Origin of the sequence: Pedobacter sp. ASV1-7 (assembly GCF_040203335.1) — a bacterium.
Lineage (GTDB): Bacteria > Bacteroidota > Bacteroidia > Sphingobacteriales > Sphingobacteriaceae > Pedobacter.
The window spans coordinates 749728-807398 of the sequence record NZ_JBEHBV010000001.1 but is presented as its reverse complement, the minus strand read 5'-3'; the positions used below and the strand labels follow the sequence as shown (position 1 = coordinate 807398).

Below are 57671 nucleotides of genomic sequence, written 5' to 3'. Positions count from 1 at the left end.
GCAGTTATTGACGAGAACTCATTTAACAAGCTAGCTAAGTATATTGACGAAGCTAAGAATGATAAATCTGTAGATGTAATTGCTGGTGGTGTTTACGATAAGAGCAAAGGTTATTTTATTGAACCTACTGTTCTGGTTGTAGACGATCCGAAATATACAACGATGTGCGAAGAGTTGTTCGGCCCTGTTTTAACTATCTATGTTTATGATGACAAAGATTTTGACAAAGTTTTAGAGATTATTGACACGACTTCAATATATGCTTTAACGGGTGCTGTTATTGCTCAGGATCGCTATGCTATTGAGAAAGCGACTCATGCGTTAAGAAACGCTGCTGGTAACTTTTATATCAATGATAAATGTACTGGCGCAGTGGTTGGTCAGCAGCCATTTGGTGGTGCAAGAGGTTCTGGTACGAACGACAAAGCTGGTTCTATGATCAATTTGTTGCGTTGGGTATCTCCACGTACGATTAAAGAAACTTTTGATATGCCTAAGGATTACCGTTATCCGTTTTTAGGTTAAAGGGAAAAAATAACCATTCTCACTCGGAGTCTGGCATCTTTTCTGAAGAAGAAAAGCGCCTGAGGGCTCCTCGGAGAAGGTGATTTTTTCTTTCACAAAGTGCAGAAAAGCCTCCTGACAGTGAATCAGGAGGCTTTTCTTTTTCACGACGCTTTAGTTCAAAATAATTAACATATTTACACTAGTAGAGAATGTTGAAAAGCATAAGCTTAATGCCAGATATAACTTAGATCGAACAAATGGATAAATATAAAGGATATAATGAAAGTGAACTGATATCCATGTTACAGCAAGGAGATCAGCAAGCTTTAAGCACTTTATATTACCTACATGTCAAACAACTCAAGTACTATGCTCAGCGTACAGCTCAATCTCCATTTTTAGCTGAAGACATTGTACATGATACATTTGTTAAAGTCTGGGAGAATCGATTGTTAATTGATCCCTTAAGGCCATTTAAACCTTATCTTTTTACCATTGCAAAAAGGAATTTGCTGAACATGCTTAAGCGGGCTCAGCATGAAACAGCTATTATGTCGGAAATCCGAAAATATTCATCTGATGATGAAAATACAACCGAACTTCAGGTAGATTATAATGAAAGCAATGCACTTATTACAGAAGCTATAAGTAACCTGAACGGACAGGTTAAGGAAGTTTTTGTCCGTTGTCGCCTCAAAGGATTGACTTACAAGCAAACAGCCCAGGAACTGGGGATAACCGAAAGTACGGTCAACAAACATATGAACAAGGCGCTGACTTTAATCAGAGAATATATCAACACCAAAAATGCAGTTTCCGTCCTTCTGACCTGCATTTCTTTGATAAAATAGATTTATTTACTTTTTTTTTCTAATCGACTGGATGCTTATTGCTTCCCAATTGTATTAGTTATAAAAAGCAGTAATACCGTGAACACAGAAATTATCAGTCTATTTCAAAAATATTTGAATAAGCAATGTAATCCGCAGCAGCTTGAAATGGTTTTGCATATCATTGAAGAAGGGCAACATCAGGCAGAATGGGATGCAGCATTATCTCAGGATGCAATTGAAGTGATGAATGCTGAAGATGTGGATTTACCCATTGGTAATGAACTAGCTTTGAATTTGAATGAACGCATTCTTTATACTATAAATAATTCTCCTGCAGTTATTCAACTATCAAACCGCAAACGCATTTTACGTCGTATAGCTATTGCAGCTTCTGTCCTATTGTGTTCTGCAATAGGGTTATATTTTTACAAAATAAACCACACTAAACAAACTCTTCAACCTACTACTTATACCAACGATATTTTACCAGGTAAGCAAGGTGCAACATTAACCCTGGCCAATGGCAAAAAGATTATACTATCTGATGCTGTAAATGGTGAACTTGCCAAAGAAGCAGGAGTAGTGATTTCCAAAACAGATGATGGCCAGCTTGTTTATGACATTATTGATAACGGTGTCGAATCTAGCCGTATTAATACACTATCTACTTCTAATGGTGAGACTTATAAGGTTCGTTTACCTGACCATAGTGAGGTTTGGCTAAATGCGGCTTCAACACTTAAATTTCCAGCATCATTTTCTTCTTCAAAAATAAGGAAGGTTGAATTGATTGGGGAAGGCTATTTTGAAATTGCAAAAGATAAATCCAAACCCTTTATTGTAAAAACGGCCCAACAGGAAGTTGAAGTTTTGGGTACACATTTTAATATCAATTCTTATCTGGAGGAAGCGTCTGTTAAAACGACCCTGATTGAAGGTAGCATTAAAGTATCTGGAAAAAGTAGTTCCACAATCTTAAGTCCGGGTCAACAATCCACCTTATCCGGAAAGGGAGATATTCTGTTAACCGATGCCGATGTAGATGCTGCCATTGCCTGGAAAAATAACCAGTTTATGTTCGATAGTGAGAACATACAGGTGATTATGCGAATGATAGCACGCTGGTATAACGTAGATATTGAATATGTCGGAGAAATATCGGATGAAAAGTTTGGTGGTGGAGTATCCAGATTCGACGATGTTTCTAAAGTACTGAAGTCTTTAGAATCTACTAATAAAGTTCATTTTAAAATTGTAGGCAAAAAAATACTTGTTTCAAAATAATCCTGCATAAAGGAATCATATCATCAAGAGAATAATCAATCAACATTATAATAACCTAAACCAAAAAACATGAAGAATTTTCTACTCCTGGATAGCTGAGCCGCATCATAAAGATATAAAAAGCCAAAAGTGCTTCTAACACTCCTGGCTTTAATCTGGTTCCGTTAATAATAAATTATCAAAGTTTAATGCAGCATACCCAAGCTTCGAAACAACAGGTAAACTGCTCAAAACCAAACTAAACAAATGTATAAAAATTATACCAACAAAACCGGTATGCCCAATCGGCATATCGCTAAACTATGGCTCATTATGCGATTGACCACCGTAATATTAATAGCTACATTCCTGCAGGTTAGCGCGTCCGGCTATTCGCAGAAAATAAGTTTATCTAAATCTGATGCCCCTTTAAAAGTGGTTCTAAAAGAACTTAGAAACCAAAGTGGCTATATCTTTTTGTATACAGATAACCTCTTGAAAATGGCTAATCCCATTGACATTAAGGTGAACAATGCGGATTTCAATGAGGTACTTAAAAAGGTATTTGAATACCAACCTCTAACCTATTCCATCAATGATAAAACGATTACGATAAAGGAAAAAGACCGACTGTTCATAAATTCGGCTTCCTTAATTGATATCTCAGGAAAAGTAACTGATAGAAATGGCGAACCTATAGCTGGGGTTACTATAGGTATAAAAGGAGGCAAAACTATTGCCTTAAGTAATGGAAAAGGTCTATATTCCATAAAAGCCGCGAATGACAATGGCATTTTGGTCTTCTCTTATTTGGGATTTACTACCCAGGAGGTGGCAATTAACGGGCGAACTGTAATCAATGTTAAGCTAATGGAAGAGATCAATAAGCTTGACCAGGTGGTTGTAATTGGCTATGGTACTGTAAGTCGTAAAGATTTAACAGGATCAGTAGCCTCTGTGAATATGGTTGATATGGCAAAAGCACCTGTTACCTCTTTTGATGAAGCTTTAGCAGGCCGTGTAGCGGGGGTTACCGTTTCGGGGGCAGATGGACAGCCTGGAGCAGTGAACAATATTGTTATTCGTGGCCCAGGATCTATTACCCAAGACAACTCTCCTCTATATGTTGTTGATGGTTTCCCTCTTGAAGATTCGGACAATAGCAATATTAACCCTGCAGATATTGAATCTATTGATATATTGAAAGATGCGTCTTCTACTGCAATTTATGGATCAAGAGGTGCGAACGGTGTAATTATGATTACTACAAAAAAAGGAAAAAAGGGTGCACCTGTTATCAATATCAGTTCCTATTATGGATTGCATGACAATAGCAAACGGATGAAAATGCTGTCTCCATATGATTTTGTAAAGGTTCAGCTAGAGCAAACACAAGGAGCTACAATTAATACTGCCGCAAATCTTTATACACCAGGTGATCTTCCGGTAACGGACCCTTATTATAAAGCGGACGGAAATACCTTAGAATCATACCGCTCCGTAAAAGGGACTGACCTTCAAGATCAATTTTTTAGAACTGCTGCCGTACAAAACTATGATATGTCTGTCCGCGGAGGTTCTGATAAAACTTTATATTCTATCTCTGCAAATATCAGGGATTCTGAAGGAATTATTATTAATTCTGGTCTTAAACGCTATCAAGGACGAATTTCATTAGATCAAACTATCAATAACAAATTTGTTGTCGGTACCAACATCAATTACAGCCAGAATACAACTTATGGCACCATACAAATTCCTGTTGATGGAACATTTAATGCCTCTTTAAGTCAAATGTATTCTGTTTGGGGATACAGACCTGTTACTGGTCTGGAAGAGTTAGATCTTGAAGACGAATTGTTTGACCCTATCGTTACGGGTGACGACTATAGGTTTAATCCCATAATTTCAGCTAAAAACACTTTAAGAGAAACTAAGGCTACAAGTTTTTATGCAAATGTTTATGGCGAGTACACCATTTTAAAAGGTTTAAAGTTAAAGATTACTGGTGCAATGACCGACAGGCTTTCCACCTCGCAATCATTTAATAATTCATTAACAAGTGCCGGCAGTCCACTTAATAGTTCTACGAGGGGAGTGAATGGCTCTGTATATGACATCTCTACCAAGAATTTACTAAACGAAAATACACTAACCTATAGAAAGACTTTTGATAAAGATCACAGCTTTACAGCATTAGCTGGTTATACAGTACAAACCAACAAATACTTTAGAAGAGGTTTTTCTTCTAGTTTAATACCAAATGAAAGCCTGGGTATTGATGGTTTAGACGAAGGTATTACACAAGTTGGTAGTACAGCTAGCAGTCCATGGGGATTAATTTCCTACTTAACACGTTTAAACTACGCTTACAAAGGTAAATATCTTTTCACAACATCCTTTCGGTCAGACGGTTCATCAAAGTTTGTTGCAGATAACCGTTGGGGATATTTTCCTTCTGCTGCATTCGCATGGAATGCCAGTAAAGAATCCTTTTTCAAAAACATAACTTTTATGAGCAATGCTAAATTCAGAGCAAGTTATGGTTCTACAGGAAACAATCGTATTGGTGATTTTGATTACCTGACCCGGATTTCATTCCCGCTTTCATCTGGTTATCCTTACAACAACTCGACAACCACTAAAGGGGCAATGATTACGGCAATTGGGAACCCTAATTTGAGATGGGAAACAACAAACCAGGCAGATCTGGGTGTTGATTTAGGCTTCTTTAAGGAGAGAATTAGTTTAACTGTGGATGTTTATGATAAACATACAAACAACTTATTATTAAATGCAGATCTACCTACTACAACTGGTGTAAGTTCTGCTTTTAAGAATATTGGAAAAATGCGAAACAGAGGTTTGGAGATTAGTTTAAATACATTAAATCTGAATTCAAAAGCTTTTACATGGTCTACTAATTTTAACATCAGTTTCAATAAGAATGAGGTTCTTTCTTTAACCGAAAACCAAAATGCGTTAACCAGGCAAGTACGCTGGAACGACAGCTATATTGGGGTTTATAGCTATATATCTATGGTTGGACAACCATTGGGACAAATGTATGGTTTGGTATATGATGGTCTTTACCAATTATCAGATTTTGATATCGATGCCAACGGCGGTTATATTTTAAATAACAATGTTATTGCTAATGGAAATGCAAGGACGACCATTAAACCAGGACATATTAAGTACAAGGACATAAATGGTGATGGCATAATTAACACAAGTGATTACACTATAATTGGTCGTGGTTTGCCTAAACATACTGGTGGACTAACTAACAATTTCTCTTATAAAGGTTTCGATTTGAATGTTTTGTTTCAATGGTCTTATGGTAACAATTTAATTAATGCCAATAGATTAATATTTGAAGGCAGTAGCCAAAGGAACTTAAACCAGTTTGCCACTTATGCAAACCGGTGGTCTTCAGACAACCAAAGCAGTACCATTCCAGTTGTTGGAGGTGCAGGTCCAGCAAACTATTCGACCAGAGTAATTGAAGATGGCTCTTACCTAAGGCTAAAAACGGTATCACTAAGTTACAATGTGCCAAATTCTTTAACTCAAAAACTAGGAATAAAAAATCTTAGAGTATACAGTTCGGCTCAAAATCTAATAACCTGGACAAATTACTCCGGACCTGATCCAGAAGTATCTGTTGGCTTTTCTAACCTAACACAAGGTTTTGATTATGCAGCATATCCACGTGCCAGGACAATTATTTTCGGTTTAAATCTTTCTTTATAATTCAAAGATTATGAAACATTTAATAAAATTTTACATCATAGCATTCATTTCGATCAGCACTTCTTGTCAGAAAGTTCTGGATACGAAACCAACTGATTTTTTAAGTCCGCTTAATTATTACAATACAGCAGAAGAACTGCAAAATGGCCTGAACGGTGTATACAACGTTCTTGGAAGTAAAACACTTTACGGGAGAGATATCCTTTACGGATTTTATGCACAAAGTGATGAGGAAGCATTCAATATCTGGCTATCTAGCGGAGCCCTGGCTTATTGCTTTTATCAATACACTGCTTCTACTCCTGAAGTAGGAACTTTCTGGGCATCGTTGTATACTGGTATTAATGGCGCTAATACTTTGTTAGCCAATATCAATAAACCTACTATGCCTGAAGCCCAAAGAGAAAAAATAAAAGGTGAAGCCTTATTTTTACGCGGCTATTATTACTTTTTATTGGTGACAAACTTTGGAGATGTGCCATTGATCACCACTCCATCAAACTCTGTAACAGATGTAAACATTAAACGCAGTCCTGTAAAAGAGGTATATGAACAGATTCTATCCGACATGACGACGGCTGAAAAGCTCCTGCAAAATCAAAAAGTAACCACTTTGGGTTATAGCGGTAAGGTTACTAAAACTGCTGTTCAGGGGATTCTGGCAAGGGTCTGCTTACAAATGGCAGGATATCCGCTATTAGATAAGGCAAAATATAAAGATGCAAAAGCATGGTCTTATAAAGTAATCACTTCAGAAGAGCACCAACTAAACCCTGACTACTCCAACATTTTTATAAAATTGGCTAAAGATGAGTATGATGTTAAGGAAAGCATTTGGGAAGTTGAGTTTTATGGATATGGCATCGGTGGAATAGATGAGACAAATCAGGCGACAGGTCCTTTTATTGGTATTTTATGCTCTGATGAAAAGGTAGGGTATTCTTCTGGAAGGGTTAATGCGACGAAGAAACTTTTTGATTCTTATGAGGTTATTAACCCCGCTTCTACTGCAACCATCCGTCCTACTCTTGATTTACGTAGAGACTGGAATTGTGCCAATTACAATTATGGAACTACTACAACAGCTAAATATACTGCGGTAACAAATCCATGGCTTATGAATGCAGGAAAATGGCGCAGAGAATATGAGCTTAGTCCGATGGGTAAGGTAAACGGCATGAACGTAACACTTCTAAGGTATTCTGATGTACTTTTAATGTATGCTGAAGCTGCTAATGAAGTTTATAGTATGCCTACTGACAGCGCATATACTGCTATTAATTTAGTAAGAAGAAGAGGATATGGCAAAGTACTTAATGGTAATGTGGTAAAAACAATAGCTGTTACCGCACAGGGAACAGGCTATACAACTGCGCCTGTGGTAACCATTACAGGGGGCGCTCCATCCTTGAATGCTACAGCAACTGCAGTTATTTCTGCCGGAAAGGTAACAGCAATTAATGTGGTTACGAATGGGAAAAATTATCAGGGAACACCTACAATCACATTAACTGGAGGCGGTGGAACCGGGGCTGTAGCGACCGCAACACTTTCTAACATGAATGATGCGGATATCCCCTTAGGATTAAACAAAGAAGATTTCTTTGATCTTATTGTTGATGAACGTTCCAGAGAACTATGTTTTGAAGGTTACAGAAGACCAGATCTTTTGCGCTGGGGAAAATTTGTTTCCATGATGGAATCTTATGCCTCTTATGCTAAAGGTGCCGGTGCTCCTGCCGTTGCTTACAGAGCGGCAGAAAGTATTACCACACGGAATTTACTAATGCCAATCCCTTCGAAAGAAATAACGCTGAATAAATTACTAACTCAAAACCCTGGATGGTAAATATTATTGATATGAAAAAAGTATATCTAAGCATATTCATAGGGCTACTATTTAGTTCCTGCGATAAAAATGAAGTTCAAGAACCGACTTTTGATGTAAGTGTTGACAAATCCAGCTATAATCTGGGCGATACAGTAAAGTTCAAGTTTACGGGTTCAGTTGATTACCTGACGATGTACTCTGGTGAACCAGGGTTTAAGTACGAGAATAAGGATAGGACTACTGCACCAGGGCAAGTATTACTTAATATAAAGGCCAATTTAAGAAATGGTACCCAACAAAATACACTCAGTTTATTGGCTACAAATGAGCTTGGTACTGCAAGAGAATTGGATGATGTAATGTCTGCTCCCTGGACTGATATTACGGATAGATTTACAATGCCTACGGCGACTACAGGAGTATCCGTTGATATTGGAACCGCTGATCTTACTGATCTAAAAAAAGCTGGCAAGCCATTATATTTAGCTTTTAGATATCGTGGGGTAAATAGTACGACTACTGTACAACCAAACTGGACAATCACAATATTTAATCTGGTCAATAAAGTTGACGATAAAACATCGTTAACCGTAGGCGCCTTAAGCGCTATGGGCTGGAAAGCTATAGGTGTTAAGAATGTTACTTATGGCTGGACTACAAGTGGTGGTCTTTTTACCTCGGCACCTGCTAAGAACTCTGGAGACACCGAAAACTGGGCTGTTTCAAAAGCGCTATATGTAGATGCTGTGAATAAAGATTATGGTGTATCTATTAAAGATATGATTACTGCCATGCCAAATCAATTTGAATATATTTATCCTACAAAAGGAACTTACAAAGTCACCTTTGTAGGAAAAAACAGCCGTAATAATCAATCTGCTGATGTAGTTAGAGAAGTAGAAATCACCATAAAATAAGGTCAATTAATGAAAAAAATTAATATTCTATTGTTTGCTGCTGGTATAGTACTATTGCAGTTAAACGCTGTTGCTAAAGAAATAAAGCCTGTAGATGTTTGTATCTATGGCGGAAGTTCGGCTGGGATTATTGCAGCATATACTGCTAAGAAAATGGGAAAAACTGTTATTGTTATTGAACCAGGTAATTACCTTGGAGGATTAACAACAGGTGGATTGGGAGCAACAGACATCGGTAACAAGTATGCCATCACGGGCTTAGCTAAAGATTTTTACAGAAGACTAGGTCAACATTACGGAAAGTTTGAACAATGGGTTTTTGAACCCCATGTTGCTGATAAGGTATATGCTGATATGATTAAAGAAGCAAAGCTAGACATTGTTAAAAACCATAGATTAATTGGTGTAAAAAAACAAGATGGTTATATCACCGAAATAAGTTTGGAGAGGTCTGACAATCCAAATGCTGCGACGAATAAAACTGTTAAAGCGAAGATGTTCATTGATTGTACTTATGAGGGTGATTTAATGGCTAAAGCAGGTGTTTCTTATACTTACGGAAGAGAAGCCAATAGTACTTATGGAGAGACTTACAACGGCGTACAATTATCAGATTTTCACCAGATTCCTGATGGTATAGATCCTTATGTTATACCTGGCAAACCTGAAAGCGGGTTGCTATTTGGCGTTGGCAAAGGCACTTTAGCACCGACTGGCTCTGGCGATAAGTTAATTCAGGCTTACAATTTCCGTTTGTGCTTAACCCAAGATAAAGGCAACCAAATTCCATTTAAAAAGCCAAAAAACTATAATCCTTCGGATTACACCTTACTGCTTCGGATAATTGAAAAAGAAGGTTGGAAAGGTGTTTTTGGAGATTTTAAATCAAAGACCAAAAATGGTATTCTGGAAATAGAAAACAAAGGTAATTTCTTGATTAAGAATATGCCAAATGGGAAGACAGACTTCAATAACTTTGGGGGATTCTCTACAGACATGATTGGAGCAAACTATGACTATCCAGAGGGAGATTATAATACGAGGAAACAAATCTGGAAAGCACATGAAGACTATACCAAAGGGATGTTATACTTTTTAGCTCATGATAAACAAGTTCCTGAATCAGTAAGAAAAGATATGCAAAGCTGGGGATTTGCCAAAGATGAGTTTAAAGATTTAGGAGGCTTTTCTAACCAATTATATGTTCGGGAAGCACGCAGAATGGTTAGCGAAGTAGTCATGACACAAAAGCATTGTGAAGGTGTTGAAGTTGTAGATGATGCTATTGGGATGGCCGCCTATGGTATGGATTCACACAATTGCCAACGTATTGTTGTAAATGGAATGGTAAAAAATGAAGGTGATGTACAAAAACGCGTGCCTAGTCCTTTTCCGATTTCTTACAGAGCTATTGTGCCAAAACAAAAAGAATGTAAAAACCTACTTGTTCCGGTTTGCTTATCGGCTTCGCATATTGCCTTTGGATCTATTCGTATGGAGCCGGTATTTATGGTAATGGGTCAGTCGGCCGCAACCGCAGCAGTAATGGCTATTGACAAGAAATTACCTGTACAACAGCTAAACGTTAAAGAAATCCAAAAACAGTTAGCTGAGGATCCACTATTGAATAAGGCTGCCAAAGAAGTTCTGGTCGATAATGATGATAAAGAAAATGTAAAAACCACAGGTGACTGGAGTAATGTTAAAGGCGGATACGGCCATGGTCTGCTTATCAATAAAGGCAACACGACGACAACCAGTACTGCTAAATTTACTCCTGAGATTGAAAAAAATGGGAAGCATGAAGTGTATGTTTATATACCTAAAATTGCTGGAAGATCTAGTCAGACTATTTTCAAGGTATTTGATGGAAAGGCAGATAAATCAATCGTGTTAAAGACTGCTGATATCAAAGAACTTGGGTTAAGTTCTGGTGAATGGGTTAGTTTAGGTGTCTATAACTTAGCTAAAGGCAAGAATGCTTTTGTAGAAGTTTCTACAGCTGGTGCAGATGGGGTTGTAACCGCTGATGCGATAATTTTTAAACCAATATAAATACAACACAAAAAAGCATCCTCTTTTCATAAAAAGGGGATGCTTTTATACTTTGTAATAAAGTATCTTGCCAATCTTACATCTGACCTGTTAACTGCATATAATACACCACAGTTAACACAATTCCTAAGAATAAACCAAATACAGAAACAGCATCGACTTTTGCACCTTTATACCAATCTACAATAATAAAAAGCATGCCTAGTGGTGGAACCAAAGCCAATAAAGAATAAGCTGCCATCATGTCTTTATTCCCTGGTTTTCTATATTCTGTTTTTTCCATCTCTATGAATTTTATGGTATATTCTTAAACAATCACATTGTACTGATTATTAAAGTTCTAACAACAATAATCCTGCCTGAAAAAGCTATTAAAAGATAAGGCCTTTGACAGGCGTCAAAGGTCTTATCTTTTAATACGAAATGTTCCCTACTATTTATGAGCTTGCATTTTAAATACCGGGGAAATATCATCAGCACCTGATGCACTTACCTGTAGGTCATTAATTAATCCTGTCTCCAGACTATATGCCCAGGCATGAACAGATAAATCCTGACCTGATGCCCATGCATTTTGCACGATAGACGTACTCATAACGTTTGCAGCACCTTCTATTGCATTTAGTTCAACCAAACGGTTCGATCTTTTTACCGGATCTTTAATTGTTTGCATCTCACGCTCATGCATACGGATAACATCTTTGATATTTCTTAACCAATTGTCAATCAAACCAACCTGTTTATCACCTAGAGCAGCATTTATACCTCCGCAACCATAATGACCACAAACGATAATGTGTTTTACTTTTAATACATTAACTGAATAATCCAACACACTTAGTAAATTCATATCCGTATGTGTAACCACATTTGCAATATTACGGTGTACAAAAATATCACCAGGCATTGTATTGGTAATTTGATTGGCAGGTACACGACTGTCAGAACATCCGATCCAAAGAACGGGAGGAGCCTGACCAGCTGATAATCTTTCGAAAAACTTCGGATCTTCTTTAAGCGTCGCCGCTACCCAATCCTTGTTTCCTTGTAATAAACCGTCGTATGTTATTTTATCTGTCTCTTGTTTCTCTAATTTAGCGCACATAATATTTTTAATTATTAATTTCTTGTATAACTTCTTCGTTCTTTTTTGGGAAGGTGTATTGCTTCTTAATATTCTCTAAGACAACAATCGTTCCTTTAGTATAAGCATTATGCTTAAAATTAAAAATGGTCTCCAATACATCCGGATCGATATACTTGGAATTAGTTCCATCAATAATTACATTAGTTTCTTTAGGAATTTTATTAAGTGCAACCTGAATGGCTGCCTTGTTTAAGAAAGATACTTCTTCTGCAAGTTTTATTCTGATATTCTTCTTATCTCCCTCTTCATGTATCTTATAGAAATAAGAGTTACGCATGTTGGTACGTAACAGATAAAACACAGAGAATAGCATGCCGACAGCAACACCTTTCAACAGATCGGTAAGCAATACCGCTACAATTGTGATTACGAATGGCACAAACTGATCCCAACCTTTATGAAACATATGTTTAAATAATGCCACCCTTGTAAGTTTATAACCAGTTACTAATAGTATAGCAGCTAAACATGCCAAAGGTATCATATTTATCAGACCTGGAATAAAAAGTAAGGATAAAAGTAACCAACAGCCATGAAAAATTGCACTCATCTTAGTTCTTCCACCTGAATTCACATTTGCTGAACTACGTACAATAACTGATGTCATGGGTAAACCACCTATCAATCCACTAAAAATATTTCCTGTTCCCTGAGCCATTAACTCACGATTTGTTGGCGAAACCCTTTTTATGGGATCTATTTTATCAATAGCTTCTATACTTAAAAGTGTTTCTAAACTGGCTACCACGGCAATTGTAGCCGCAACCACCCAAACCTTACCGTCTAATATAGCTGAGAAATTAGGAGTAGTAAACAAGCCAACAAATTCAGACCAACCATTTACTACTGGTATTTCCACCATTTGTGTTGCACCAAGTGCATATGGAGTACCTTGAAAAGCTACTGCCAGTAAAATCCCTAAAATCACAACCAATAAAGGAGCTGGAATGATACTTAACTTTTTGACCTTAGGCCAAAAAATAAGTACGGCAATCGATAAAGAACTGATCACTATCGCTGCAATGCCAAAATGACTTAATGCATTTCCAATTGCTGAAAATGTATTCTGATTATCGCTTTGAAAAAAGCTCTCATCGCCAAAAAAATCTGAATCTACACCTAATGCATGTGGTAACTGCTTAAGGATTAATGTCAATCCAATAGCGGCAAGCATGCCTTCTATAACACTTGAAGGAAAATAATTTCCAATTGTCCCCCCTTTTAATAATCCTAAAATAAGCTGCATTACTCCTGCCAAAACTACAGCGAGTAAAAATACCTGGTAACTTCCTAGTTGTCCGATAGCACCTAAAACAATCGCCGTTAGTCCGGCAGCAGGTCCACTGACACTGAGTTGTGAACCACTAACACTAGCTACTATAATACCTCCAACAACACCTGTAATAAGACCAGCGAACAATGGTGCTCCTGATGCTAAAGCAATGCCTAAACATAAAGGCAAAGCCACTAGAAATACCACGATACTTGCAGGTAAATCCTTTTTTAAATTCTTTTTTAATATATACTTCTTCACTTCCAATCTTGAAAAGACTGAGTTTCCTCTTTGCATAAAACTGAATATTAATGTTTTAACTAATTTTTAAAAATTGCACAATTATCCCATTGAGGGTATTGCATTAAAATTAGCAGAGGTTAGGAGGCGGTGTAGGTACAGATGGATGAAATGGATCAAAGTACCGTTTGAAATTATCTATAAATCCACTATTTACACCAAAAAGACTAAGTACAGCTAAGAAGCTGTAATCATAATATACTTCAGTTCTAAAATCGCTAAGCTTCACCTTAGCTTTTCCAGTATCGCCATCTGAACTATGCTCTGCTTCTAGTTGCATAATTACAGAAATCATGATATCCTTATCAATCTGGTTAAAAAAAACAGGAGCACCAGAAATGATCATCTTTGCTGAAAAGATGCCAAGAAAGGTGATGACAATCAGTAAACGATATTTACTTAGGAACATTTATCTCTGTTTTTATTTTCACTGAGGGTCAAAAATAATTCCAAACTGAAAAAACGAGCAACTTTTAGTGTAATAAAAATGTAATTTAGTTATTATAAAGTCTATCTTTTAAAGAAGACAAAATCAAAATCTAGCTGATATTCATAGAATAATGATCCATTAAATGTAATTTAGCAGTTTTAAAAAAATCTGGCCAATTATGAGACGAATATTATTTTGTTTATTGCTTTCTTACCCTTTTATAACTCTTGCACAAAGCAATAATGCTCCTTCCAGCAAAGATCCACATGATATTACTATAACGGGATATCTTCAAACTCAATATCAGAGAGCACAGTCGGAAGGTATACTTTCTTATTCTGGTGGCGATTTTTCAGAAAACTCCAAAGATCGTTTCATGATCCGAAGAGGTCGATTAAAAATTGACCGTGTAGATAAATATTCAAATATCGTTTTTCAACTTGATGCTACTCAAAATGGTGTTGCCCTAATGGATGCTTTTATACAGTTGCACCACCCTGATGCTAAGGACTTCCAATTTACTGGAGGGTTATTTAACCGCCCTTTTGGATACTCAATTGTTTATTCATCAGGATATAGAGATTTCCCGGAAAGAGCGAGAGTATTCCAAACCATAATGCCTCGTGAAAGAGACCTCGGAGCAATGGTAAGTTTTGATCCTCAAAACAAAGCCCTTAGTTTTTTAACTGCAGACTTAGCGATAATTAATGGAAGTGGATATTCTTCAAGGGATTATGACTCCAAAAAGGACATTGTTGGAAACCTAGGTTTTAAATTTGATAGTCTGGCAAACAAAAAATTACATATTGGCTTTGGTGGTTCCTTCTATAAAGGTTCGGTACGCAACGATACAGAAAGCTATTATACAAATACTGCCGGCGGTTTTGTTCAGAACACAAGTCCCAATTTTGTAGGTTACAATGCCAAGCGAGATTATTTTGGTGGAAACTTACAATTACAATATGATAGTAATTTGGGTTCTACATCCTTTAAGGCGGAATATGTTGGTGGGACACAACCTGGTGTGGCGAAATCTGATAAGATTCCAGGTACACTTGCAAGTCAGAGTTTTTCTACACAACCTGCCACAGATCTTTACTTACGTGAATTTTCAGGATATTACTTATGGTTAAGTCACCAGATAGCTAAAAGCAGATTTACTGCCCTGCTTGCTTATGATTCTTATGATCCAAATACAAATGTAAAGGAGAGAGAAATCGGAGCTCCTGCTAGCAATACTACTGCTGGAGACATTAAGTTTAATACCCTAGGATATGGCATGACCTGCCAGATCAACGGAAGAATAAAGCTAACTGTTTATAATGAACATGTTGTAAATGACCGCACCCAATTAGTTGATTATTCGGATGATCTTAAAGATGATGTATTTACAATGAGGTTGCAATATCGCTGGTAAAAAGTATATTTATAAAATTTGATAAAATCATCTTTTAATGAAGAACAAAATAGAGTTATTACAAGCAAAAGTAAAACAAGCTCAAGAAGGCGGTGGAACAGCCAGAATAGAAAGTCAACATAAAAAAGGTAAGCTTACTGCAAGAGAAAGAATCCATTTTTTAATGGACGAAAACTCTTTTGAAGAAATCGGTATGATGGTTACTCATCGCAGTACAGATTTTGGTATGGAACGGGAAAAGTACCTGGGAGATGGCGTTGTTACTGGCTATGGCAATGTAAACGGTCGGTTGGTTTATGTATTTTCTCAGGATTTCACAGTTTTTGGTGGTTCTTTATCAGAAACTCATGCCGAAAAGATTTGTAAGATCATGGACATGGCCATGAAAAACGGTGCACCTGTTATTGGTTTAAATGATAGTGGTGGTGCCCGAATTCAAGAGGGTGTAGTTTCACTAGGTGGATATGCAGACATTTTTTACAGGAATGTACAGGCATCTGGAGTAATCCCTCAGTTATCAGCAATAATGGGTCCTTGTGCAGGTGGAGCTGTTTATTCTCCAGCCATCACAGATTTTATACTCATGGTTGAAAACACTTCATACATGTTTGTTACAGGCCCTAATGTGGTTAAAACGGTAACGCATGAAGAAGTTAGTTCTGAAGAACTTGGAGGTGCATCTACACATGCTACGAAATCGGGCGTTACTCATTTCGCTTGCAGCAATGAACTGGATGCCATTAACCATGTAAAAAAATTATTAAGCTATATGCCTCAGAATTGTGAGGAGATACCAGCATTGCTGCCTTATGATTCAACTGATGAAAGTCGCCCGGGATTGAATAATATCATGCCACAAAACGCTAATCAACCTTATGATGTAAGGAGCATTATTGAAGAGGTAACTGATTCTGAAAGCTTTTTAGAAGTACATAAAGATTATGCAGAGAATATAGTTGTTGGTTTTGCTCGCCTTGCCGGAAGAAGCATTGGCATTGTGGCTAATCAGCCCGCTTATCTTGCAGGTGTTTTAGATATTCATGCTTCAACAAAAGCCGCACGTTTTGTTCGTTTTTGTGATTGTTTTAATATACCATTGCTTGTTTTTGAAGATGTACCTGGTTTTTTACCTGGCACAGATCAGGAATGGAATGCTATCATTACTAACGGTGCAAAGCTTCTTTATGCGTTCAGTGAAGCTACCGTCCCACGCATCACTGTAATCACCAGAAAAGCTTATGGCGGAGCTTATGATGTGATGAATTCAAAGCATATTGGTGCTGATATGAATTATGCATGGCCAAGTGCTGAGATTGCCGTAATGGGTGCCAAGGGGGCTGCAGAAATCATCTTTAAGAAAGAAATTACCATAGCGAAAAACCCTGAGGAAAAATGGCTGGAAAAAGAGAAACTATATTCGGATACTTTTGCCAATCCATATCGTGCTGCTGAACGGGGTTTTGTGGATGAAGTAATTGAACCTGCCCAAACTCGCAATAAATTGATTAAAGCTTTTAAAATGCTTGAGAATAAGGTTGTAAATAACCCAAGAAAAAAGCACGGGAATATTCCGCTATAAGCCTAATGAACGACATTCAAATTGAACAAATAAGATATGACATCACCTGGCGCATTCGTCATGAAGTGATGTACCCGAATCTCCCTTTTGATTCAATTAAGCTTGAAGAAGATAAAAACGGGATGCACTTTGGACTATTTGCTAACGGCCAGCTCACTTCTGTTGTATCATTGTTTCACATAGACACTGTGTATCAGTTCAGAAAGTTTGCAACGATTGTTAGTGCACAAGGAAAGGGTTATGGTGCATTATTGCTAAACCATTTAATAAACTATGTTAAAACAAATGGTGCCCAAAAATTATGGTGCAATGCCAGGGTTTCAGCAACTAGTTTTTACCGTAAGTTTGGCTTTATTGAGACAAACCAACGATCTGTGAGTAATGACATAGATTTTGTCATTATGGAGTTACAACTTAATAATTAACTTGGGGCTTAGGCCTCGATTTATATATTTGCTTATAATAAAAAACTGAATAATGGCTAAAAAGAAAGACGACAAACAGACATATGTTGCTGTAGTAAATAAGAAATCTCTCCAATTTTTTGAAGAATATATCAATAATCCATCTCCAACAGGCTTTGAATATCCGGGTCAGAAATTATGGCTGGATTATTTAAAACCTTATATAGACGAGAGCTTTATAGATAATTATGGCACCGCAGTTGGTGTAATTAATCCTAAAGCTGATTTTAAAGTTGTGATTGAGGCACATGCTGATGAAATTTCCTGGTTTGTAAATTATATTACTTCAGATGGGTTGATTTATGTAATCCGTAACGGCGGTTCTGATCACCAGATTGCCCCTTCTAAAAGAGTAAATATCCATACTGATAAAGGAATGGTGAAAGCTGTATTCGGATGGCCCGCTATACATACACGTGGTGCTGGTGAAAAAGAAGAGGCTCCTGCACTAAAAAATATATTCCTGGATTGTGGCTGTACTTCGAAAGAGGAAGTTGAAAAATTAGGCATTCATGTTGGTTGTGTCATTACTTATGAAGATGAGTTCATGGTGTTAAATGATCGCTATTATGTAGGCCGTGCGCTTGATAACAGAGCTGGTGGTTTTATGATTGCAGAAGTAGCTCGCCTACTTAAAGAAAATAAGAAGAAACTTCCGTTCGGATTATACATTGTTAACTCTGTACAGGAAGAAATTGGCTTACGTGGGGCAGAAATGATTGCACACAGAATTAAGCCTGATGTGGCTATTATTACTGACGTAACTCATGATACAACTACACCAATGATTAATAAAATTACTCAAGGTGAGCTGGCTTGTGGGAAAGGCCCGGTAGTATCTTATGCTCCTGCAGTTCAGGTGAACCTGAATAAATTACTGATCGAAACGGCTGAGAAAAATAACATTCCTTTCCAGCGTCAGGCTTCATCACGTTCAACAGGAACGGACACAGATGCTTTTGCATATTCTAATGGTGGCGTGCCATCTGCATTAATCTCTCTACCATTACGTTATATGCATACTACTGTGGAAATGATTCACAAAGAAGATGTAGATAATGTAATTAGTCTAATCTATCATTCTTTATTAAATATCAAGAAGGATCATGATTTTAAATACTCAAAATAACAGATCTATCATAATAGATAATATATACCAGTAAAGAAAGGTGCATTTGAAGATAATCAAATGCACCTTTCTTTTTTTTTAACTCTGTTTTATTACTTTTATGGACCTTCAATTAAAACAACCTTCTATGAATGATCAATCAGAAAAGTTTACAGAAAAAATTAAAGCCTCTTATAAGCCTGTAGGCTCTTACATTTATTTAGGTGCAGGAATATTGGATGGACAGGTATTGGCTGACGCTGAAGTTAATTTGCCTTTACATATGATGAACAGGCATGGCTTGGTTGCAGGAGCTACTGGAACAGGTAAAACCCGTACACTACAATTACTCGCCGAACAATTATCAGATGCTGGTGTCCCCGTTTTTATGCTGGATGTAAAGGGAGATCTATCAGGTTTGAGTCAGCCAGGGTCAATAAACCCAAAAATTGAGGAAAGGGCCGGGCAACTGAACAAACAGTTCGTACCAGCAGGCTTTCCATTAGAACTTTATTCCTTATCTGGGAAACTCGGTGCACAGATGCGCGCTACTGTACTAGAATTTGGTCCTACTTTACTTGCAAAAATTCTTGACCTTAACGACACACAAACTGGTGTACTTGCGGTCATCTTCAAATATGCGGACGATAATAAAATGCCTGTTATCGACTTAAATGATCTAAAGAAGTTAGTGGCTTATCTCTCTGATGAGGAAGGAGCCGAAGAAATTAAAAGTACGTATGGTAAAATATCAACAGCCACTTCAGGAACTATCCTTAGAAAAATAGTAACAATTGAACAACAGGGGTTGAGTGGGATGTTTGGTGAAACTTCATTTGATATTGAGGATCTTTTTGAAAAGGTTGACGGTAAAGGAACAATCAGTCTTTTAAATATCTCTGATGTACAAAATCAACCTGTTTTATATTCTACATTTTTACTCAGTCTTCTGGCTGAAATATTCTATAATATGCCCGAAGCTGGTGATTTAGATAAACCGAAGTTGGTATTCTTCTTTGATGAAGCGCATTTACTGTTTAAAAACTCCTCTAAGGCATTTTTAGAACAAATTGAGACAATAATTAGGTTAATTCGATCTAAAGGCATAGGCGTGTTCTTTTGTACCCAATCGCCTTCAGACGTACCTGAAAGTGTTTTGTCTCAATTAGGTAACCGAATTCAACACGCATTAAGGGTATTCACACCAAATGATGCTGATGCCTTGAAGAAAACTGTAAATACCTATCCTCGCTCAGATTTCTATAAAATTGATCAGATATTAACTGCTTTAGGTACGGGGCAGGCTCTTGTTACTGTTTTGAATGAAAAAGGTATTCCCACAGAAGTTGCGGCAACTATGCTTACACCTCCCAGATCCATCATTGGCCCATTAACGAATGCAGAATACATTGCCCTTACTCAATCGAGTGCAATGACAAAAAAATACCAGGAAACCATTGATCCTGAAAGTGCTTATGAGATACTCACCAATCGTATAAATGAGAAACAAGCCGCTCAGGAAACTGAAGTTTCACAAGAAAAAGCACCTAAAAAAGATGAAAAGAGCCTGATTGAACAAGTTATGGGTGCAACTATAACAAGACAAATCGGTAAGGAAATTGTAAGAGGTTTATTTGGAATGTTAACAGGAAAGAAAACCCGAAGTAGCAGTGGAAAAGGTATATTTGGATTTTAACTCAAAAAACTCTCCATACCTAAACCAAAAAATGTATTTTAGCCCAAACATTAAAACTGTTCACATTGATTATTAACCTTTTCATTATTTTATTTATCGAATGAAACCCACTTTATTAATACTAGCTGCCGGAATGGCAAGCCGTTATGGCAGCATGAAACAAATTGATGGTTTTGGACCAAATGGTGAGACCATTATTGATTACTCTATCTATGATGCTATAAAAGCAGGCTTTGGCAAAGTAGTCTTCATTATTAAAGAAGAATTCCAGGATAACTTCAAAGCTATCTTTGAACCAAAATTAAAAGGTAAAATTGAAACTGAATATGTGTTTCAAAACTTCGATTTAAAACAATTTGGTATTGAAGAAGAAATATATCGCGAAAAGCCATGGGGAACTGCACATGCTATTCTTTCTGGCAGGAAAGTAATTAACGAACCATTTTGTGTAATTAATGCAGATGATTACTATGGTTTTGATGCCTTTAAAAAAATGGTAGATTTCCTAAATGATGAAGCGACAGATAGCAATTATGCTATTGTAGGTTACCAGATTGGAAAGACGCTGTCTGATTTCGGTTCTGTGTCCCGTGGTGTTTGCAAGACTAATACCGATGGCTATTTAGATGAAATTACTGAACGGACTCAAGTATATAAAAAGGGAGATACTATTGTCTATGAAGAGAATGGTGTTGAATATCCTCTAGAGTATAATACTCCTGTTTCTATGAATTTCTGGGGTTTCACTCCTGCAGTTTTCAAATTAACTGAAGAACTTTTTAAAGTTTTTGCATTAGAAAATAAAGATAAACCTAAAGCAGAATTCTTCATTCCTTTAATTGGTGAGAATCTTGTTAAAAACAACACTGCAAACTTTAAAGTGATCCCAACCTCTAATCAATGGTTTGGAGTAACTTATAAAGAAGATAAGCCTTTTGTACAAAACTGCATTGATGAGCTTGTTAAAAATGGTACTTATCCTGAAAACCTTTGGAATTAAGTTCCAATAAATTATAAAACAGAAAGCCCCTGATCAATCAGATCAGGGGCTTTCTGTTAATATTGAAGTATGATTACTTTTTATCGTCTTTTACTTCTTCAAAGTCAACATCAGTAACGTTATCACTGTTGTCAGCAGGTTGTCCTTCAGCCTGTGCATTAGCACCTGCTTCAGGTTGTGCTCCATCCTGACCAGCTTTATACATTTCTTCAGAAGCTACATTCCAAGCATTTTGTAGTGCTTCCTGAGCTGAATCAATATCAGCAAAGTTTCTTGCAGCATGTGCATCTTTCAGTTTTTGCAAACCTTCTTCAATAGGTGCTTTTTTATCTGCAGAAAGCTTATCGCCAAACTCTTTCAATTGTTTCTCAGTAGAGAAAATCAAAGCATCAGCACTATTAATTTTATCAGCTTCTTCCTTAGCAGTTTTATCCGCCTCAGCATTTTGTTCTGCTTCATCCTTCATCCTTTTGATCTCATCATCAGTTAAACCTGAAGAAGCTTCAATACGGATTTTTTGCTCTTTACCTGTAGCTTTATCTTTAGCAGAAACATGTAGTATACCATTTGCATCAATATCAAATGCTACTTCTACCTGAGGAACTCCGCGTGGAGCTGGTGGAATGCCATCCAAGATGAAACGACCAATTGTACGATTCTGAGCAGCCATAGGACGCTCTCCTTGTAAAATATGGATTTCTACCGAAGGCTGATTATCAGCAGCTGTAGAGAAAGTTTCTGCTTTCTTAGAAGGGATAGTTGTATTGGCTTCAATTAATTTAGTCATTACACCACCCATAGTTTCAATACCTAAAGAAAGTGGAGTAACATCTAATAACAATACATCTTTAACTTCTCCTGTTAATACACCACCTTGAATTGCAGCACCAATAGCTACAACTTCGTCAGGGTTAACACCTTTAGAAGGCTCTTTTCCAAAGAAAGCTTTAACAGCTTCCTGGATAGCTGGCATACGTGTCGAACCACCAACTAAGATGATCTCATCAATGTCGCTTGTTTTTAAACCTGCATTTTTCAATGCTGATTTACATGGATCAATTGTACGTTTAATTAAATCTGCAGCTAATTGCTCAAATTTAGCACGGCTTAATGTTCTTACAAGGTGCTTAGGTCCCGAAGCATCAGCAGTGATATAAGGAAGATTAATTTCAGTAGAAGTTGTACTAGATAATTCAATTTTAGCTTTTTCAGCAGCTTCTTTTAAACGTTGTAATGCCATTGGATCTTGGTGAAGGTCCATACCATTCTCATTTTTAAATTCTTCAGCTAACCACTCAATAATAATGTGATCAAAGTCATCACCACCTAAGTGAGTATCACCATCTGTAGATTTAACTTCAAAAACTCCATCACCTAATTCCAATACAGAAACGTCATGAGTACCACCACCACAGTCAAACACAACAATTTTCATGTCTTTATGTGCCTTATCTAAGCCATAAGCTAATGCAGCTGCAGTTGGCTCGTTGATGATACGTTTTACTGTTAAACCAGCAATTTCACCTGCTTCCTTAGTAGCTTGACGTTGGGCATCATTAAAATAAGCCGGAACTGTAATAACAGCTTCAGTTACTTCTTGACCTAAAAAGTCTTCAGCAGTTTTCTTCATTTTTTGCAGAACCATTGCTGAAAGTTCCTGCGGGGTATATTTACGGTCGTCAATCTCAACACGTGGTGTATTATTGTCGCCCTTAACTACTTTATAAGGTACACGGCCTGCTTCTTTTGTAACTTCAGCAAAGCTACTTCCCATAAAGCGCTTAATTGAATAAATTGTTTTAGTTGGGTTAGTTATAGCCTGACGCTTAGCCGGCTCACCAACTTTACGTTCACCATTCTCTGCAAAAGCAACAATGGATGGTGTAGTACGTTTACCCTCACTGTTGGCTATAACTACAGGTTCGTTACCTTCCATTACGGCTACGCAAGAGTTTGTTGTTCCTAAGTCTATACCAATAATTTTTGACATCTTATTTATCTCTGTTTATGTTATGAAATCTTTTATTTAAAATCTATTTAACAAGCAATGTGCCAATCAAATTTTGGCAGAAAATCACCTCTACTAAGAATAACAAATGAATTTTATGGCTGAAAGCTGTTACAAAAGTGTGACAGTATGACAGAAAGCAGCCTATTTTATGAACTTAAACCAAACAATCTTTCCAAATGATAGTAGCCTATTCCAAAATAAGCCTTCGTTTCTTCGATCTTTCTTAAAATCTCAGCTTTATACTGTGCGTCCTTCCCCTTTGTTTCTCTATCTCTAACCTTAATGCCTACCACCAAAACATTCTTAGGTGTATGTGCATCAGATATAAATTCAAAAACTTTCGTCTTATAACCAAAATACTCTAGAACCAAAGCTCTGATTCCGTCAGTTACCATTTCAGCCTGGCGTTCCAGAAAGATTCCGTATTTGGTTAAAAAGTTCAGTTCATTTTTTACCTTTCCTTTTTCCATCTCCCTTCTGATTTGCTTATGGCAACATGGGGCAACAACAATCAATTCTGCATTAGCCTGTATCCCTTTATAGATCGCATCATCAGTAGCTGTATCACAAGCATGAAGTGCAATCAGTAAGTTAATTTGATTTACATTATAAGCCTCTATAGTCCCTTCTACGAACTCAAGCTTATTAAATTCAGACTTATGAGCAATATCATTACATAACGCTACTAAATCTTCTCTAAACTCTACTCCGGTAACTTTTGCATCTAGTTTCAATACATGGTGTAAATAATCATACAAAGCAAAAGTCAGATAACCTTTACCTGAGCCCATATCTACTACATTCTTTATAGTTCCTACTGGTAATTCCTTTATTAGTGAACTTAGTATCTCAATATATTGATTGATCTGACGATATTTATCTTGTGCATTTTTAAATACTTTCCCCTCATGATCCGTAATTCTCAATGCTTCAAGATAAGGCTTTCCAGCAGGCTGGATTAATCTCTTCTTCTCTTTATCATGAGACAATGAAGGCTTCAAGTTTGATGTAACAAGCTTTTCTCTTAAAGAGATCAACTGCTTTTTACCATGTTCCAAAATAACTTCCTTTTCTGTAGTAAAAAGTGTAGCAATCTTAAAATCATTACTCACAAGATGATTGATCAAAGCAATCCCTTCAGAAATTTGAAAATTCTTAAAAATATCTCTGGTTTTATACCGATACGTAAATGAAAGCATATCTGCTCTCTTAATCTTTACCTTACGAACATATATATTTTTCAATTCCTTTTCATTTCCCTGGTAATTACCCAATGAAACTTTAAAAAAAATATTCAAGGAGATACTTTCAGTTAACTGTGCCTGAAATTGCTGTAAATGGAGTTGATTGGACATGAATTTGAATTACTTTGCAAAGATAACTTTTTGAATTTAATTGTAAATTGGCTGTATGAAGCATAACTATTTAATTGCTATACTACCCCCACCACAACTGACCCTGCTAATTGATGAGGTTAGAAAAACCTGCTCAGAAAATTTCAAAGTATATAAGGCCCTACGTCCACCCGTTCACATTACCCTACTCTTCCTCCCTAATATCGACAATGCTTCAGAAGCACAATTGATCAACAGCTTGGAGGCAGCCAGAAACTTCAAACCTTTTACACAAAAACTGGAAAACTATGATGCCTTTACTGGCAATGAAGTTGTCTTCATAAAGGCTCTTCTCAACAAAGAAATAACTAACCTATACAGAAGCATCAAAAAAACAGTAGGTACCGCTTCAAAAAACTTAAGAAGTCAGATCAGTCCACATATTACCATTGCATATAGGGATTTAAAAGACAAGTTCCCAGCAATACATGAATACTATAAAAATAAAAGATTTGAAGCCAGTTTTGAGGTCGATCATTTTACTTTGCTCAAACACGATCGTATACAGTGGAATATTCTAAAGCACTACAACTCCAGACCCGGCGATGAACAAATGCAGTTAGATTTATAAACAAAAAACCCTGACCGTTATCCGATCAGGGTTCTCATTATGATGATAAACGAATAATTATTCGCCTTTATCTTCAGTTTTTGCTTCTGATGCAGGAGCCTCTGGAGCTACCTCTTCAGCTGCAGGAGCTTCTTCAGCTACAACTTCTGCTTTCTCAGCTTTCACTGCAGGAGCATCAGATTTTTTAGCTTTGCTTCTGCCACGACGAGTAGTTTTCTTCTCTTCCGATGCAGCTTCTTTACCATAAACCTCATTGTAATCAACCAATTCGATCAATGCCATTTCAGCATTATCACCTAAACGATTGTTCAATTTGATGATTCTGGTATAACCACCTGGACGATTAGCAACTTTCGCTGCGATATCACGGAACAATTCAGTTACAACTTCTTTATCCTGCAAGTAGCTAAATACAACACGACGTGAATGCGTAGTATCAGATTTAGATTTTGTGATAATTGGCTCAACATACATACGTAAAGCTTTTGCTTTAGCTAAAGTAGTTGAAATCCTTTTATGCTTAATTAAAGATGAAGCCATGTTTGCTAACATCGCTTTACGATGTGAATCTGTTCTTCCTAAGTGGTTTACCTTTTTACCGTGTCTCATTTTTTGATTTATTCAGTGTATACCGTCTCTATTATTTCTATGCGAGGGAATTATACACTATTAACAATATTGTTATTTATTTTTTGCCAGTTATTCTTCGTCTAGTTTAAACTTAGATAAGTTCATACCGAATGATAAACTTTTCGATTTAACAAGCTCTTGAATCTCAGTTAATGATTTCTTACCAAAGTTTCTGAATTTTAACATATCAGCTACATCATAAGAAACAAGATCAGCTAAAGTACGGATATCTGCTGCCTTTAAGCAGTTTAATGCGCGAACTGAAAGATCTAAATCAACTAGTTCAGTTTTAAGAATCTTACGCATATGTAAGATTTCCTCATCAACTTCTTTAGTCTCTTCTTTTGCTTGAGACTCTAATACTAAATTTTCATCAGAGAACAACATAAAGTGCTGGATCAAAATTTTCGCAGCTTCTTTAAGTGCTTCTTCAGGATGGATTGAACCATCAGTAGAAATATCTAATATTAACTTTTCATAATCTGTTTTTTGTTCAACACGATAATTTTCAATCGTGTATTTTACATTTTTCATTGGTGTAAAGATTGAATCAATTGCAATCACACCAACCACAGCATCATTTATTTTATTCTCTTCTGCGGGTACGTATCCGCGGCCTTTATTAATCGTAAGCTCAACCTCTAAAGTAACGGATTTCTCCATGTTACAAATAACGAAATCTGGGTTTAGAACCTCGAAATTATTAGAGAATTTAGTAATGTCTCCAGCTAAAAATTGCTCTTGTCCATTAATTAAGATAAAAATTTTCTCTGAATCACCAGCGTCTCCTGATTTTTTAAAACGAACTTGTTTTAAATTAAGGATGATTTCTGTTAAATCCTCGACAACACCTTTAATTGTTGAAAATTCATGAGATACACCTGAAAAACGAATACTTGTAATGGCATAACCTTCTAGAGAAGAAAGCAAAATTCTTCTCAAGGCATTACCAATTGTTACACCGAAACCGGGCTCTAAAGGACGGAACTCAAATGTACCATCGAAATCAGTCGATTTCTGCATGATTACTTTATCGGGTTTCTGAAATGCTAAAATTGCCATTTATAATGTTTTTAGATCGTTATTAAAATTATGTAACGCAAAAAAGCTAATTGCCTGTAACAGGCAATTAACTAAATATATTACTTAGAGTATAACTCTACTATAAGGTTTTCCTTGATATTTTCTGGTATCTCGTCACGGTTTGGATAAGCTAAAAACTTACCAGACAATTCGCTTGCGTTCCAATCTAACCAATTGAATTTATTGATTACTCTACCAGCTACTGAATTAGTAATAGCTTCTAAAGTTTTAGATTTTTCGCGAACTGCAATTACGTCACCAGCTTTTAATTGATAAGATGGGATATTAACTACTTCTCCGTTAACTGTTATGTGTTTATGGCTAACTAACTGACGTGCAGCTGAACGTGTTGTAGCAATACCTAATCTGTAAACTGTATTATCTAAACGAGCCTCTAATAATTGTAATAAAGTATCACCTGTAATACCACCGCGTGCAGACGCTTTAGTAAATAAGTTACGGAACTGACGCTCTAATACACCATAAGTATATTTTACTTTTTGTTTTTCCATTAACTGTACAGCATACTCCGACTGTTTACCTCTTCTTTTTGAAGCACCATGTTGCCCAGGAGGGTAATTTTTTCTGTCTAGTACTTTATCAGGGCCGAAAATTGGTTCTCTGAATTTACGGGCGATTTTGGACTTTGGTCCTGTATATCTTGCCATTGTTCTTTGTTTTAAAGTATCATGCAACCTTACGCTGCAGACTCTTAGCTTTAAAAATTAATAAATTAAACTCTTCTCTTCTTAGGAGGACGACATCCATTGTGCGGAAGCGGTGTAATATCTTTGATAGAGGTTACTTCTATTCCTGAAACTTGCAATGTTCTAATTGCAGATTCACGACCAGAACCTGGACCTTTAACAAATACATCTACTTTACGTAAACCTAAGTCAAACGCTACTTTACCGCAGTCAGATGCTGCCTGCCCAGCTGCATAAGGAGTGTTCTTTTTAGAACCCTTGAATCCCATTTTACCTGCAGAAGACCATGAAATAGTTTGACCATTGTTGTTTGTTAAGGTAACAATGATATTGTTAAAAGTAGCATTGATGTGCGCCTGACCAACAGGCTCAATAACAACAATACGCTTTTTGGTAACTTTTTTACTCTTAGCCATAATTATTATTCAGTACTAATTTTATTTAGTAGCTTTTTTCTTGTTTGCAACTGTTTTTCTCTTGCCTTTACGTGTACGAGAGTTGTTCTTAGTACGTTGACCACGTACCGGCAAACCTTTTCTGTGACGTAAACCACGGTAACAACCGATGTCCATTAAACGCTTAATGTTCAATTGAACTTCTGAACGTAAAGCTCCTTCAACTTTAATACCATCGTTGATAATGGTACGAATTGCAGATAATTCATCATCTGACCAATCCTGTACTTTCTTGTTAAAATCTATACCTGCCTCCGTTAATATACGTTGCGCAGTTGCTCTTCCTACTCCGAAGATGTAGGTTAGCCCGATCTCACCTCTTTTGTTTCTTGGTAAATCTATACCTGATATCCTTGCCATATTTGTATTTAGCGATTTTGATTTACGATCTTCGATTTACGATCTACGCTCAAAGGCTTATCCCTAATCACGCAATCTACTTCCGTAAATCTTAAATCTAAAATTTAATTAACCTTGACGTTGCTTAAATTTAGGGTTTTTCTTGTTGATAACGTAAAGTTTACCTTTACGACGAATAACCTTACAATCAGCACTACGTTTTTTAATTGATGACCTAACTTTCATTTTATTTATATCTATAAGTAATCCTGCCTTTTGATAAATCGTAAGGCGACATCTCTAATTTGACTTTGTCCCCTGGTAAAATTTTGATATAATGCATCCTCATTTTTCCAGAGATATGAGCGATAATCTCGTGGCCATTTTCCAGCTCTACCCGAAACATGGCATTTGATAGTGCTTCTCTTATTACACCGTCTTGTTCAATTGAGGCTTGTTTAGCCATATAATATTGATTTTTACTTAATTAGCTGCTATTAAACCGGGATGCAAAATTAAATAAAAATATTTAATTATTTACCTTTTTTCTTTTAAAACTTCTTCAATGAAAGAAAAGGTAGATAAAACATCTGCATTCCCCCTTTTTACTGCAACAGTATGTTCAAAATGTGCTGAAGGCTTATTATCCTTACTGGTAACTGTCCAACCATCAGACCAAAATTTAACACCTGCTGTACCCGCGTTGATCATTGGCTCTATCGCTATTACCATCCCTTCTTCCAATTTAATTCCACTTCCCTTTCTGCCATAATTAGGCACTTCGGGTTTCTCGTGTAATTTAACACCAACACCATGACCAACTAATTCCCTTACAACTCCAAAGCCATTTGCTTCTGCATAAGCTTGTACTGCATAACCTACATCACCTATCCTTGAACCTACAACAGCTTTATCAATTGCAAGTTTTAAGCACTCTTGTGTAACATCTATTAGCTTCTTCCGTTCTGCATCTATTTCTCCTATTGAAAAAGTATAAGCTGAATCACCGAAAAATTTATTCTTAATAACTCCGCAATCAACAGAAATCAAATCTCCTTCCTGAATTACGTAGTCTCCCGGAAATCCATGAACTACCTGCTCGTTTGGTGAAATGCACAATGAATATGGGAAACCGTTATAGTTTAAAAAAGCAGGAATTGCTCCATTGTCTCTTATAAATGTTTCCGCTAAATCATTTAGTTGTTTTGTCGTAACTCCGGGACCAATAACTTTGGCCACTTCAGCCAAAGTTTTTGATACCAGTAAAGAACTTTCTCTTATTAGTTCTACTTCTTCCTTTGATTTATAATAGATCTTAGACATTCTATTTATTAAATCACTGCATTACTACCGCTCGCAGCAGGAATTCCTGTACGACCAGTAACTCTACCAGTCTTCATCAATCCGTCATAATGACGCATCAATAAATAGCTTTCAATTTGTTGTAATGTATCCAAAACAACGCCCACAAGAATCAATAAAGATGTACCTCCATAGAAATGAGCAAATTCAGTTTTAATTCCAAACTTAACAGCTATTGAAGGCAGAATTGCAATAATAGCCAGGAAAATCGCTCCAGGGAAAGTAATCTTAGAGATCACATCATCAATAAATGATGAGGTAGATAATCCAGGTTTAATCCCAGGAATGAATCCTCCATTCTTCTTCATGTCATCAGACATTTGAGTTGGATTTACAGTAATAGCAGTATAGAAAAAAGTAAATGCAATAATTAAAAATGCAAATGTTAAACTATATGCTAATGAAGTATAATCACTAAACTGAATCAACCAGGTATTTTGCAATGAAGGGAAGAAGCCTGTTAATGTAGCCGGAATAAACATCAATGCCTGAGCAAAGATGATCGGCATAACACCAGCAGCATTAACCTTTAAAGGAATGTACTGTCTTACCCCTCCAAATTGCCTGTTGCCTACAATGCGTTTTGCATATTGTACAGGAACTTTTCTAACACCCTGAACAATCATGATTGTAAACATCACAACTGCAAATAATGCTACGATTTCCAATACAAGTGCAATCAGTCCACCACCCTCACCAATCACTCTTGAACTTACCTCTTGGTATAAAGCAATAGGTAAACGAGCGATAATACCAACCATAATGATTAGTGAAATACCATTACCAATTCCTTTATCTGTAATCTTCTCACCAAGCCACATTACAAATAATGTACCTGCTGAAAGAACAAAGGTCGCCAGGATGAAGAATAAAGTATGATCAATTACAATAGCTTCAGGCGGAACCTGAGTCTTCACATAACCGATTGCCTGAACAGCAGTAATGGCTATTGTCAGATAGCGCGTAATCTGATTAATTTTCTTTCTTCCGCTTTCACCCTCCTTTTGCATTTTCTGAAAAGAAGGAACAGCGATACCTAATAGCTGAACTACAATAGAGGCTGAAATGTAAGGCATCACACCTAAGGCCAATATAGATACACGAGAGAATGATCCACCCGCAAACATATCTAACAGACCTAAAATGCCTGACTTTGTATTATCGCCTAAAAGTGTTGCATCTACACCTGGTAATACCACGTGAGATACAAACCTATAAACTAAAAGAATCATGAGCGTATAAAGTATACGCTCTTTTAATTCTTGAATTTTCCAAATATTACTTAAGGTAGTAAACAGCTTCTTCATTAATTACAATTTTTCGATTGAGCCTCCAACAGCCTCAATAGCTTTTTGTGCGGTTGCAGAAAAAGCATGTGCTTTAACTTCTATCTTAGATTTAACTTCACCACGACCTAAAATTTTAACTAAGTCGTTTTTAGATGCTAAACCGTGCTGTTGCAAGATAGCAAAATCTATGCTTGATAAGTTAAACTTTTCTGCCAAACCTTGTAATACATCCAAATTTACACCAACGTATTCAACACGGTTAATAGGTTTGAAACCTACTTTAGGTACGCGACGTTGTAATGGCATCTGACCACCTTCAAAACCGATTTTGGTTTTGTGACCAGAACGAGATCCAGCACCCTTATGACCACGAGTGGAAGTACCACCGCGACCAGAACCAGTACCACGACCAATTCTCTTACTATTTTTAGTAGAACCTGCTGCAGGTTTTAAATTACTTAAGTTCATTTTTAAACTTATTGTGCCGCCCTTCGCTTTCACTAATCAGGGACAACGGTTAAACAATATACAAAGGTTGCAAATGTAATTATATTAACCACATTCACAACCTTATTTAATAATTTATATACTTTCGATAGCGATTAAGTGATTCACCTTTCTAACCATTCCTATAATGGCGTTAGTAGCTTCAACTTCTACACTTTGGTTCATTTTAGTTAAACCTAAAGCTTTCATCGTTCTCTTTTGGCGTTCGCTTCTGTCGATAATGCTTTTTACCTGGGTTATTTTGATCTTAGCCATAATATTATCCGTTAAAAACTTTATTTAAATCAACACCACGTTGTTGTGCAACAGTGTAAGCATCACGCATTTTTGTTAAAGCATCTACAGTTGCTTTTACCACGTTGTGAGGATTTGATGAACCTTTTGATTTTGCTAGTACGTTATGTACACCAGCACTCTCCAATACAGCACGCATCGCACCACCAGCAATTACTCCGGTACCTACAGCTGCCGGTTTGATTAATACAAAACCGCCTGAGAATTTACCGATTTGCTCGTGAGGTACAGTACCATTTAACAAAGGAACTTTAACTAAGTTCTTTTTAGCATCATCGATACCTTTTGCAATTGCTTCTGTTACCTCTTTTGCTTTACCCAATCCGTAACCTACGATTCCGTTCTCATCTCCTACAACCACAATGGCTGAGAAGCTGAAAGTACGACCACCTTTAGTTACTTTGGCAACGCGTTGTATGCTAACTAAACGATCTTTTAATTCGATCTCGCTAGTCTTAACTCTTTTTATATTGATAGTTGACATTCTTATCTAATTTTCAGATTAAAATTCTAAACCAGCTTCGCGAGCACCTTCAGCCAAAGACTTAACGCGACCGTGGTATAAATAGCCATTTCTATCGAAAACAACTTGTTTAATACCTGCTGCGATTGCTTTTTCGGCTACTAGTTTTCCTACAGCTACTGATTGCTCAGATTTATTTCCTGTACCTGAAAAATCTTTAGATAAAGATGAAGCTGATACAATTGTATTACCGGTTACGTCATTAATGATTTGAGCATAAATCCCTTTATTGCTTCTATAAACCGATAAACGTGGACGGCCTTCAGAACCTGTTAATCTTTTTCTGATACCTTTTTTTATACGATCTCTACGAGATAATTTTTTCCCTGCCATGATGATTATTTTTTAGAAGCTGATTTACCTGCTTTTCTTCTTAACACTTCGCCTACAAACTTGATACCTTTACCTTTATATGGTTCTGGTGCACGTAACGAACGGATTTTCGCTGCTACCTGTCCTATCAACTGCTTATCAATACTCTCTAAAATAACTTTTGGAGTCTGACCTTTTTCTGAAACTGTAGTAACTTTAATCTCTTCCGGCAATTGGAAAACATAGTGGTGAGAGAAACCTAAAACTAAGTCTAATGTATTACCTACGTTTGAAGCACGGTAACCAACACCTACTAATTCTTGAGTAACTTTATAACCTTCTGTTACACCAACAACCATATTATTGATCAAAGCACGATATAAACCGTGTAATGCTTTGTGTCTTTTTTGTTCTGATGGACGTTGTACGGTTAATACGCTGTCTTCCTGACTTACAGTGATGTCTGCATCTACTGCTTGAGTTAACTCTCCTTTAGGCCCTTTAACAGTTACTACATTATCCTTAGAAACAGTAATTGTTACACCTGCAGGTACATTAATTGGGGCTTTTCCTATTCTTGACATTTTGCTATCCTCCTTTAATTAATAAACGTGACACAAAACTTCGCCACCAATATTTAGTTTAGCAGCTTCCTTATCAGTCATAACACCCTTAGATGTAGACAAAATTGCAATACCTAAACCATTTAATACTCTTGGCATATTTTCTACGCCGGCATATTGCCTTAAACCTGGTTTGCTAATACGTGTTAAAGTACGGATTGCAGGAATTTTAGTAATAGCATTGTATTTCAAAGCTATTTTAATGATTCCCTGAACTGTATTGTCCTCAAATTTGTAGTTAGCAATGTAACCTTTGTCAAAAAGTACTTTAGTAATTTCCTTTTTCAGGTTTGATGCAGGAATCTCTACAATTCTATGATTTGCCTTGATGGCATTTCTTACTCTTGTAAGATAATCTGCTATTGGATCTGTATTCATTTTTATATAATTGTGATAGTGGTTTCCTTTCCGACCTATTCGGAACGACCTTCCATCGGTTAAATTTTTGTTTACGGTTTAAGGAATTGAACCTTAAACACAAGTAAGCTGGTAATTACCAGCTTGCTTTTCTTACTCCCGGGATCTTCCCTGCTAAAGCCATTTCGCGGAATGTTACCCTTGAAATGCCGAAAGTACGCATATATCCACGAGGACGACCAGTTAATTTACAACGGTTGTGCAAACGTACAGCCGATGAATTTTTTGGTAATTTATCTAATCCTTCGTAATCACCTGCAGCTTTAAGTTCTGCACGTTTTTCCGCATACTTAGCAACCAATTTTTGGCGCTTAATTTCGCGTGCTTTTACACCTTCTCTTGCCATTATTGCTCTGTTTTTTGATTTTTAAATGGTAATCCAAATTGCTTTAAAAGTTCCAATGCTTCAACATCAGTAGTAGCAGATGTTACAAATGTAATATCCATACCTAAAATCTTGTTGATTTTGTCGATGTTAATCTCAGGGAAGATGATTTGCTCAGTTACACCTAATGTGTAATTGCCATGTCCATCAAAACCTTTATCATTGATACCTTTGAAATCACGAATACGTGGCAAAGCTACAGAAATTAAGCGATCTAAAAACTCATACATGTTATTGTCACGTAAAGTTACACGTACACCTACTGGCATACCTTTACGCAATTTAAAGTTCGAGATATCTTTTTTAGATTGCGCTCCAACTGCTTGCTGACCTGCGATTGTAGTCATCTCTAAAATAGAGCTGTCCATAATCTTTTTATCAGTTACAGAGAAACGTCCAACACCTTGGTTGATAGAAATTTTCTCTAACTTAGGAACCTGCATAACGCTTTTGTAATTGAACTTATCTTTAAGTGCAGTTACAATTTCCTCTTTATATTTACTTTTTAATCTTGGTACGTAAGCCATTATTTGATCTCCTCTCCTGATTTTTTAGATACCCTAACTAATTTCCCATCAGCATTAAGCTTTCTGCCAACGCGCGTAGTTGCACCTGTTTTAGGATCAATTAGCGCTACGTTAGAAATATGAAGAGCAGCCTCTTTTTTAATGATACCACCATTAGGGTTAGCAGCATTTGGTTTTGTATGTTTTGATACAAGGTTAACACCTTCAACTAGAATTCTGCTTTTAGAAATTAATACTGAAAGCACAGTTCCTTGCTGACCTTTTGAATCGCCGGCGATAACCTTTACTAAATCACCCTTACGGATTTTTACTTTTGGTGTAGTTACTTTATTTTTCATTTTATAATACCTCCGGTGCTAATGATACAATTTTCATGAATTGTTTTTCACGCAGTTCTCTTGCTACCGGGCCAAAAATACGTGTACCGCGTGGCTCATCTTGTGCATTCAATAATACTGCTGCATTGTCGTCGAAACGGATGTAAGAACCATCCTTACGTCTGATCTCTTTCTTTGTTCTTACTACAACTGCTTTAGAAACTGTTCCTTTTTTGATGTTTCCAGAAGGCAATGCACTTTTAACGGTAACAACAACTTTGTCACCAATAGAAGCATAACGCTTCCCTGTACCACCTAGTACACGGATAACCAATACTTCTTTTGCGCCGCTATTATCGGCTACGTTTAATCTTGATTCCTGTTGTACCATGTTATTTAGCCCTATCTAAAATTTGCACTAATCTCCAGTTCTTGTTTTTACTCAGCGGACGAGTTTCCATGATCAGTACTGTATCTCCAATACCGCAATCGTTTTTCTCGTCATGAGCCATAAATTTGGTAGTTTTCTTTACGAACTTACCATAGATCGGGTGTTTCACTTTACGTTCTACCGCTACAACAATAGATTTATCCATCTTGTTGCTCACTACCAACCCGGTTCTTGTTTTTCTTAATTGTCTTTCCATTTCGACTCTAAAGTTATTTAGTTTCAGTAGCAGACTCAGCTTTACGCTTAGTCACTTCAGTATTTAATCGGGCAATATTTCTCCTAACCTTGCTAATGCGGCTTGGGTTCTCTATAGCCGAAATTGTATGCGCAAACTTTAACTTAACTAAGTTTTCAGTCTCTTCTGCAATCCTGGCTACTAGCTCTTCTTGTGAAAGCCCTGTAATTTCTGAGTTCTTCATTTTATTAATTTTTAATTGGCGGGTCCAGAGGTTGTAATAACAAGTTACTTACAACATTCAACCCTACTCTAATTATGCCTCTACGTAATCTCTACGTACTACAAATTTTGTTTGGATCGGTAATTTTTGAGCTGCTAAACGCATTGCCTCTTTAGCAACTTCTAAAGGAACACCTTCTGCTTCAAAAATAACACGTCCCGGTCTAACTACGGCTACCCAATATTCTGGAGCACCCTTACCTTTACCCATACGTACCTCAGCTGGTTTCTTAGTTACCGGTTTGTCCGGGAATATTCTAATCCATACCTGGCCTTCACGTTTCATGAAACGAGTTACGGCGATACGGGCTGCCTCTATCTGACGACTGGTAATCCATGTCGACTCTAGAGATTTGATCCCGAAAGACCCGAATGACAATTCAGCACCACGAGTTGCTAAACCTTTCATTCTGCCCTTCTGCATCTTTCTGAACTTCGTTCTTTTTGGCTGTAACATTTTATCTTAATATTATCGTTAAACGATCTGTTAACTATTATTTACGAGGACCTCTGTTCTGAGTATTTCCGCCTCTATTATCTCTTCCTTGACCTGGACCACCTTGACCTGGACCTCTTCCGCCACGATTACCACCACCGCGGTTATCGTTTCTTCTGTCGCCACCGCCACGGTTGTCTCTGCCGCCAAAGCCACCTTCTGGTCTGCCACCTTTACCTGGTGCATTACTTGTTGAACCAATGTTAGGAGAAAGATCACGTTTACCGTAAACCTCGCCTTTACAGATCCATACTTTAACACCTATTTTACCATAAGTAGTCAAAGCTTCAGCTAATGCATAGTCAATGTCTGCACGGAAAGTATGCAAAGGAATTCTTCCTTCTTTATACTGTTCGCTACGAGCCATCTCAGCACCACCTAAACGACCAGAGGTCATAATTTTGATACCTTCTGCACCCATACGCATAGTTGATGCGATAGTAGACTTCATTGCTCTACGGAATGAGATCCTTGCTTCTAATTGTTTTGCAACACCTTCTGCAACTAATTGTGCATCAAGCTCAGGACGTTTAATCTCAAAAATGTTGATTTGAATTTCCTTTTTAGTCAATTTCTTCAACTCTTCTTTGATCTTATCAACCTCAGCTCCAGCTTTTCCAATCACAATACCCGGACGAGCAGTGTGGATTGTAACCGTGATACGTTTTAACGTACGCTCGATAACAACTTTTGCTACGCCGCCTTTTGCGATACGTACTGAAAGGTATTTTCTTATTTTTTCGTCCTCAACTAATTTATCAGCATAGTTGTTGCCACCGAACCAGTTAGAATCCCAACCTTTGATGATTCCTAACCTGTTACCTATTGGATGTGCTTTTTGTCCCATTTCTGTTAATTAGTTTGAGTTTCAACGTTTTTACTATCTACTACCAAAGTTACATGGTTTGAACGCTTACGAATTCTGTAACCACGTCCTTGTGGTGCTGGTCTTAATCTTTTTAACTGACGACCACCGCCTACCATTATCGTTTTCACGAATAACTGGCTTTCTTCAGGGCGAGAACCTTCATTCTTAGTCTCCCAGTTTTTGATAGCTGATAATAAAAGCTTTTCAACTTTTAATGCTGCTTCTTTATTGGTAAACTTTAAAATATGTAAAGCTTTCTCCACACGCTCACCTCTGATAAGATCTACAACCAAACGCATCTTACGCGGTGAGGTTGGACAATTGTTTAATTTCGCTACTGCTTCCATCTTCTAATTATTTTTTCTTTTCAGAGTGACCCCTAAATGTTCTGGTTGGAGCAAACTCTCCCAGCTTATGACCAACCATGTTTTCTGTTACGTATACCGGTATAAATTTATTACCGTTGTGCACTGCAAATGTATGTCCCACAAAATCTGGTGAGATCATTGATCTGCGAGACCAAGTTTTAATTACAGACTTCTTGCCTGAATCATTCATAGAGACTACTTTCTTCTCTACGTTATGGTCAATATAAGGTCCTTTTTTAATCGAACGAGCCATTATTTCTTCCTTTTCTCTATGATGAAACGATTTGAGTATTTTTTAAGTGAACGTGTTTTAAATCCTTTAGAATAAACACCATTCCTTGAACGAGGCTGACCTCCTGATGAGCGACCCTCACCACCACCCATTGGGTGATCTACTGGGTTCATCGCTACCGGACGTGTTCTCGGACGGCGGCCTAACCAACGGCTACGACCAGCTTTACCTAACACTTCATTTGCATGATCTGAATTGGAAACAGCTCCTATTGTTGCTAAACAAGTAACTAAGATAGATCTTACCTCACCTGAAGGCATTTTTAATGTAGCATATTTACCATCACGTGCAGCTAATTGTGCATAAGCACCAGCACTACGTGCTAACTGAGCACCACGACCTGGATGAATCTCCACATTGTGGATGATAGATCCCAATGGGATATTGCTTAATTTTAATGTATTTCCAACTTCTGGAGTTGCAGTATCACCTGATACTACTTTCTGCCCAACTTGCAATCCTTCCGGTGCAATGATATAACGCTTCTCACCATCTGCATAATGTAATAATGCAATACGTGCAGTACGGTTTGGATCATACTCAACAGTAGCTACTGTTGCAGGAATATCAAATTTCTCACGTTTAAAGTCAATTAAACGGTAAGATTTTTTATGACCACCACCCATGTAGCGCATAGTCATCTTTCCTGTATTGTTACGTCCTCCCGACTTCTTAGAAGATACAACCAATGATTTTTCGGGCTTGGTTGCTGTAATCTCCGTAAAACTGGCACCTACTCTAAAGCGGGTTCCCGGAGTGACTGGTTTAAATTTTCTTAAGCCCATAGTTATAAATTATTCAATTCTTATTAAATATTCGAGTAATAATCTATTGTTTCACCTGCTGCCAGGGTTACAATTGCTTTTTTGTATTTTGGACTACGTCCAGTTACTAAACCACCTTTTGTATTTCTAGATTTAACTTTACCGTCTACAACCATAGTATTAATGGCTAAAACGTTAACGCCGTACATCTTTTCAATAGCTGATTTAATCTGCAATTTGTTTGCTTTGTGTTCTACCTTAAAAGTAAAGCGATTAGACTTTTCTGTTAATGCAGAAGCTTTCTCTGTTAATATTGGTTTCTTTAAAAATTCCATATTACTTGGCAAATGCCTCCTCCAATGTTTTAACAGAATCTGCAGTTAACAAAAGCTTGCTACAGTTCAATACATCATAAGTATTTAACTGATCTGCAGTAATAACTTTCACTTTCTGAATGTTTCTGCTTGATAAATAGATATTGTTATTTTGTGAAGGTAAAACCAACAATGTCTTAACGTCAGTTAGGTTCAATGCGCTAACCAAGTTGATATAGTTTTTAGTTTTGATCGTCTCAAAAGTAAAATCTTCTAAAACCACAACATTGTTGTCTTGAGCTTTGTATGATAAAGCAGACTTACGTGCTAATGATTTTAATTTCTTGTTCAACTTGAAGCTGTAATCACGCGGCTGTGGGCCAAAGATACGACCACCACCGTTAAACAATGGAGATTTAATACTTCCAGCACGAGCACCACCAGTACCTTTTTGTTTATATAATTTACGGGTTGAACCAGCAATCTCATTACGTTGTTTAGACTTGTGAGTACCTTGACGTTGATTAGCCAAATACTGTTTTACATCTAAATAAATTGCATGGTCTACAGGCGTTATGCCAAAAACCGACTCAGGAAGTTGCACCTTGGCACCTGTCTCTTTTCCTGAAATGTTTAATACTTTAACTTCCATCTGCTTACTTATCTAAGATTACGTAAGAACCCTTAGCTCCTGGAACGGAACCACTAACTACAACTAGGTTTTGATCAGCATAAACTTTCAAAACTTGTAAGTTCTGAATTTTTACTCTGTCACCACCCATTCTACCCGCCATACGCATACCTTTAAATACACGAGAAGGATACGAAGCAGCACCCAATGAACCTGGAGCACGCATCCTGTTGTGCTGTCCGTGAGTTTGCCCACCAACACCACCGAAACCATGACGTTTTACAACACCCTGGAATCCTTTACCTTTTGACGTACCAACTACATCCACAAAATCACCTTCATTGAAAATACTAACCGTTACAGTATCACCTAAAGCAAGTGATTCTTCAAACGGATCAAATTCAACCAGTTTACGTTTTGGGGTAGTGTTTGCTTTCGCAAAGTGGCCTTTAAGAGGCATGGTAGTGTTCTTTTCTTTGGCTTCGTCGAAACCTAACTGAACTGAAACGTAACCGTCTTTCTCTTCGGTCTTTACCTGTGTTACAACACAAGGTCCAGCTTCGATCACAGTACATGGTATGTTCTTACCATCCGCGTCGAATATGCTGGTCATTCCTACTTTTTTTCCAATAATACCTGACATTTTCTTTTTTTAATTTAACACCCATCGAAGCAGTAGGGCTTCGTTCAAGGTGGATACACATCCCACTTAAGGGAGGGCAAAAATAAGAAAGAAATCTTAATTTTCAAATAGTTAGCTAAATATATTTTCAAATAAATGCTAAATATTTATTTTCATTGAACAGCATGTAATTAAAGCAAGTTTTAACCGACTAACTTATCACTTAGACTGTATAATATAATGGATAACACAATCAGTCCTATTAAAACATATAGATAATCACGCTCTATAAGAAAGCTGAAAATAGAAAAAACTACCCTGGCAACAGGTGTAAAAATCAACAATATTGTTCCGAATTGAACAATTGAAGCTCCATCAAAGCGCTTTAAGCCCGTAAAAATTGCAGTCATAGATGACAAACCGGACTTGTCTGAATCAAATCTAGCGTAGTCAATCTGCGCAGAATGATTACCTAATAAATAAATCACTGCCCCTATAAATACAACAACCATAGAAGAAATCACTCCCACTCTTAACAGGGTGCCAAGAATAACCTGAATGTCCTTATCGGCAAAAAAATTCTTACTCTCTTCTTTGTTCATAACCTACCAGATAAACCATTATAAATCATCTGAAGTGCCAAAAATGCCACTACAATAGCAAATACAATTTTTAACTTATCAGTTTGAGTCCTTACTAATATTTTTGACCCGGTAGTCGCTCCAAGCAATACACCTATCGTTACAGGCATTGCAATTCCTGGATCAATCTGCCCTCGATGAAAGTAAACCACCGCACTCGCAGCTGCTGTAACTCCCATCATAAAGTTACTTGTGGTAGTTGAGACTTTAAAAGGAATTCGCATGATGTTGTCCATAGCAATCACCTTTAATGCTCCCGAACCAATCCCCAATAAGCCAGATACAATCCCTGCAACAAACATCATCAAAAAACCACCTATAACATTATGCACTGCATAATTCTTTAATCCCTCTTCTGTAGGATAAGTACCATTCAACTTTAAAAAAACAGCAAGTTTACCAGAAGTATCATTATTAGAACGATCTACCTTCTTACGAACCATCATTGCAGCTGAGAATAAAAGTATAATACCGAAAATCACAGCTATATAACTTGGATTAATATAAACAGTAATAACAGCACCTATAATTGCACTTATTGTAGTAGCAACTTCCAAGAACATACCAATTCTAATATTTGTAATCCCTTCCTTAACGTAAGCAGCTGCAGACCCAGAAGATGTAGCAATTACTGAAATAATAGAAGCCCCTATTGCATAATGAATATCAACACCGAGCACTAATGTCAGTAGTGGAATAATGATAACTCCTCCGCCCAATCCAGTAAGCGAACCTACCAGTCCAGCCATAAAAGCCCCTATTAAAACTATAATTGTAAATAGTAACACCGACATTATTACAAATATACTATCTACAACTTGAACACAATAAAATTAAAATATCATTGTTAAATTAGACGTAAATCAATCTATATATTATGAGAAAAGTCATACTCCCCATTATTTCGGCTTTAATACTAAGCTTCAGTGCTCAGGGCCAGACCGCTAATGATTCGACAAAAGTCATAGATCCAAGCCTCAGAGGTCAATATCAACTGATGCTTTCAAAATCGAAAACTCTAAATGGCTATAAGCTAATAAATCCTGCCCGCATAAGCTCCTTTTGGAAAAATGTAAACGATAGTTTATCTACAAATCGAAAGCACCTTGCAAATGCAACAAAACAAATAAAACAACATGAAAATGAGATTGCCAGCTTAAAAAAGGAAATTAGTGGCAATGAAAGTTCGCTAGCCAGTTCCAATGCAAAAGTAAATGAGATATCCTTCCTTGGTATATCGTTCACAAAATCGAGTTATAGTACGATGGTATGGAGCTTAATAATAGGTCTTGCTATTGCATTGGCTATTGTCATACTCAGATCTGCCAAACATATCCATGAGGCAAAATACCGCAGTAACCTGTATGAAGAAATCGCACAAGAATACCAGGCCTATAAGACCAAAGCAAACGACAAAGAGAAAAAGCTTGCCCGCGAACTTCAGGATGAGCGTAATAAGCTTGACGAATTAAGAAACCGCTAAAGATGGCTCAAAGAAAAGGCCTCCTTGAAATATCAGGGAGGCCTTTTTCTTTAAAATCCAGTATAGTTATACTTTAATTTCAACTTCAACACCACTAGGTAATTCAAGTTTCATTAATGCATCAACTGTTTTTGAGTTAGAGCTATAAATGTCTAACAAACGCTTGTAAGCACATAATTGAAACTGCTCACGTGCTTTTTTGTTCACGTGTGGTGAACGCAAAACAGTGAAGATTTTCTTTTCTGTCGGCAACGGAATCGGTCCGCTAACCACTGCACCAGTAGGTTTAACAGTTTTTACGATCTTCTCAGCAGATTTATCTACCAAGTTGTAATCGTAAGATTTTAATTTAATTCTGATTCTTTGGCTCATGATATTTTATTTATGACCCTTGTTAGAGCTATTAATAACAAGGGTCTGATTTATTTTAATAAGAAGAAGGACTAGTATCCTTTATTCTTGATAATTAATCTATTGGTTTAATTCTACCTTTTGATTTGGCAACAACTTCTTCCTGTACGTTTCTAGGAGCAGCTTCATAATGATCAAACTCCATTGTAGAAGTTGCACGACCTGAAGTAATAGTACGTAATTGAGTTACATAACCAAACATCTCAGAAAGAGGAACAGTAGCCTTAATTACCTGGGCACCATTACGAGTATCCATTCCTAAAAGCTGACCACGACGACGGTTCATATCACCGATTACATCACCCATGTTTTCTTCAGGAGTAAGAATCTCGATTTTCATGATAGGCTCCATCAACACAGGATTACACTTAGGTAATGCTTCTCTGTATGCCATTTTAGCTGCAAGTTCAAAAGATAAAGCATCTGAATCGACTGCGTGGAATGAACCATCAATCAAACGAACTTTCATGTCAGGTAGTGGATAACCAGCTAATACACCATTAGCCATTGAAGCTGCAAATCCTTTTTCTACAGATGGGATAAATTCACGAGGAATAGCACCACCAGAAATTTCATTCACAAACTGCAATCCTCCTTTTTCGAAATCAGCATCAATTGGAGAAATAATAACCTGGATATCTGCGAATTTACCACGACCACCAGTTTGTTTTTTATAAGTCTCACGATGTTGAACTGTTCCGTTGATCGCCTCTTTATAAGCAACTTGTGGAGCACCTTGATTTACCTCTACTTTAAACTCACGTTTCAAACGGTCAATCAAGATATCTAAGTGAAGCTCACCCATACCAGAGATTACAGTCTGACCAGTTTCCTGATCTGTCTGAACTCTAAATGTAGGATCCTCTTCAGCTAATTTACTTAAACCAACACCTAATTTATCAACGTCAGCCTGAGTTTTAGGCTCAATCGCTAAACCAATAACTGGCTCAGGGAAGTCCATTGACTCAAGAATAATTGGGCTTTTCTCATCACAAAGTGTATCCCCTGTTTTGATATCTTTAAATCCTACTACAGCTGCAATATCACCTGCTTCTACGTTAGGAATTGGGTTTTGTTTGTTAGCATGCATTTGGAAGATACGTGAAATACGTTCTTTACTTTCAGAACGAGTATTATAAACGTATGAACCCGCATCAAGATTACCCGAGTAAACACGGATAAAACATAAACGGCCTACAAATGGATCCGTAGCAATTTTAAATGCTAAAGCTGAAAATGGTTCTTTAACATCTGGTTGACGAACAACTTCTTCACCTGTTTCTGGATTCGTTCCGGTAATACCTTCAACATCCATTGGCGAAGGCAATAATTCCATCACATAATCCAACATAGTTTGAACACCTTTGTTTTTGAAAGATGAACCACAAACCATAGGAACAATTTTAGCATCTAATACTGCTTTACGCAATGCGTCTAAAACTTCACGTTCAGTGATAGTTTCAGGAGCCTCGAAGAATTTCTCCATCAATGACTCATCGTATTCAGCTACTGATTCAAGTAATTTCTCTCTCCATTCAGCAACATCATCCAGCATATCTGCAGGAATAGGAATCTCAGTAAAGGTCATACCTTTATCATGTTCATTCCACTGAATACCACGGTTGTTAATCAAATCAACCACACCGATAAAAGTTTCTTCACCACCGATAGGTAACTGCAATGGAACTGCATTACTACCTAACATATCTTTAACCTGTTTAACAACTTTCAAAAAGTCTGCACCAGAACGGTCCATCTTATTAACGAAACCTAAACGAGGTACGTTATAGTTGTTTGCTAAACGCCAGTTAGTCTCAGATTGAGGCTCAACACCATCAACTGCAGAGAAAAGGAATACTAAACCATCTAGTACACGTAATGATCTATTTACCTCTACGGTAAAATCCACGTGTCCAGGAGTATCAATGATATTCATGTGATACTTTTGATTTCTATATTTCCAGTCTACAGTTACAGCTGCTGAAGTAATGGTAATACCACGCTCCTGCTCTTGTGCCATCCAGTCTGTAGTAGCAGAACCTTCGTGAGTTTCACCTAACTTATGGTTAACACCAGAATAGAAAAGAATCCTTTCGGTAGTAGTGGTTTTACCGGCATCAATATGCGCTGCAATACCGATATTTCTTGTAAATTTTAAATCTCTTGACATTTTATGATTCTAGTAAGATTAGAAACGGAAGTGAGAGAACGCTTTGTTGGCTTCAGCCATTTTATGCGTATCTTCTTTTTTCTTAACTGCTGCACCTTCACCTTTAGCTGCTGAAACAATTTCACCTGCTAATTTCTCTTTCATTGTTTTTTCACCACGTTTGCGAGCATATGAAATTAACCATTTCATACCTAAAGCAATCTTACGGTCAGGTCTAACCTCTGTAGGAACCTGAAAGTTAGCACCACCAACACGGCGTGACTTAACCTCTACTGCAGGCATTACATTAGCTAAAGCACGTTTCCATACTTCTAAACCGCTCTCGCCAGCTTTTTTCTCTGCTAATTCTACAGCATCGTAAAAAATTGAATAAGCGATAGATTTCTTTCCGTCAAACATCATGTTGTTTACGAAACGCGTCACCTGAACATCGTTAAATTTCGGATCAGGAAGAATGATTCTCTTTTTTGGTTTTGACTTTCTCATTTGTTTTTCCTCCTAATTATTTCTTTTTACCTTTTGTTGGTGCTGCAGCAGCTTGTCCTGGTTTAGGACGTTTTGTTCCGTATTTAGAACGACGTTGGTTACGACCAGCAACTCCTGAAGTATCTAATGCTCCACGGATGATGTGATAACGTACACCTGGCAAATCTTTAACACGACCACCACGGATCAATACGATTGAGTGCTCCTGTAGATTATGACCTTCTCCAGGGATGTATGCGTTCACCTCTTTACCATTGGTTAAACGTACACGCGCTACTTTACGCATTGCTGAGTTTGGTTTTTTAGGGGTAGTGGTATATACACGTGTACATACACCTCTTCGCTGTGGACAGCTGTCCAATGCTGGAGACTTACTCTTGAACTCCAGTGCTACTCTACCTTTTCTAACTAATTGTTGAATGGTTGGCATTGTTTTTTTTGTTTTTCTATTTATGTTTTAAAAACTTTACCCTTTAAATAAGGGAATGCAAAGGTATGATAATACATTTTATAAATCAAGGGGTTAACATAAATTTAATCACTTAAGATACAAAGGCATAACCAACTAACTCCTGAGATCAGGAAAGAAAACAATCTCTTATGGAGTAATAAGAAATCCGAAACCTACAAAATCGGCCTCAGTCTGATGTATATACATTTTAGCTTGAATAGCAGCACAGTCTACCACATTATATTTTAATCCTGCAGTCCAGTAAGTTTTAATATCCTTTAAACTATTGTAATGTAAATAATATCCGTACTTAGCCATCATAGCCAATCTACCCATCCACAAGTCGGGGCCCAACGCAGCTCCAACCCTCCATCTGTCAAACGAACTGGCATTAGATTGGTAAGTTTCTCCATTCCTCGTCGGGTCGTAAATAGTATGGTAATACACAGCATCTACTCCGGTCCCCAAACCAAGAACAGAATTCAGCCTGTAATTATACCCCGCATATAAACCTGTTTTATACAACCCCTCTTTACTCCTATAAACACCTCTGCGCCCAAAGTTAATCCCAAAATCAACACTATGCTTCTTAAAACCAATTGGCTTTCTCCATGAAGTGGTGTCGCCTGCAACTTTCTGCTTCTTATTTAAAGATTGTACAATACCTATACTTGCACTACTCACATTCATACCATTATTAGGTACCCGTGTACCTGCATTTGAAAAGTGAAGGATATCAATCCCTGCAGAGAGTTTTGTCGACGGTGCAATTCTTGTAGTTGCTTTCAGTGCTATTCTCGATGAAAAATTAAGGTGACTACCAACCAATATGTTCTCATTTGTAAACCAGGTTTCACCTAAATACCCCAAACCGAAGCCAGGCGACATAAGGATCTCAGAATTACCAGTCCTTAAAAGGGAAAAGTTGAGCGCTGCTAATAAAGCATAAGAATCACCAAACCTATCTGGCCTAGGGTCTGATATCATAATGATATCATTCATATTCTTATAATTAAATACCAAATCCAGACTTTTCAAATTCAACATCTTCATCCAGGGTCTTGGATTCCCCGTCGTATTCAAATGATAAATCAACTCTCCACCATATGCCATACCACTTAATTTATTTTTAGCCGTAAAAACACCTAATGATATTTGCGGTGTAAATTCTATACTGTTTCGACTGTCTCCAGTTTCCTGCGCATGCACAGTGCTAAAAAAAGCAGAGAGGTTAAAGAGAAATATAAGTACGCTAAAATTATAGTTTCTTTGAGAGGCATCTTATACATAATTTGGATCAGAATTAATTTTCAGCGAGTAAATTAATGAAATGTGTTTAAATATAATCTTTCTACTTTTTTTCGTGCCCAGTCAGTTTTACGTAAAAACTTCAAACTTGAATTCATAGTAGGATTATTATTAAAGCAAGCTATTCGCACCAGTTGCCCTAGCTCCTCCCATCCATAATGCCATACTAATTGTTTCAATATAAATTCCAGCGACTTACCATGCAATGGATTATTCTTCTGTTCTTGTTCGGCCATAGTGCAAAAATAATAAGATTAACTAGATTTGTATATGGATTTAAAACTAGGTGATTTTGTTCGTTTTGTAGACGAAAATATTGAAGGATATATTACCCGAATTATTGATAAGGATACCATTGGCGTAACCGATTCTAATGATTTCGAAATACCGGTTCTAGCTTCAAAAGTTACGCTTGTTCATGGCGACGTACATGATAATGATATCGTAAATACCAAACCGGCCTCTGTTATACCACAGGCTGATTTTAAAAAAGATGGTATTTATCTTGCATTAGTTGCAGATCAGCATAGTGCATCTGTAGCACACTTCAACATCATTAATGAAAGCTCATATCAACTCCTTGCAACTTTCACAACTGAAAGACAAGATGCTTTTAAAGGAGAATTCGCTGGTACCGTTGCTCCAAACTCTACAAAAAGAGTTTATTCTGCCCAATTGGGCGATATTCAGATCTGGCCTAAATTCAGACTTGAAATATTAACCAGCACGACCGCCAATATTGAACCTAAAGCTCCCATTACTTTCTATAAAAGTATTAAAGGAAAAGACCTCTCTGTTGCTAAAGAAGAAATCTCTCTGCTTAAACAAAAGGGATGGGTGATTAAATTGGAGGAACCGGAAGCAATTATCGATGCTGAAAAATTGAAGGCTAGCTTCTTTAAATAATAGTCAAAACTCACCATTCTGTTCTCAGTCTGGAATCTTTTGCCTGCTGCGCTAAAAGGACAAAAGTTCCTATGCCTGCTCACAGAAGGTTCATTTTGCTTCAAGCATGATGCATATAGCATGAGTAATATACATCACACGATATGCATTCCCCTTATCACCATGCTAACAGGAAAATATACCATTCTGTAAACAGGCATAGGCGCTCTTTGCTCCCCTTCAGGAGCCTAAGAGATGCCAGACTGTGAACTAAATGGTATATTTTCCCCTTTATTTTGCTCCCTGTGCTTTCCAGGAATTATTACTAGAATCAACATCCGGTAACACACGCTTTGGATCCAACACGACAGAAACAATCTCCTCATTAGTAGGATAGAACACTGTCCAAATCTTATTCCTCATCCATACATCTACAGAGAGCTTAACGATATCTGTTTTACCATTTTTAGTTTTAACTTCAAGAATAATAGGCATAGGCATCTTTTCGAGATTTGCGACAACAATATTATATCCCGCCTTAGTTCCCCTATTATTTGTTTCATTTACAGCAATAATAGCCTGATCCATTTTCCAGTTCTCTAGAAACCATCCTCTCCAAAACCATGCAAGATCTTCACCAGCCGCATTTTCCATGGAGCGAAAGAAATCAAAAGGGGTAGGATGTTTATAAGCCCACTGCTCAATATAATTTTTAAAAGCATAATCAAACCTATCAGGGCCAAGAATTTCATTCCTTAAAATTTCCATTCCCCATCCTGGTTTATAATATAAGTTTAAACCAATATTTCCCTCAACCATTGCATCAGGGCTTAGCATAATTTGTTCAGCCAGAACCGAACCCATGCGCATAGCTACAGCATGCATATCTGTACGGCCACCATTGTACTCTCCATTATTAAATTCAGTGGTCGAAAGCCCATTAATAAACGTATTTAGACCCTCGTCCAGCCAACCGAACTTACGTTCATTACTACCTACAATCATAGGGAACCAGGTATGACCAAATTCATGATCAATCACACCCCAGGCTGATGCTCCCTTAGCCTTCCATCCACAAAATACAATACCAGGATATTCCATTCCGCCTACGTTACTAGCTATATTTACAGCCATTGGATAAGGATATTCAAACCATTTATTAGAATAATGTTCTACCGAAGCTTTAACATATTCTACCCCTCTACCGTAACTATTCTTACCATTACTCTCAACAGGATGAGCTGATACCGCTATAGATTTCTTGCCGCTGGGAAGATTGATACGAGCCGCATCCAATACAAAAGCTTTGGAAGAAGCCCAAGCCACATCACGTGTATTTTTAATTTTAAACTTCCATGTCAGCTTATCCTTCGCAGGCCTCGACTTAGGATCTGTTACTTCAGACTCTGATCTGATAGCAATAGCTCTATCGCTCTCTTTTGCCTGGTTCCATCGCTTTAGCTGCTCTGCAGTAAAAACCTCTTGTGGGTTTAACAATTCGCCAGATCCCATAACAATATGGTTTGCAGGGGCGGTAACAGAAAAATCTATGTCGCCATACTCACAATAAAACTCTCCTGCTCCCCAATAAGGTAAAGTATTCCAGCCTAATATATCATCATAAACACATAATCTGGGAAACCATTGTGCAATTGCATATATCTCACCATTCTTCGTCGCCAAATGCCCCATCCTATCAGATCCATTTACAGGAATTACGAAAGAGAAGTTCATCTTTATCGTTATAATATCTCCATTAGCTCCCATTGGTTCATTTAGACGAATCTGCATCCTTGTATCTTCAACAAGCGTAGTAAATTTTACAGGCTTCAATTTTTGGGATACAGTAATGTCATCAATCTTATAACCACCATCCAACTTCTCGCCTCTGGAACCATATCTACTATTTCCGGCAATTAATGCATTCCCTCTTGAATTAGTAGAAAATAAATTTTGATCCAACTGTAACCATAAAAAAGGTAAACGATCAGGGCTATTATTTTTATATGTAATAATTACCGTTCCTGAAACGATATTTTTCCCTTCATCCAGATTAGCTGAAATGTTATAATCTGCGCGATTTTGCCAGTATTTAGGCCCTGGGGCACCATTTGCTGAGCGATACTCATTGCCATTTTGGGTATAAAAAACAGGGCCAAATGCCTCGTGAGGATCGTAATTACTTTTTGGAATATCATTTTGCTGTGCAAAACCAGAAAAATTCCAAACAATAAGCACAGCCCATAATAAAGTTAATTTATGAATCATATTAAGTTGTTAATTACAATTTAATAAAGATATAAAATGAAACCGATCTGCCCTTTATTGTAACAGTTTTATTAGTTCGCTTTGAGCTTAGGCATTGATGATATCCTCCTGTCTTCAGGACTTAGTTTAAGCCATGCATGATAAGATTTAACGGTATAATAGGCATAATTAAAGGGTCTTTCACTTTTTACGAGTTCCTCAGGGGGCCTGTATAAAGACATAAAGTTCTTGAGATCATCTCCTCTAAGCTTTACCAGATTTGAAACATAATCCTCAGTAAAAACAGCATTTATTTCAGCTTGATAACGATCACGTTCTTCCAGGAGTCTAATTTTTTCCTGCTGTCTTTTGTATTTCCCATGTCCAAGATTAAACAACAATCCACCCGCCCTGTCATTATTCCCCTTGCCTTGAAGACCATCCGTTGCGACACGGGTATAACGCTTAGCAAAAGGATCTGGAGCTAGTATAGATGGATTTACTTTTGTACTGACAATTTCAACCTCTCTTAAAGTTGTAGAGTTTCCTGGCATAAATACAATCTTGGGATCAAGGTTAATTAAAAACAAGGTATCAGTGTGAAAGCCCGGAGAAGAAAACTCAAGTAAATCACCAATTTTAGCTGGAATTGTAAACTGTCCCGAAGCTTTCGTCGACACTACCTGGCTATTAGCTAAATTCTTAACCATAACATGCTGAAGCGGAAAGCTTTTGTTATCAAAGTCGTAAACTGTTCCGGAAACAGTTGTTTGTCCAACTAATTTAAAGGGCAAAACAATAACCAGAAACAAAAGGAGCTGTTTAATCATAACCAAATATAAAGTTGTTTGGATAGCCAATCTATCATTTAACAAACTTTAACGAGAAAATGTTTGCCATTATGTATCAGCTTATTGTTATATTATTTTAAAGCGTCAGTGTAAGCTTCTTCATTGAAACCAATCAACACTGGTTTGCCTTGAACTTCAATAACCGGACGCTTTATTGCGCTGTTATTTTCAAACAAAATAGCTACTGCAGATTTTTGATCAACAATGCTTTTCTGTAAATCTGGACTTAAGCTTCTCCAGGTAGTTCCTTTTTTGTTTAAAACAACTTCCCATCCAAAAACATCACACCACTGATTCAATTTTTCAATTGTAATACCTTTCTTTTTGAAATCATGAAATTCAGGCTTAAAACCTTTTTCCTCTAACCATACTCTGGCTTTTTTTACTGTGTTGCAATTTGGTATTCCGTATAAGATCATATCCACAAAACTAAAACTTAATTTAGCATTTTTTATAGGATTTCAATACATTTTAAAATTCCGAAAAAAGCTTTAAATTAAGAGTGAATAAAGAATCTACAAATATTTTTTCCACTTTAGAAATACCTCCATATACATGCAATGTTTACAGTAATTAGGCTAACTTTGACAACAATTTTTATTTCTGCAATAAGCTAGTTAAATATAATCGTTAATATTGTTGAATATAACCCTATTGATTTTAATTATCACCCCACGACATGTTTAAACTGACTTTTAAACAACAAGTATTAACAGGCTTTACAGTTTCCTTACTATTTGTCTTCGCTTCTGCTCTAACATCATATTTCAGCATCGACAAGTTAAATAATGACACAAAATGGCAAAGCCATACCTATGATGTCATTAACCACCTAAAAGACATCGAATTCCATGTCTTAAATTCCGAAACAGGCATAAGGGGTTATATAATTGCCGGTAAGCCAGAGTACCTTGGCCCTTACAAAGAAAATGCAGCCAAAATCTTACCTACAATTGAGACACTGAAGGAAGCGATCAGTGAGACTTCTGCACAGAAAGAAATGATAGATTCTCTTAGCTTTTATGCTCATCAAAAAGTTGATGAAATGAAAGAAGTTTTACGCATTTACGATACGGAAGGCCAAACTGCTGCCGGAAAGAGAGTAATGTTTGGTCCAGGACAATTGTTTAAAAACAAAATTCTTGCCTGGAGTGGGAAGATCATCAAAGAAGAAGAAGAGTTACTTATCAAAAGAAAAGAAGAGATTAATAAAAGTAGTTTCCGTAGTGAGCTAGTAGTAGTATTGAGTTCATTTATCATATTTGGTTTAATTGTATTTCTACTATCATATATCAGACGGACTTTTGATCAACAGAAAGAAACCGAAGACCAAATCAGAGATGCTAATATTGAACTTGGAAAGATATCTAGTCAAAACGAGCAAAAAAACTGGCTGCTTTCTGGTGCTACTGTTATTAACGAGGCCATGCGCGGTGAGCAAGAAATTGACGAGCTTGCTAACAATATTATTTCAGGAATTTGCAATTACATCAACGCTCCTACCGGAGGCCTTTACATTGTTAATCCTATTAAAAACACTATAAAATTCGAGGGAGGTTATGCATGGCATAATTCAAAAAACACCCGTCAAGAATATCATTTCGGAGAAAGTCTGGTAGGTCAAACCGCGGCCGAAAAACAACCAAAACTACTTGCACAAGTACCTGTAGACTATATTAAAGTACATTCTGGTTTAGGAGAATCTGTACCAACAAGTATTTACCTGCTCCCTATTGTCTTCGAGGAAAATACAATTGCTGTTATTGAACTGGGCCTGACTAATAAGCCTGATGAATCAGCCTTATTATTTTTAAATACCATTACAGAAAGTATTGGTGTAGGAATAAACAGCGCAATTGCCCGCATAAAACTAAGAGCCCTATTCGAGCAAACCCAACAACAAGCAGAAGAACTGGAAAGCCAGCAAGAAGAGTTACGCACCACCAATGAAGAACTTATTTATAAATCCGAACAGCTTCAGGCTTCGGAAGAAGAACTGAGAGTTCAGCAAGAAGAACTTCGCCAAACCAATGCCGAACTGGAAGAGAAGGCTCAACAGCTTGAAGAACGAAACTTCGCAGTAAACCAGGCCAGGGAAGCAATGAGTTTAAAAGCCGAAGAACTTGAAATTTCAAGCCAATATAAATCGGAGTTCCTTGCAAACATGAGCCATGAGCTAAGGACACCATTAAATAGTATTTTAATCCTTGCTCGTATATTAAAAGAGAACCGCACTGAAAATCTTAATGAGGATCAGATCAAGTATGCAGGTGTGATTCACAATGCGGGAACAGATCTTTTAACATTGATTAATGATATCCTTGATTTATCTAAAATTGAGTCTGGAAAAATTGATTTGTCTATAGAGTCCCTTAAACCTTCAACCATTAAACTGGACATGGATTCTTTGTTTTCGGAACTTGCCAAGAGCAAAAAAATCAATTTCCAGACCACCCTGGATTCTTCTTTGCCAAAACTGGTTTTCACAGATCAACCAAGGTTAGAACAAATTATTAAAAACTTGCTTTCAAATGCTTTCAAATTTACTCCAGAACATGGAGATATCTTGCTAACCATTAATAAAGCAAAACCGGACACATTATTTTTCTCACAACAATTAAAGAACTATGATGGAAACATTATAGCTATACAAGTTAGAGATTCCGGAATTGGTATCTCACCCGATAAACAAAAATTAATATTCGAAGCCTTTCAACAAGCCGATGGTTCAACAAGCAGAAAATACGGTGGTACTGGATTGGGGCTATCTATTAGTAAAGAGCTGGCGCATATACTTGGTGGAGAAATCCAGGTTGAGAGTAAACAAGGTGAAGGAAGTGTATTCACTTTATATATTCCTGAGAAAATAGAGGCCATAGAACATGAAAATCAAGACATTAAAATCGAAGAAGAATATAAAGCAATTACACCTGTCAGTCTTGAGCCTGTATTAACTATACCAAATTCGAGTGAAGGTCAAAAACTACTTATTATAGAAGATGACCTTGTTTTTGCAGATGTACTTAATGACTACGCAATTGAAAAAGGCTTTAAACCTATTCTTGCCCACAGCGGTGATGTAGCTCTTGACATGGCTTTCTCTGAACTACCTGATGCAATTATACTTGACATTATGCTTCCGGTTATGGATGGATGGACAATACTTAAAAAGCTTAAGGCAGACCCAAGAACAAAACACATTCCTGTGCATATGATGTCTGCCGGAAATGAAAAAGAAGCAAAAGCAAAAAAAGAGGGGGCAATAGGTTTCTTGAAAAAGCCTATCCAAAAAGAACAACTTGACGAAGCCTTTGAATTATTAAGTACAGCTTATTCAAAATACAATCTAAATACTGTACTCGTTATTGAAGATCAAGAGCTACAGAGCAATATGCTTACTCAGCAATTGACAGATAGAGATGTGGAAGTAAAACAAGCATTTACAGGTAAAGAAGCTCTGTCACTATTGGATGATTATGACTTCGACTGTATTATTCTTGACCTAAAGTTACCGGATATTTCTGGGTTTGAACTTCTGGACACTATAAAGGCTATCCCTGCATTAACACATATTCCTGTAATCATCAATACGGCAATGGAACTTGACCAGGAAAAGATGGCACATATCATGAAGCATACAGAAGCCATGGTGTTAAAATCTAATAAGTCTAACGACAGACTTATGGATGAAGTTAGCCTGTTTATGAACAAGCTAAAGAATCATAACTCTACTCCAATATATCCACCTTCAATTAGCTCAGGTACTAACCATAAGTCTTCCTCTACTATGGAGAAGGTACTAAAGGATAAAACGATTTTAATCACCGATGATGATATGCGTAATATTTTTGCTTTATCAAGTGCATTGCAAGAATATGATTTAAAAATAGTAATTGCTAATAATGGTCGTGAAGCCATTAACCGACTAGAGGAATCTACCCAGATTGATCTTGTATTAATGGACATCATGATGCCAGAAATGGATGGCTACGAAGCTATGAGGGCTATCAGAAGTAAAAAGGAATTTACCAAGCTTCCTATTATCGCCTTAACGGCCAAAGCCATGAAAAACGATAGAGAAAAGTGCATTGATGCTGGTGCAAATGACTATATATCTAAACCAGTAGACATTGATAAATTACTATCTATGTTAAGAGTTTGGTTAAGCTAGACTTGAAACTATGCATAAAGAACACGAAACTATATCTTACGAAGAACTGAATAGTCTTGTAGCATTTATCAAGAATGTTCATGGCTTTGACTTTGCTGATTATTCGGCTGCCTCATTAAAGCGAAGGGTTAGTAGAATAATGGAACTGCAAAAGCTCAGCTTGTTTGATCTCCGCACTTTATTAACCAATGACGAAGCATACTTTGAATTATTTCTAATTGAAGTTACTGTAAATGTGACTGAGATGTTTAGAGACCCATCTTTTTATAAATCTGTAGCCACCAATATTATTCCATATCTGAAATCCTATCAACGCATAAAGGTATGGAATGCAGGCTGTTCTACCGGTGAGGAACTTTACTCATTTGCAATACTATTTTCTGAAGAGAATTTATACGACAGGTGTTTTTTTTATGGGACTGATATCAATGCAGAAGTATTAGAACATGCAAAAAATGGGATATACAACCTGCAAAAAATGAAGCAATACTCTGAAAACTTTCAGAAGACTGGAACAACAAATACATTATCTAATTATTATACTGCAAAATATGATGCAGCCTCAATTAATTATTCGCTAAAAAAAAATATTCTTTTTTCTATTCACAATTTGGCATCTGATTCCGTTTTTAATGAATTCCAGGTTATCTCCTGTCGTAATGTCCTTATTTACTTTAACACTGATCTACAAAAAAGGGTGATTGAACTGTTTTATAACAGCCTAGCCAATTTTGGCTTTTTGTGTCTTGGTTCAAAAGAAACATTGAGAAGTACTGAACTGGGCCGTTTTAAAATAATAGATAAAAAAAATAACATTTACCAAAAAATTGCCTAGCGCTAAAAATCTCCCTAAGAATTCAAAAAATGGAAAAAATAAATATATTAATCGTTGATGATATACCTGAAAATATTATCGCACTTGAAGCTTTACTACAAAGAGACGACATTAATATTATAACGACTACTAACCCTAATGAAGCCTTAAGGATATCTTGGGAAATGGATATTGCAATTGCAATGATTGATGTTCAGATGCCAGAAATGGATGGTTTTGAACTGGTGGAAATCCTAAAAAGTAATCCAAGGACTAAAGAAATATTGATCATATTTGTTACTGCTATTTCTAAAGAGACAAAATATGCTGTTAAAGGATTAAATACAGGAGCAGTTGACTATCTATATAAACCGCTTGATCCCTATATCACATCAGCAAAAGTTGATTCTTTTATACAATTTGTCAGACATAAACGAGAAATACAAAAAAAGAACCAGGAGCTTGAAGCTTATCAGAAAGAATTAATTAAAGCCAAAGATCTGGCCGAACAGGGCAAACGAATTAAAGAAAACTTCCTTGCCAATATGAGTCACGAAATCCGCACTCCTATTAACGGCATCATTGGCATTTCACAACTTTTAAAGAAAAGTAATCTTACAGAGCAACAACATGAGATGGTTAACCTATTAGAGATATCATCCAACTCTTTACTTGGTGTAATCAATGATGTGCTTGATTTATCAAAAATAGAATCGGGCAAGTTTAAAATCAACCGTACTCCTACTGATCTCTCAAAGATATGTAATGATGTAATTGATCTTTTACGTATCTCTTCTATTGAAAAGAAACTTGAATTAATTATAAAGCTTGACCCTGAATTGCCTGATACCGTTATTGCAGATTCTCTACGCCTAAACCAGGTATTGATGAACCTTATAGGAAATGCAATTAAATTTACTCATAAGGGTAGTGTAACCTTAAGTGTAGAGGTGCTAGACACAAAAGGGAACAATGTACAGATTAAATTTTCTGTTATTGATACTGGAATTGGAATAGCCAAAGAAAATATTGATAAAATTTTCGAGACATTTGAACAAGCGGATGAACAAACCACTATTAAATTTGGCGGAACAGGTCTGGGCCTTGCCATTGTAAAAAACCTTGCTAAACTTAAAGGAGGAACGCTGGAAGTACAGAGTGAAGAATT

Annotated in this window: 65 protein-coding genes (2 of these 65 only partly in view); 19 read left to right on the top strand and 46 right to left on the bottom strand. The window is 36.9% G+C overall.

Translation table 11 applies throughout. From position 1 onward, the window contains the following. The 7 genes from pruA to ABDJ41_RS03545 form a co-directional block, all read left to right on the top strand. Positions 1-525 carry the 3' end of an L-glutamate gamma-semialdehyde dehydrogenase gene (pruA, locus tag ABDJ41_RS03575; protein WP_349784727.1) on the top strand. It extends 1104 nt beyond the left edge of the window, so 525 of the gene's 1629 nt are visible here — the last part of the coding sequence; its start codon lies off the left edge, out of view; it ends in the stop codon at positions 523-525. A gap of 239 nt (positions 526-764) precedes the next feature. Continuing rightward, positions 765-1358 carry an RNA polymerase sigma factor gene (locus ABDJ41_RS03570; protein ID WP_349784362.1) on the top strand — a complete coding sequence of 198 codons (594 nt, stop codon included), beginning with the start codon at positions 765-767 and terminating at the stop codon, positions 1356-1358. Between the two features lie 78 nt (positions 1359-1436). Continuing rightward, entirely contained in the window at positions 1437-2624 is a 1188-nt protein-coding gene (locus tag ABDJ41_RS03565) for a FecR family protein (protein WP_349784361.1), read from the top strand. A gap of 246 nt (positions 2625-2870) precedes the next feature. Next, positions 2871-6359: a TonB-dependent receptor gene (locus ABDJ41_RS03560; RefSeq protein WP_349784360.1), complete on the top strand. Its 3489-nt coding sequence runs from the start codon at positions 2871-2873 to the stop codon at positions 6357-6359. 10 nt (positions 6360-6369) lie between these two features. After that, positions 6370-8208: a RagB/SusD family nutrient uptake outer membrane protein gene (locus ABDJ41_RS03555; protein WP_349784359.1), complete on the top strand. Its 1839-nt coding sequence runs from the start codon at positions 6370-6372 to the stop codon at positions 8206-8208. A gap of 11 nt (positions 8209-8219) precedes the next feature. Then, on the top strand, positions 8220-9107 hold the full coding sequence (locus ABDJ41_RS03550) for a DUF5017 domain-containing protein (RefSeq protein WP_349784358.1): 888 nt from the start codon (positions 8220-8222) through the stop codon (positions 9105-9107). Between the two features lie 9 nt (positions 9108-9116). After that, the gene (locus ABDJ41_RS03545; RefSeq protein ID WP_349784357.1) at positions 9117-11162 is read left to right on the top strand and encodes an FAD-dependent oxidoreductase; all 2046 of its coding nucleotides are present in this window, start codon (positions 9117-9119) and stop codon (positions 11160-11162) included. A 76-nt stretch (positions 11163-11238) separates the two neighbouring features. Here ABDJ41_RS03545 and ABDJ41_RS03540 read toward each other — a convergent pair whose 3' ends face one another. From ABDJ41_RS03540 to ABDJ41_RS03525, 4 genes are all read right to left on the bottom strand, one after another. Beyond that, positions 11239-11445, bottom strand: coding sequence for a hypothetical protein (locus ABDJ41_RS03540; RefSeq protein ID WP_349784356.1), 207 nt, complete (start codon positions 11443-11445; stop codon positions 11239-11241). 150 nt (positions 11446-11595) lie between these two features. After that, entirely contained in the window at positions 11596-12267 is a 672-nt protein-coding gene (locus ABDJ41_RS03535; RefSeq protein WP_349784355.1) for a carbonic anhydrase, read from the bottom strand. 7 nt (positions 12268-12274) lie between these two features. Beyond that, entirely contained in the window at positions 12275-13879 is a 1605-nt protein-coding gene (locus ABDJ41_RS03530; RefSeq protein ID WP_349784354.1) for a SulP family inorganic anion transporter, read from the bottom strand. Between the two features lie 73 nt (positions 13880-13952). Then, a complete protein-coding gene (locus tag ABDJ41_RS03525) occupies positions 13953-14291 on the bottom strand; it encodes a hypothetical protein (RefSeq protein ID WP_349784353.1) in 339 nt (112 codons plus the stop codon). A gap of 199 nt (positions 14292-14490) precedes the next feature. Here ABDJ41_RS03525 and ABDJ41_RS03520 point away from each other — a divergent pair, with 199 nt between their 5' ends. The 6 genes from ABDJ41_RS03520 to ABDJ41_RS03495 all read left to right on the top strand — a co-directional run bounded on the left by ABDJ41_RS03520 (position 14491) and on the right by ABDJ41_RS03495 (position 21576). Continuing rightward, positions 14491-15729: a porin gene (locus ABDJ41_RS03520; protein ID WP_349784352.1), complete on the top strand. Its 1239-nt coding sequence runs from the start codon at positions 14491-14493 to the stop codon at positions 15727-15729. A 37-nt stretch (positions 15730-15766) separates the two neighbouring features. Then, positions 15767-17308, top strand: coding sequence for an acyl-CoA carboxylase subunit beta (locus ABDJ41_RS03515; RefSeq protein WP_349784351.1), 1542 nt, complete (start codon positions 15767-15769; stop codon positions 17306-17308). A 5-nt stretch (positions 17309-17313) separates the two neighbouring features. Then, positions 17314-17733 carry a GNAT family N-acetyltransferase gene (locus ABDJ41_RS03510; RefSeq protein WP_349784350.1) on the top strand — a complete coding sequence of 140 codons (420 nt, stop codon included), beginning with the start codon at positions 17314-17316 and terminating at the stop codon, positions 17731-17733. A 52-nt stretch (positions 17734-17785) separates the two neighbouring features. Further along, positions 17786-18901, top strand: coding sequence for a M42 family metallopeptidase (locus ABDJ41_RS03505; RefSeq protein WP_349784349.1), 1116 nt, complete (start codon positions 17786-17788; stop codon positions 18899-18901). A gap of 127 nt (positions 18902-19028) precedes the next feature. Continuing rightward, the gene (locus ABDJ41_RS03500; RefSeq protein ID WP_349784348.1) at positions 19029-20576 is read left to right on the top strand and encodes a helicase HerA-like domain-containing protein; all 1548 of its coding nucleotides are present in this window, start codon (positions 19029-19031) and stop codon (positions 20574-20576) included. Positions 20577-20676: 100 nt separating this feature from the next. Then, on the top strand, positions 20677-21576 hold the full coding sequence (locus ABDJ41_RS03495; RefSeq protein ID WP_349784347.1) for a nucleotidyltransferase family protein: 900 nt from the start codon (positions 20677-20679) through the stop codon (positions 21574-21576). Between the two features lie 73 nt (positions 21577-21649). Here ABDJ41_RS03495 and dnaK read toward each other — a convergent pair whose 3' ends face one another. After that, complete coding sequence (gene dnaK, locus ABDJ41_RS03490; RefSeq protein ID WP_349784346.1) at positions 21650-23566, bottom strand: molecular chaperone DnaK; 1917 nt, start codon at positions 23564-23566, stop codon at positions 21650-21652. A gap of 167 nt (positions 23567-23733) precedes the next feature. Further along, entirely contained in the window at positions 23734-24942 is a 1209-nt protein-coding gene (locus ABDJ41_RS03485) for a class I SAM-dependent methyltransferase (protein WP_349784345.1), read from the bottom strand. 55 nt (positions 24943-24997) lie between these two features. Here ABDJ41_RS03485 and ABDJ41_RS03480 point away from each other — a divergent pair, with 55 nt between their 5' ends. Beyond that, entirely contained in the window at positions 24998-25552 is a 555-nt protein-coding gene (locus ABDJ41_RS03480) for a 2'-5' RNA ligase family protein (RefSeq protein WP_349784344.1), read from the top strand. A gap of 57 nt (positions 25553-25609) precedes the next feature. On the opposite strand, the gene rplQ is transcribed toward ABDJ41_RS03480, so the two are convergent. From rplQ to ABDJ41_RS03325, 31 genes are all read right to left on the bottom strand, one after another. Further along, the gene (gene rplQ / locus ABDJ41_RS03475; RefSeq protein ID WP_349784343.1) at positions 25610-26161 is read right to left on the bottom strand and encodes a 50S ribosomal protein L17; all 552 of its coding nucleotides are present in this window, start codon (positions 26159-26161) and stop codon (positions 25610-25612) included. 90 nt (positions 26162-26251) lie between these two features. Beyond that, positions 26252-27244 carry a DNA-directed RNA polymerase subunit alpha gene (locus ABDJ41_RS03470; protein WP_349784342.1) on the bottom strand — a complete coding sequence of 331 codons (993 nt, stop codon included), beginning with the start codon at positions 27242-27244 and terminating at the stop codon, positions 26252-26254. Between the two features lie 80 nt (positions 27245-27324). Next, positions 27325-27933, bottom strand: a complete 609-nt coding sequence (gene rpsD / locus ABDJ41_RS03465) for a 30S ribosomal protein S4 (RefSeq protein WP_349784341.1) — start codon at positions 27931-27933, stop codon at positions 27325-27327. Positions 27934-27998: 65 nt separating this feature from the next. Continuing rightward, positions 27999-28388: a 30S ribosomal protein S11 gene (gene rpsK, locus ABDJ41_RS03460; RefSeq protein WP_012780795.1), complete on the bottom strand. Its 390-nt coding sequence runs from the start codon at positions 28386-28388 to the stop codon at positions 27999-28001. Between the two features lie 21 nt (positions 28389-28409). Beyond that, complete coding sequence (gene rpsM, locus ABDJ41_RS03455) at positions 28410-28787, bottom strand: 30S ribosomal protein S13 (RefSeq protein ID WP_084237677.1); 378 nt, start codon at positions 28785-28787, stop codon at positions 28410-28412. A gap of 108 nt (positions 28788-28895) precedes the next feature. Further along, a complete protein-coding gene (gene ykgO, locus ABDJ41_RS03450; RefSeq protein ID WP_008244551.1) occupies positions 28896-29012 on the bottom strand; it encodes a type B 50S ribosomal protein L36 in 117 nt (38 codons plus the stop codon). 1 nt (position 29013) lies between these two features. After that, the gene (infA, locus tag ABDJ41_RS03445) at positions 29014-29232 is read right to left on the bottom strand and encodes a translation initiation factor IF-1 (RefSeq protein ID WP_008244555.1); all 219 of its coding nucleotides are present in this window, start codon (positions 29230-29232) and stop codon (positions 29014-29016) included. 71 nt (positions 29233-29303) lie between these two features. Further along, positions 29304-30089 carry a type I methionyl aminopeptidase gene (map, locus tag ABDJ41_RS03440; RefSeq protein ID WP_349784340.1) on the bottom strand — a complete coding sequence of 262 codons (786 nt, stop codon included), beginning with the start codon at positions 30087-30089 and terminating at the stop codon, positions 29304-29306. An 8-nt stretch (positions 30090-30097) separates the two neighbouring features. After that, complete coding sequence (gene secY / locus ABDJ41_RS03435) at positions 30098-31435, bottom strand: preprotein translocase subunit SecY (protein WP_349784339.1); 1338 nt, start codon at positions 31433-31435, stop codon at positions 30098-30100. A gap of 3 nt (positions 31436-31438) precedes the next feature. Beyond that, on the bottom strand, positions 31439-31885 hold the full coding sequence (gene rplO, locus ABDJ41_RS03430; protein ID WP_349784338.1) for a 50S ribosomal protein L15: 447 nt from the start codon (positions 31883-31885) through the stop codon (positions 31439-31441). 114 nt (positions 31886-31999) lie between these two features. Next, on the bottom strand, positions 32000-32179 hold the full coding sequence (rpmD, locus tag ABDJ41_RS03425) for a 50S ribosomal protein L30 (protein ID WP_349784337.1): 180 nt from the start codon (positions 32177-32179) through the stop codon (positions 32000-32002). 4 nt (positions 32180-32183) lie between these two features. Then, on the bottom strand, positions 32184-32702 hold the full coding sequence (gene rpsE / locus ABDJ41_RS03420; protein ID WP_008244566.1) for a 30S ribosomal protein S5: 519 nt from the start codon (positions 32700-32702) through the stop codon (positions 32184-32186). 18 nt (positions 32703-32720) lie between these two features. Continuing rightward, entirely contained in the window at positions 32721-33074 is a 354-nt protein-coding gene (rplR, locus tag ABDJ41_RS03415) for a 50S ribosomal protein L18 (RefSeq protein WP_349784336.1), read from the bottom strand. A gap of 5 nt (positions 33075-33079) precedes the next feature. Further along, positions 33080-33637: a 50S ribosomal protein L6 gene (rplF, locus tag ABDJ41_RS03410; protein ID WP_349784335.1), complete on the bottom strand. Its 558-nt coding sequence runs from the start codon at positions 33635-33637 to the stop codon at positions 33080-33082. An 18-nt stretch (positions 33638-33655) separates the two neighbouring features. Then, on the bottom strand, positions 33656-34054 hold the full coding sequence (rpsH, locus tag ABDJ41_RS03405) for a 30S ribosomal protein S8 (RefSeq protein ID WP_349784334.1): 399 nt from the start codon (positions 34052-34054) through the stop codon (positions 33656-33658). A 115-nt stretch (positions 34055-34169) separates the two neighbouring features. Further along, positions 34170-34439 (bottom strand): 30S ribosomal protein S14, encoded by a 270-nt coding sequence (rpsN, locus tag ABDJ41_RS03400; protein ID WP_349784333.1) that lies wholly within the window; start codon positions 34437-34439, stop codon positions 34170-34172. Then, positions 34439-35005 (bottom strand): 50S ribosomal protein L5, encoded by a 567-nt coding sequence (gene rplE / locus ABDJ41_RS03395; RefSeq protein WP_349784332.1) that lies wholly within the window; start codon positions 35003-35005, stop codon positions 34439-34441. The genes rpsN and rplE overlap by 1 nt, the downstream gene beginning before the upstream one ends. After that, positions 35005-35343, bottom strand: a complete 339-nt coding sequence (rplX, locus tag ABDJ41_RS03390) for a 50S ribosomal protein L24 (RefSeq protein WP_349784331.1) — start codon at positions 35341-35343, stop codon at positions 35005-35007. Before rplX ends, rplE begins: the two co-directional genes overlap by 1 nt. Before the next feature lies 1 nt (position 35344). Next, complete coding sequence (gene rplN, locus ABDJ41_RS03385) at positions 35345-35713, bottom strand: 50S ribosomal protein L14 (RefSeq protein WP_010599900.1); 369 nt, start codon at positions 35711-35713, stop codon at positions 35345-35347. Between the two features lies 1 nt (position 35714). Beyond that, positions 35715-35969: a 30S ribosomal protein S17 gene (gene rpsQ, locus ABDJ41_RS03380; RefSeq protein ID WP_349784330.1), complete on the bottom strand. Its 255-nt coding sequence runs from the start codon at positions 35967-35969 to the stop codon at positions 35715-35717. Positions 35970-35982: 13 nt separating this feature from the next. Continuing rightward, the gene (rpmC, locus tag ABDJ41_RS03375) at positions 35983-36192 is read right to left on the bottom strand and encodes a 50S ribosomal protein L29 (protein WP_131609991.1); all 210 of its coding nucleotides are present in this window, start codon (positions 36190-36192) and stop codon (positions 35983-35985) included. 72 nt (positions 36193-36264) lie between these two features. Next, positions 36265-36687 carry a 50S ribosomal protein L16 gene (gene rplP, locus ABDJ41_RS03370; protein WP_349784329.1) on the bottom strand — a complete coding sequence of 141 codons (423 nt, stop codon included), beginning with the start codon at positions 36685-36687 and terminating at the stop codon, positions 36265-36267. Positions 36688-36724: 37 nt separating this feature from the next. After that, positions 36725-37573, bottom strand: coding sequence for a 30S ribosomal protein S3 (rpsC, locus tag ABDJ41_RS03365; RefSeq protein WP_349784328.1), 849 nt, complete (start codon positions 37571-37573; stop codon positions 36725-36727). Positions 37574-37578: 5 nt separating this feature from the next. After that, positions 37579-37941 carry a 50S ribosomal protein L22 gene (gene rplV, locus ABDJ41_RS03360; protein WP_349784327.1) on the bottom strand — a complete coding sequence of 121 codons (363 nt, stop codon included), beginning with the start codon at positions 37939-37941 and terminating at the stop codon, positions 37579-37581. A 7-nt stretch (positions 37942-37948) separates the two neighbouring features. Continuing rightward, the gene (gene rpsS / locus ABDJ41_RS03355; RefSeq protein WP_008244581.1) at positions 37949-38215 is read right to left on the bottom strand and encodes a 30S ribosomal protein S19; all 267 of its coding nucleotides are present in this window, start codon (positions 38213-38215) and stop codon (positions 37949-37951) included. Next, on the bottom strand, positions 38215-39039 hold the full coding sequence (gene rplB, locus ABDJ41_RS03350) for a 50S ribosomal protein L2 (RefSeq protein WP_349784326.1): 825 nt from the start codon (positions 39037-39039) through the stop codon (positions 38215-38217). Before rplB ends, rpsS begins: the two co-directional genes overlap by 1 nt. A 23-nt stretch (positions 39040-39062) precedes the next feature. Beyond that, positions 39063-39353 (bottom strand): 50S ribosomal protein L23, encoded by a 291-nt coding sequence (rplW, locus tag ABDJ41_RS03345; RefSeq protein WP_349784325.1) that lies wholly within the window; start codon positions 39351-39353, stop codon positions 39063-39065. 1 nt (position 39354) lies between these two features. Then, entirely contained in the window at positions 39355-39984 is a 630-nt protein-coding gene (rplD, locus tag ABDJ41_RS03340) for a 50S ribosomal protein L4 (RefSeq protein ID WP_349784324.1), read from the bottom strand. Positions 39985-39988: 4 nt separating this feature from the next. After that, positions 39989-40606, bottom strand: a complete 618-nt coding sequence (gene rplC / locus ABDJ41_RS03335) for a 50S ribosomal protein L3 (protein ID WP_349784323.1) — start codon at positions 40604-40606, stop codon at positions 39989-39991. A 182-nt stretch (positions 40607-40788) separates the two neighbouring features. Next, positions 40789-41187 carry a DUF1634 domain-containing protein gene (locus ABDJ41_RS03330; RefSeq protein WP_349784322.1) on the bottom strand — a complete coding sequence of 133 codons (399 nt, stop codon included), beginning with the start codon at positions 41185-41187 and terminating at the stop codon, positions 40789-40791. Further along, positions 41184-42020, bottom strand: coding sequence for a sulfite exporter TauE/SafE family protein (locus ABDJ41_RS03325; RefSeq protein ID WP_349784321.1), 837 nt, complete (start codon positions 42018-42020; stop codon positions 41184-41186). The genes ABDJ41_RS03330 and ABDJ41_RS03325 overlap by 4 nt, the downstream gene beginning before the upstream one ends. A gap of 83 nt (positions 42021-42103) precedes the next feature. Here ABDJ41_RS03325 and ABDJ41_RS03320 point away from each other — a divergent pair, with 83 nt between their 5' ends. Then, a complete protein-coding gene (locus ABDJ41_RS03320) occupies positions 42104-42709 on the top strand; it encodes a hypothetical protein (RefSeq protein ID WP_349784320.1) in 606 nt (201 codons plus the stop codon). A 66-nt stretch (positions 42710-42775) separates the two neighbouring features. Here the strand turns inward: ABDJ41_RS03320 and rpsJ are convergent, their stop codons facing one another. The 6 genes from rpsJ to ABDJ41_RS03290 form a co-directional block, all read right to left on the bottom strand. After that, on the bottom strand, positions 42776-43081 hold the full coding sequence (gene rpsJ / locus ABDJ41_RS03315) for a 30S ribosomal protein S10 (RefSeq protein ID WP_008244591.1): 306 nt from the start codon (positions 43079-43081) through the stop codon (positions 42776-42778). Between the two features lie 94 nt (positions 43082-43175). After that, entirely contained in the window at positions 43176-45290 is a 2115-nt protein-coding gene (gene fusA, locus ABDJ41_RS03310) for an elongation factor G (RefSeq protein ID WP_349784319.1), read from the bottom strand. An 18-nt stretch (positions 45291-45308) separates the two neighbouring features. After that, entirely contained in the window at positions 45309-45776 is a 468-nt protein-coding gene (gene rpsG, locus ABDJ41_RS03305; protein ID WP_349784318.1) for a 30S ribosomal protein S7, read from the bottom strand. 16 nt (positions 45777-45792) lie between these two features. Next, positions 45793-46206, bottom strand: a complete 414-nt coding sequence (gene rpsL, locus ABDJ41_RS03300) for a 30S ribosomal protein S12 (RefSeq protein ID WP_109926363.1) — start codon at positions 46204-46206, stop codon at positions 45793-45795. 168 nt (positions 46207-46374) lie between these two features. Next, positions 46375-47436 carry an acyloxyacyl hydrolase gene (locus ABDJ41_RS03295; protein ID WP_349784317.1) on the bottom strand — a complete coding sequence of 354 codons (1062 nt, stop codon included), beginning with the start codon at positions 47434-47436 and terminating at the stop codon, positions 46375-46377. A gap of 113 nt (positions 47437-47549) precedes the next feature. After that, complete coding sequence (locus tag ABDJ41_RS03290) at positions 47550-47771, bottom strand: VF530 family protein (RefSeq protein WP_349784316.1); 222 nt, start codon at positions 47769-47771, stop codon at positions 47550-47552. 34 nt (positions 47772-47805) lie between these two features. Here ABDJ41_RS03290 and ABDJ41_RS03285 point away from each other — a divergent pair, with 34 nt between their 5' ends. Beyond that, positions 47806-48441, top strand: a complete 636-nt coding sequence (locus tag ABDJ41_RS03285; RefSeq protein ID WP_349784315.1) for a DUF8465 domain-containing protein — start codon at positions 47806-47808, stop codon at positions 48439-48441. Positions 48442-48711: 270 nt separating this feature from the next. Here the strand turns inward: ABDJ41_RS03285 and ABDJ41_RS03280 are convergent, their stop codons facing one another. From ABDJ41_RS03280 to ABDJ41_RS03270, 3 genes are all read right to left on the bottom strand, one after another. Next, entirely contained in the window at positions 48712-50688 is a 1977-nt protein-coding gene (locus ABDJ41_RS03280; protein WP_349784314.1) for a M1 family metallopeptidase, read from the bottom strand. A 71-nt stretch (positions 50689-50759) separates the two neighbouring features. Further along, positions 50760-51497 carry a carboxypeptidase-like regulatory domain-containing protein gene (locus tag ABDJ41_RS03275; RefSeq protein ID WP_349784313.1) on the bottom strand — a complete coding sequence of 246 codons (738 nt, stop codon included), beginning with the start codon at positions 51495-51497 and terminating at the stop codon, positions 50760-50762. A gap of 92 nt (positions 51498-51589) precedes the next feature. Continuing rightward, positions 51590-51937: an arsenate reductase gene (locus tag ABDJ41_RS03270; RefSeq protein ID WP_349784312.1), complete on the bottom strand. Its 348-nt coding sequence runs from the start codon at positions 51935-51937 to the stop codon at positions 51590-51592. A 260-nt stretch (positions 51938-52197) separates the two neighbouring features. Here ABDJ41_RS03270 and ABDJ41_RS03265 point away from each other — a divergent pair, with 260 nt between their 5' ends. The 3 genes in view from ABDJ41_RS03265 to ABDJ41_RS03255 are tightly spaced (at most 29 nt apart) and all read left to right on the top strand, a layout consistent with a single transcriptional unit that may run on beyond the window. Next, entirely contained in the window at positions 52198-55689 is a 3492-nt protein-coding gene (locus ABDJ41_RS03265; RefSeq protein ID WP_349784311.1) for a response regulator, read from the top strand. A 10-nt stretch (positions 55690-55699) separates the two neighbouring features. Continuing rightward, entirely contained in the window at positions 55700-56524 is an 825-nt protein-coding gene (locus tag ABDJ41_RS03260) for a CheR family methyltransferase (RefSeq protein ID WP_349784310.1), read from the top strand. Positions 56525-56553: 29 nt separating this feature from the next. Next, positions 56554-57671, top strand: the 5' portion of a protein-coding gene (locus ABDJ41_RS03255; protein ID WP_349784309.1) for a hybrid sensor histidine kinase/response regulator. 472 nt of this gene lie beyond the right edge of the window; 1118 of the gene's 1590 nt are visible here — the first part of the coding sequence; its start codon is at positions 56554-56556; the stop codon falls past the right edge of the window.

Bases quoted from the DNA above. Each gene is read 5' to 3' on its own strand.
- rpsJ (WP_008244591.1), bottom strand. From the start codon at position 43,081: ATGAGCCAAAGAATCAGAATTAAATTAAAATCTTACGATTACAACTTG.
- ABDJ41_RS03260 (WP_349784310.1), top strand. From the start codon at position 55,700: ATGCATAAAGAACACGAAACTATATCTTACGAAGAACTGAATAGTCTT.
- rplN (WP_010599900.1), bottom strand. From the start codon at position 35,713: ATGGTACAACAGGAATCAAGATTAAACGTAGCCGATAATAGCGGCGCA.
- ABDJ41_RS03265 (WP_349784311.1), top strand. From the start codon at position 52,198: ATGTTTAAACTGACTTTTAAACAACAAGTATTAACAGGCTTTACAGTT.
- ABDJ41_RS03270 (WP_349784312.1), bottom strand. From the start codon at position 51,937: ATGATCTTATACGGAATACCAAATTGCAACACAGTAAAAAAAGCCAGA.
- rpsD (WP_349784341.1), bottom strand. From the start codon at position 27,933: ATGGCAAGATATACAGGACCAAAGTCCAAAATCGCCCGTAAATTCAGA.
- rplP (WP_349784329.1), bottom strand. From the start codon at position 36,687: ATGTTACAGCCAAAAAGAACGAAGTTCAGAAAGATGCAGAAGGGCAGA.
- ABDJ41_RS03325 (WP_349784321.1), bottom strand. From the start codon at position 42,020: ATGTCGGTGTTACTATTTACAATTATAGTTTTAATAGGGGCTTTTATG.
- rpsC (WP_349784328.1), bottom strand. From the start codon at position 37,573: ATGGGACAAAAAGCACATCCAATAGGTAACAGGTTAGGAATCATCAAA.
- ABDJ41_RS03540 (WP_349784356.1), bottom strand. From the start codon at position 11,445: ATGGAAAAAACAGAATATAGAAAACCAGGGAATAAAGACATGATGGCA.
- rplB (WP_349784326.1), bottom strand. From the start codon at position 39,039: ATGGGCTTAAGAAAATTTAAACCAGTCACTCCGGGAACCCGCTTTAGA.
- rpsE (WP_008244566.1), bottom strand. From the start codon at position 32,702: ATGTCAACTATCAATATAAAAAGAGTTAAGACTAGCGAGATCGAATTA.
- ABDJ41_RS03275 (WP_349784313.1), bottom strand. From the start codon at position 51,497: ATGATTAAACAGCTCCTTTTGTTTCTGGTTATTGTTTTGCCCTTTAAA.
- ABDJ41_RS03485 (WP_349784345.1), bottom strand. From the start codon at position 24,942: ATGTCCAATCAACTCCATTTACAGCAATTTCAGGCACAGTTAACTGAA.
- rplC (WP_349784323.1), bottom strand. From the start codon at position 40,606: ATGTCAGGTATTATTGGAAAAAAAGTAGGAATGACCAGCATATTCGAC.
- ABDJ41_RS03550 (WP_349784358.1), top strand. From the start codon at position 8,220: ATGAAAAAAGTATATCTAAGCATATTCATAGGGCTACTATTTAGTTCC.
- ABDJ41_RS03500 (WP_349784348.1), top strand. From the start codon at position 19,029: ATGAATGATCAATCAGAAAAGTTTACAGAAAAAATTAAAGCCTCTTAT.
- rplE (WP_349784332.1), bottom strand. From the start codon at position 35,005: ATGGCTTACGTACCAAGATTAAAAAGTAAATATAAAGAGGAAATTGTA.
- ABDJ41_RS03570 (WP_349784362.1), top strand. From the start codon at position 765: ATGGATAAATATAAAGGATATAATGAAAGTGAACTGATATCCATGTTA.
- ABDJ41_RS03535 (WP_349784355.1), bottom strand. From the start codon at position 12,267: ATGTGCGCTAAATTAGAGAAACAAGAGACAGATAAAATAACATACGAC.
- ABDJ41_RS03510 (WP_349784350.1), top strand. From the start codon at position 17,314: ATGAACGACATTCAAATTGAACAAATAAGATATGACATCACCTGGCGC.
- ABDJ41_RS03505 (WP_349784349.1), top strand. From the start codon at position 17,786: ATGGCTAAAAAGAAAGACGACAAACAGACATATGTTGCTGTAGTAAAT.
- rpsM (WP_084237677.1), bottom strand. From the start codon at position 28,787: ATGGCAAGGATATCAGGTATAGATTTACCAAGAAACAAAAGAGGTGAG.
- rplD (WP_349784324.1), bottom strand. From the start codon at position 39,984: ATGGAAGTTAAAGTATTAAACATTTCAGGAAAAGAGACAGGTGCCAAG.
- ABDJ41_RS03545 (WP_349784357.1), top strand. From the start codon at position 9,117: ATGAAAAAAATTAATATTCTATTGTTTGCTGCTGGTATAGTACTATTG.
- rpsN (WP_349784333.1), bottom strand. From the start codon at position 34,439: ATGGCAAGAGAAGGTGTAAAAGCACGCGAAATTAAGCGCCAAAAATTG.
- ABDJ41_RS03480 (WP_349784344.1), top strand. From the start codon at position 24,998: ATGAAGCATAACTATTTAATTGCTATACTACCCCCACCACAACTGACC.
- rpsS (WP_008244581.1), bottom strand. From the start codon at position 38,215: ATGGCTCGTTCGATTAAAAAAGGACCTTATATTGACCATAACGTAGAG.
- rpsL (WP_109926363.1), bottom strand. From the start codon at position 46,206: ATGCCAACCATTCAACAATTAGTTAGAAAAGGTAGAGTAGCACTGGAG.
- rpsQ (WP_349784330.1), bottom strand. From the start codon at position 35,969: ATGGAAAGACAATTAAGAAAAACAAGAACCGGGTTGGTAGTGAGCAAC.
- ABDJ41_RS03495 (WP_349784347.1), top strand. From the start codon at position 20,677: ATGAAACCCACTTTATTAATACTAGCTGCCGGAATGGCAAGCCGTTAT.
- rpsH (WP_349784334.1), bottom strand. From the start codon at position 34,054: ATGAATACAGATCCAATAGCAGATTATCTTACAAGAGTAAGAAATGCC.
- ABDJ41_RS03280 (WP_349784314.1), bottom strand. From the start codon at position 50,688: ATGATTCATAAATTAACTTTATTATGGGCTGTGCTTATTGTTTGGAAT.
- rplX (WP_349784331.1), bottom strand. From the start codon at position 35,343: ATGAAAAATAAAGTAACTACACCAAAAGTAAAAATCCGTAAGGGTGAT.
- ABDJ41_RS03520 (WP_349784352.1), top strand. From the start codon at position 14,491: ATGAGACGAATATTATTTTGTTTATTGCTTTCTTACCCTTTTATAACT.
- dnaK (WP_349784346.1), bottom strand. From the start codon at position 23,566: ATGTCAAAAATTATTGGTATAGACTTAGGAACAACAAACTCTTGCGTA.
- fusA (WP_349784319.1), bottom strand. From the start codon at position 45,290: ATGTCAAGAGATTTAAAATTTACAAGAAATATCGGTATTGCAGCGCAT.
- ABDJ41_RS03555 (WP_349784359.1), top strand. From the start codon at position 6,370: ATGAAACATTTAATAAAATTTTACATCATAGCATTCATTTCGATCAGC.
- rplR (WP_349784336.1), bottom strand. From the start codon at position 33,074: ATGGCAGGGAAAAAATTATCTCGTAGAGATCGTATAAAAAAAGGTATC.
- ABDJ41_RS03330 (WP_349784322.1), bottom strand. From the start codon at position 41,187: ATGAACAAAGAAGAGAGTAAGAATTTTTTTGCCGATAAGGACATTCAG.
- ABDJ41_RS03285 (WP_349784315.1), top strand. From the start codon at position 47,806: ATGGATTTAAAACTAGGTGATTTTGTTCGTTTTGTAGACGAAAATATT.
- secY (WP_349784339.1), bottom strand. From the start codon at position 31,435: ATGAAGAAGCTGTTTACTACCTTAAGTAATATTTGGAAAATTCAAGAA.
- ABDJ41_RS03560 (WP_349784360.1), top strand. From the start codon at position 2,871: ATGTATAAAAATTATACCAACAAAACCGGTATGCCCAATCGGCATATC.
- ykgO (WP_008244551.1), bottom strand. From the start codon at position 29,012: ATGAAAGTTAGGTCATCAATTAAAAAACGTAGTGCTGATTGTAAGGTT.
- ABDJ41_RS03320 (WP_349784320.1), top strand. From the start codon at position 42,104: ATGAGAAAAGTCATACTCCCCATTATTTCGGCTTTAATACTAAGCTTC.
- rplQ (WP_349784343.1), bottom strand. From the start codon at position 26,161: ATGAGACACGGTAAAAAGGTAAACCACTTAGGAAGAACAGATTCACAT.
- rpsK (WP_012780795.1), bottom strand. From the start codon at position 28,388: ATGGCTAAGAGTAAAAAAGTTACCAAAAAGCGTATTGTTGTTATTGAG.
- infA (WP_008244555.1), bottom strand. From the start codon at position 29,232: ATGGCTAAACAAGCCTCAATTGAACAAGACGGTGTAATAAGAGAAGCA.
- ABDJ41_RS03530 (WP_349784354.1), bottom strand. From the start codon at position 13,879: ATGCAAAGAGGAAACTCAGTCTTTTCAAGATTGGAAGTGAAGAAGTAT.
- ABDJ41_RS03525 (WP_349784353.1), bottom strand. From the start codon at position 14,291: ATGTTCCTAAGTAAATATCGTTTACTGATTGTCATCACCTTTCTTGGC.
- rplV (WP_349784327.1), bottom strand. From the start codon at position 37,941: ATGGAAGCAGTAGCGAAATTAAACAATTGTCCAACCTCACCGCGTAAG.
- map (WP_349784340.1), bottom strand. From the start codon at position 30,089: ATGTCTAAGATCTATTATAAATCAAAGGAAGAAGTAGAACTAATAAGA.
- ABDJ41_RS03470 (WP_349784342.1), bottom strand. From the start codon at position 27,244: ATGGCAATTTTAGCATTTCAGAAACCCGATAAAGTAATCATGCAGAAA.
- rplO (WP_349784338.1), bottom strand. From the start codon at position 31,885: ATGAACTTAAGTAATTTAAAACCTGCAGCAGGTTCTACTAAAAATAGT.
- rpmD (WP_349784337.1), bottom strand. From the start codon at position 32,179: ATGGCTAAGATCAAAATAACCCAGGTAAAAAGCATTATCGACAGAAGC.
- ABDJ41_RS03290 (WP_349784316.1), bottom strand. From the start codon at position 47,771: ATGGCCGAACAAGAACAGAAGAATAATCCATTGCATGGTAAGTCGCTG.
- rplW (WP_349784325.1), bottom strand. From the start codon at position 39,353: ATGGAATTTTTAAAGAAACCAATATTAACAGAGAAAGCTTCTGCATTA.
- rpsG (WP_349784318.1), bottom strand. From the start codon at position 45,776: ATGAGAAAGTCAAAACCAAAAAAGAGAATCATTCTTCCTGATCCGAAA.
- rpmC (WP_131609991.1), bottom strand. From the start codon at position 36,192: ATGAAGAACTCAGAAATTACAGGGCTTTCACAAGAAGAGCTAGTAGCC.
- rplF (WP_349784335.1), bottom strand. From the start codon at position 33,637: ATGTCAAGAATAGGAAAAGCCCCAATTAATGTACCTGCAGGTGTAACA.
- ABDJ41_RS03515 (WP_349784351.1), top strand. From the start codon at position 15,767: ATGAAGAACAAAATAGAGTTATTACAAGCAAAAGTAAAACAAGCTCAA.